This window comes from Bacillus cereus, assembly GCF_002577405.1.
Lineage (GTDB): Bacteria > Bacillota > Bacilli > Bacillales > Bacillaceae_G > Bacillus_A > Bacillus_A cereus_AU.
Map to the genome: position 1 here is coordinate 113,918 of NZ_NULR01000009.1, position 57,671 is coordinate 171,588.

The following is a 57,671-nucleotide window of genomic DNA, read 5'->3' on the forward strand; positions in this document are numbered from 1 at the left end:
GCATGTCACGATGATTGCTCATCCGACAGGACGTCTTCTTGGTCGCCGTGAGGGGTATGATGTAGATACAGATTTACTAATCGAACTTGCGAAAGAAACAAATACAGTTCTAGAATTAAACGCCAATCCGAATCGTCTAGATTTAAGCGCGAAACTATTAAAGCAAGCACAAGATGCCGGTGTAAAAGTAGCGATTAATACGGATGCTCATACGCTTGAAATGTTAGAAGATATGGAAACAGGTGTAGCAGCAGCGCGTAAAGGTTGGATTCAAAAAGATAACGTGATTAACACGTGGGATATTGAACGTTTATTAGACTATATTAAACGTAATAAGTAACACAAGGGGGACCTGCAACATGTTAGAAAGAACGTTGCGTGTATTAGAATACAATAAAGTAAAAGAACAATTACTTGAACATACAGCATCTTCACTTGGTCGTGATAAAGTGAAGCATTTAGTGCCGAGCACTGATTTTGAAGAAATTGTAGAGATGCAAGATACAACGGATGAAGCAGCGAAAGTCATTCGTTTAAAAGGTAGTGCACCATTAGGTGGTATTACGGATATTCGCTCAAATGTGAAGCGTGCAAAGATCGGAAGTATGTTAAGCCCAAATGAACTACTGGATATTGCTAATACGATGTACGGTAGTCGTAATATGAAACGTTTCATTGAAGATATGGTTGATAATGGTGTCGAGCTTCCAATTTTAGAAACTCATGTCGCTCAAATTGTATCTTTATATGACTTAGAAAAGAAAATTACAAATTGCATCGGTGATGGCGGTGAAGTAGTCGATAGCGCAAGTGATAAACTGCGTGGTATTCGTACTCAAATTCGTACCGCGGAAAGTCGTATTCGTGAAAAGTTAGAAAATATGACGCGTTCTTCAAACGCGCAAAAGATGTTATCAGATGCAATTGTAACGATTCGTAATGAACGATACGTAATCCCGGTAAAACAAGAATACCGCGGCGTATATGGCGGTATTGTTCACGATCAATCAGCTTCTGGACAAACGTTATTTATTGAACCACAAGTAATTGTAGAATTAAATAACGCACTTCAAGAAGCACGTGTGAAAGAAAAACAAGAAATCGAACGCATTTTATTGATGTTAACAGAAGAAGTGGCAGTAGAAGCTGATATCGTTTTATCGAACGTAGAAGTAGTTGCAAATCTTGATTTCATTTTTGCGAAAGCTTTTTATGCGAAGCGAATTAAAGCAACGAAGCCAATCGTAAATAATGAGCGCTATATGGATTTAAGACAAGCACGTCATCCGCTTATCGATCCGGAAATTATTGTGCCAAATAACATTATGCTCGGTAAAGACTTCACGACAATTGTTATTACAGGACCGAATACAGGTGGTAAAACAGTTACACTAAAAACTGTTGGTATTTGTGTATTAATGGCCCAGTCTGGTCTTCACATTCCAGTAATGGATGAATCAGAGATTTGTGTATTTAAAAATATCTTTGCTGATATCGGTGATGAGCAATCGATTGAGCAAAGTTTAAGTACGTTCTCCTCACATATGGTGAACATTGTTGATATTTTAGAAAAAGCGGATTTTGAAAGCTTAGTTTTATTCGATGAATTAGGTGCTGGAACAGACCCACAAGAAGGGGCTGCATTAGCAATTTCGATTTTAGATGAAGTATGTAACCGTGGTGCTCGCGTTGTTGCTACAACGCATTACCCAGAATTAAAAGCATACGGATATAACCGTGAGCAAGTTATTAATGCGAGCGTTGAGTTCGACGTGAACACGTTAAGCCCAACGTATAAATTATTAATCGGCGTACCAGGACGTAGTAACGCCTTTGAAATTTCGAAACGCCTTGGATTATCTGATCGCGTTATTGACCAAGCACGTAACCACATTAGTACAGATACAAATAAAATTGAAAATATGATTGCGAAGTTAGAAGAAAGTCAAAAGAACGCAGAGCGTGACTGGAACGAAGCAGAAGCGCTTCGTAAACAATCTGAAAAACTTCATCGTGAATTACAACGTCAAATTGTTGAATTTAACGAAGATCGTGATGAGCGATTATTAAAAGCGCAAAAAGAAGGCGAAGAAAAAGTCGAAGCTGCGAAGAAAGAAGCAGAAGGCATTATTCAAGAACTGCGTCAATTGCGCAAAGCACAGCTTGTAAATGTGAAAGACCATGAGCTTATTGAAGCGAAGAGCCGTCTAGAAGGCGCAGCACCAGAGCTCGTGAAGAAACAAAAAGTAAACGTGAAAAACACAGCGCCGAAACAACAATTACGCGCAGGTGATGAAGTAAAAGTATTAACGTTCGGTCAAAAAGGTCAACTACTTGAAAAAGTAAGTGATACAGAGTGGAGCGTACAAATTGGTATTCTGAAGATGAAAGTGAAAGAATCCAATATGGAATACATTAATACACCGAAGCAAACAGAGAAAAAAGCTGTCGCAAGTGTGAAGGGTAGAGATTACCACGTTTCGCTAGAGCTTGATCTTCGCGGTGAACGTTATGAAGATGCAATGATGCGCGTTGAGAAATACTTAGATGATGCCCAGCTTGCAAGCTATCCACGCGTTTCAATCATTCACGGTAAAGGAACAGGAGCGCTTCGCCAAGGTGTACAAGATTACTTGAAGAAACACCGCGGTGTGAAGAACTTCCGTTACGGTGACATGGGCGAGGGAGGCCTAGGCGTAACAGTTGTCGAATTAAAATAGCAAACAAACAACCAAACAAAAGGGGAAACCATTATATGTTTATGGACAAACTTGCAAAAGTATTGTTAGCTTGTTGTGGAATATTTTTGGTGATTGGGGTTATTTATTTAGTTGTTTTTGCGAAGTAAAGGAGCGTCAATCGTGGCATAATGATATTGCCATAGATTGACGCTTTTAATATATATGAAAAGGAATAAGCTATGAAAATCAACCAATACATAAGCGAAGCAAAATCCTGCTCAAGACGTGAAACAGACCGCCTTATTAAAGCAGGACGCGTGGCTATTAACGGCGAAATATGTACGCACGGTGCAATCGTGAGCGATGGTGATGTTGTAACGATTGATGGAAAGATTATTGCAAAAGAAGAGAAAAAAAAGGTGTATATCGCCTTTCATAAGCCGGTCGGAATTACTTGTACAGCAGCTGATCATATTGAAGATAATATTATTGATTATATCAATTATCCAGAGCGGATTTTTCCTGTTGGACGATTAGATAAAGCATCAGAGGGCCTTATTTTATTAACGAATGATGGCGCGATTGCGAATCAAATTTTACACGGAGATCATGAGCATGAGAAAGAATATGTTGTGACGGTTGATAAGCCTTTTACAGATTGGTTTATTGATGAGATGTCCAGCGGTGTAAAGATTAAAGATGGCATGACGAAGCCATGTAAAGTGACGAGAGTCGATCAGTCAACATTTCGTATCGTTTTAACGCAAGGGATGAACAGGCAAATTCGTAGAATGAGCCGTGCTTTCGGGTTTACTGTAACAAAGTTAAAGCGAGTGCGCATTATGAATATAGAGCTAAAGGAGCTTGAAGTAGGAAAATGGAGGATTGTTACATCTGAGGAATTAGAAATATTAATTGATCAGTTATAGGGAGAAAAGTTTTCTCCCTATATTTTTTTGTCAGAAAAAATAAAACTATTGATTTTTTTGAAAATAGCTCATATAATAAAAAACAACAAGTTTCGACAAAATATTTTATAAAAGTAATGATGAGGACATGAGTTGTATTTTACGATTCTCAGAGAGGGAAGCCTTAGGCTGTGAGCTTCCTAATACGAAAAGACAAGCTTACCACCTCTAAACTTCGAGAGTGAACTGCATACATGATGCATTGTAATTCTTGGCGGATAAAACCGTTATCAATTTACACGAGCTATAAAATGAGCTTATTTCGCTATAAATTCATTTTATTAGAATAAGGGTGGAACCACGATTTCAGCACTCGTCCCTTTGTTAGGGACGGGTGTTTTTTGCGTTCTTTTATAGGGAAGTACGCTTGAAAGGGAACATGTGACGGATTTTAATTCAGAATATTTTGATAATTAATCATTTTAGGGGGTTAGTAGAAATGAAATCATCTTTAAAGTTTTCAGAGATGTTTGCAATAAGTTTAATGTTATTTGCACTATTTTTCGGTGCAGGTAACATGATTTTCCCACCAGCGTTAGGGCAAGGTGCTGGAACAGATGTATGGATCGCGTTGTTTGGTTTTATCGTAACAGGCGTTGGATTGCCTTTATTAGGAGTAATTGTTATAGCCTTAAAGGGAGATATTAACGAGCTAGCGGGACGTGTACATCCTGTATTTGCACTTGTTTTTATTACTGCAATTTATTTATGTTTAGGTGTGTTTGTAAGTGTCCCACGTACAGGAACAGTTGCTTATGAAATGAGTGTTGCACCGTTTTTACCAAGTGGGATAGCTGGTCAAGCATATCCACTTGTTATCTTTACATTTATTTTCTTTGCAGTAACTTTCTATTTAGCTTTAAATCCATCGAAATTAGTGGGACGCATTGGTAAAGTGTTAACTCCAATTTTGTTAGCCGTTATTGCAATTATCGTAGTGAAAGCACTTATTACACCAATGGGAGAGTTTGGTGCACCGACAGAAGCATATAGTGCTCCTCTTTTTAAAGGTTTTATTGACGGATATTTAACTTTAGATGGACTTGCAGCACTTGTATTCGGAAATGTTGTCATTAATGCTTTAAAAGCAAAAGGTGTTACAAATAAGAACAGCATTGCGAAAGTAACAATCTTTGCAGGATTTATTGCAGCACTTGGTTTACTACTTGTGTATTTAGTACTTGCTTACCTTGGGGCTTCTAGTGTATCTCTTGGAATGGGCGCAAACGGAGGAATTATTTTAACAAACGTTGTGAATCATTTATTTGGAAGTTACGGAACTTTATTACTAGGTATCGCAATTACAGCAGCATGTTTAACAACTTCTGTAGGTATTGTTGCTGCTTGTGGAGAATACTTTTCTTCCTTATTACCGAAGCTTTCATATCAAAAAGTTGTTTTCATTTTCTGTGTATTAGCATTTATGGTAGCAAATCTTGGTTTAACTCAGTTAAACGCATTAGCATTACCAATCTTAATCGCAATTTATCCAATTGGTATTGTGCTTATCGTATTATCACTTGTTGAAAATTACGTTCGTCTTCCATTAGCGATGTATGTAGGAGGTATTGTAGGAGCGTTCGCAATCAGTTTCTTTGATGGGTTGCACAATGCAAAGCTTCAAATTGCAGCGTTAGCACCTATTTTAGATAAGATTCCATTATATAGTGTAGGGATTGGCTGGTTAGTTCCAGGTATGATCGGTATAGGATTTGGTTATGTAGTTTCTAAGTTTCAAAAGCATGAAATTGCTGTAGAAAAATAGAGAAAAGAGGCTTTCTATAATAGAAAGTCTCTTTTTTTTAGAAAAAGTCGTATATAGAGAAATTTAGATATTAAAAAATTTATACGTAATATAGTTGACAAAAAATTTATGAGTAGGCTAAGATTGACTTAGTTGTGGAAATGTTGGAAGGGAAGTGACGGGAGCAAGGAAAGAGGTTTTCTATGACTATATCATTTTTGGAAGAAGAGGTGATAGAACAATAGAATAGGTAGGTTATTTTTTTTGAGTTTTATTGAGAATGATAATCAATAAATCGATTGAAGTATTGTATAGTGCTTCTTATTGGGAAAGTGAAGGGTGATTATTTTTTTTGACCTTCAATGAGAATGATAATCAATGACGCTTATATTACATAAAGTAATGACAATTAAATAAAGGTAGAAGAGATTATTTTTTTCTCATAAATTGAGAAAAATTATCATTTTCAAATTATAAAACGAAAGATAAACAAGGAGGAAGTAAGCAAAATGAGAAAGTTTTCAGTATTACCCGCATTTATCATAACGTTAGTATGTATGCTAGCTTTTCTCGTAATGCCATCTGGACAAGCTTCAGCAAAATTAGCTGACGGTACTTACGATATTAACTACGTTATCAAAAAGGCGGAAGATGATTCAGCTTCAATGGCAAATGATTATTTTGAAAAACCAGCTAAGTTAGTTGTAAAAAATGGTGAGATGAGAGTACAAGTTCCAATGAATCATAGTGCTTGGATTACAGAATTTAAAGCACCAGAGAATGGTAATTTTGTTGATTCAAAAGTAATTAGCAAGGATGAAGCAGCAGATAAAAGAACGGTTGAATTTAAAGTTGATGATTTATCTAAACCGTTAGGAGTAAAAATTCATGTTGTTGTACCAAGTGCAAACTATGATCACCACTACACAATTCGTTTTGCATTTGATGCGAATGTAAAAGCTGTAGGTGGCGACAACGATGCAGCTGTTGTAACAAAAACTGATGATCAAACTAAAAAAGATGGACAAGTAAAAGAAGAGCAAAAGAAAGAAGATAGCAAAGAAACAAACAAAGATACAAATAAAGGAACAAATGAGAGTGGCAAGGCTGAAAAAACAGATAACCCAAAAACAGGTGATGATGCACGCATTGGATTATTTGCAGCGTTAGTTCTTATCTCGGGTGTTTTCTTAGTTCGTAAAGTGAAGTTAAGTAAATAAATTTTAAAAAGGAGAGTCATTCTATTGAATAGGTATTTAAAAATTGTTGTTGCAATGTTTCTAATGATTTTTACATTCGTATCAACGCTACAACCACTTGCAGTTCAAGCAGCTACAACTTTAGCTGATGGTGAGTATTCAATTGGGTTCAAAGTGTTAAAAGATACATCAGATGAAGAGTCGATGATGAATCAATATTCAGTAAGTCCAGGAACTTTAAAAGTGAAGGATGGAAAAAAGAAAGTATCCTTTACATTAAAAAATAGTTCATGGATTACGAAGTTTGAAACAGAGAAAGCAGGTCAGCTCGTTGAGACAAATGTAATTAGTGAAGATAAAGAAAAAGATACAAGAGTAGTAGAATTTGATGTGGAAGATGTAGAGAAGGTATTAAATGCGAAAGTAAAAGTAGATATTGATTTTTTAAATTATCATCATGAGTACAACGTTCGTATTGCATTTGATCAAAGTAGCATTACACCAATTCATGTAGAAAAACCAGACGAAAAAGAGGACCCAGCTAATAAGCCAGATCCAAATGAAACTACAGATCCAGGTCAGAAGCCCGACCAAAAGCCTGACCCAGATCAACAACCAAATTCTAACACAATTGCAGATGGTGAGTACAGCATTCCATTTAAAGTGTTAAAAGATAAAACAGATGAAGAATCTAAAATGAATACTTACATGGAAAATCCAGGAGTATTAAAAGTAGAAAATGGTAAGAAAAAAGCAATCGTAACACTAAAAAGTAGCTCATTAATTAAAAATTTCCAAACAGAAAACGCTGGTGCATTTGTTGATGCAAAAGTAGTGAGTGAAGATAAAGAAAAAGATACAAGAGTAGTAGAGTTTGAAGTAGCCGATTTATCAAAAAAACTAAACACAAAAGTATTCATCGAGATGGCATCAAAAAATTACAAGCAAACGCATGACGTACAACTTGTATTTGAGCAAGACAAACTTGAACCAATTAAAAGTGGAGATAAAAAACCAGATGGAGATAAGCAACCAGGTGGAGACAAACAACCAGATGCTGAAACAATTAAAGATGGCGAATACAACATTAATTTTAAAGTGTTAAAAGATAAAACTGAAGAAATTTCAATGATGAACACGTACACGAAGAGTCCAGGTGTGTTAAAAGTGAAAGATGGCAAAAAGTATGTATCCTTCACATTAACGAATAGCTCATGGATTACAAAGTTTGAGTTTGAGAAAAATAATTCGTTTGTTAATGCAAGTGTATTAAGTGAGGATTCGAAAGCTGATACAAGAGTAGTGGAAGTAGAAGTAGCCGATTTATCGAAAAAATTGAATGCGAAAGTGAAAGTAGATATTGATTCAATGAATTACCATCATTTCTATGATATTCAATTTGCATTTGATAAAGACAGCATCCAGCCTTTAGACAACCAAGGTGGAAATGACAACCAAGGCGGAAACAACAACCAAGGTGGAAATAACAATCAAGACAATAACATAACAATTGATCCAAATGCTCTTAAAGATGGTGAATACAGTATCGGTTTTAAAGTGTTAAAAGATAAAACTGAAGAAATTTCAATGATGAACACATATACGAAGAGTCCAGGCGTATTAAAAGTGAAAGATGGTAAGAAGTATGTATCCTTCACATTAACGAATAGCTCATGGATTACAAAGTTTGAGTTTGAAAAGAATGGCGCGTTCGTCGATGCAAAAGTATTAGGTACAAGTAAAGAGCAAGATACAAGAGTAGTAGAAGTGGAAGTAGATGATTTATCGAAAAAGCTAAATGCAAAAGTGAAAGTAGATATCGATGCGATGAACTATCACCATGTCTACGATATTCAATTTGCATTTGATAAAGGTAGTATTAAAGCTTTAGGTAATCAGGGCGGAAACAACAACCAAGATGGTAACGGTAACCAAGGTGGAAACAACAACCAAGATGGTAACGGTAACCAAGGTGGAAACAATAATCAAGGCGGAAATAATAACAAAAATGGACACGTAACAGTTGATCCGAAAAATTTAAAAGACGGTCAATATGATATTGCTTTTAAAGTGTTAAAAGATAAAACGGATGAGATTTCAATGATGAATCAATACGTTGTAAATCCAGCGAGATTAACAGTAAAAGATGGCAAAAAATATGTTGCGGTGACACTAAAAGATAGTGCGTGGATTACGAAATTCCAAACAGAAAACGCTGGTGCATTTGTTGATGCAAAAGTAGTAAGTGAAGATAAAAATGCAAATACGAGAGTAGTAGAATTTGAGATTGATGATTTATTTACGAAATTAAATGCGAAAGTAAAAGTAGATATCGATTCAATGAACTACCATCATTTCTATGACGTACAAATTCAATTTGATACAAATAGTATTGGTGCAGTAGGAACTATTAAAGAGGATCCAAAAAACGATCCGAAGAATGATCCGAAAAATCCAGTGATTACACCGAAAGTAGACAATGTAAAAACAATCAGTAATCCTGATTTTAATCGAAATGCAGACGGTAAGAAGAAAAACGATGCTACAGATAATGGTGCAAAAAAAGAGAAAAACTCAAAAACTGCAGATACAGCACAACTTGGTTTATATATGGTGCTACTATTAGGTTCACTTGCTTTATTAGTTCGTAAATATAGAGCAGGTAGACTGTAAAATTTGGAGTCTTGATGCATGAAACCATGCATCAAGACTCGTTTCATATTGTACTGGAAGGAGTGGTGATTGAGAGTGAAGAAAATCACGAGTGTATTCATGGCTATCATTCTTTTATTTAGTATAGCTGGGTGCTCATCACCAAAAAAAGAAACGGTTAAAAAAGTAAAGAGTAATAGTGAGGAACGTGTTATTGCAACGACAGTTGCTGTGACTGAAATTATGGATGCGTTAGAAGTAGATTTAGTTGGTGTTCCAACTAGTTATAAAACATTACCGAAGCGTTATAAAGGTTTACCGGATGTTGGAAATCCGATGAGTCCTGATATGGAAAAAGTAAAATCAATGAAACCATCAGAAGTATTATCTGTTACGACGCTTGAATATGAGTTGAAGCCAGTTTTTAATGAAGCGGGCATTAAAACAAACTTTTTAAATTTAACGAGTTTAAAAAACATGCAAAACTCAATTACAGAACTGGGTAAAAAATATGGGCGTGAGAAACAGGCTGAAGCAGTCGTAACAAAGTTTGATAAAAAGGTTGCAGACATTCAAAAACAAGTAAAAGGGAAGAAAGAACCGACAGTCCTTATTTTACTTGGTGTACCAGGTAGTTACTTAGTAGCGACGGAACACTCTTATATTGGGGATTTAGTAAAACAATTAGGTGGTAAAAATATCGTACAAGGTGAAAAAGTAGAGTATTTAGCTTCTAATACGGAGTACTTAAAGAAAGCTGATCCAGATATTATTTTACGTGCAGCACATGGTATGCCAGATGAAGTTGTGAAAATGTTTGATAAGGAATTTAAAACGAACGATATTTGGAAGCATTTTGCCGCGGTTAAAAATAATAGAGTGTACGATTTAGAAGAGCGTTTATTTGGAACAACAGGGAATTTAGCAGCTATAGAGGCGTTAGATGAACTAAAGAAAATGATGTATCCATGATACATCTCATAAATAAAGGAAGATTACGATGAATAAAAAAAATTGGAGTTTTTTCATAGTTACTGTATTACTCGTTGTGATGACTACTATTTCGGCAGTGAAAGGGAGTCTAGAAGTTGGAGTTTTTGAGCTTTTACAAGGTATATTTACAGGGACGAATGAAGATGTTGAAGTAATAAAGGATTTACGTTTTCCACGTATTATCATTGCACTTTTCACTGGAGCAGCGCTTGCTGTTTCTGGTGTGCTCTTCCAAGCTGTTATGAAAAATCCACTTGCGGATGCTGGGGTTATCGGGATATCTTCAGGGGCCAGTTTTATGACGCTTGTTATCATTACGCTATTTCCTCAGTTCTTTTTCTGGACACCACTATTCGCATTTTTAGGCGGAGCGTTTGCTTGTTATCTCGTTTATTCGTTTTCTTGGAAATCAGGTTTAAGTCCGCTGCGCATCATTTTAATCGGTATAGCAATTAATGCGATGTTTACTGGTTTAAATGAATCTTTCGTTACGATTTGCGGATATTTCATTAAAAGCATTAAACAGACGACAACATCTAATATAACGATGAAGACATGGAGCGATGTGGAAGTACTTGTTACATATGGATCGATCGGCCTTATACTTGCACTGTTTGTAGGGGCATGGTGTAATTTATTATCTTTACAAGATAAAACGGCTAAAAACCTTGGACTTCATGTGACGAGGGTACGCCTTATTATTTCTGCCATTGCTGTCCTGTTAGCAGCTGTATCAACTGCGATTGCGGGCGTTATCGCTTTCGTTGGATTACTTATCCCACATATTTCAAGGCAATTGGTTGGATCAGATCATAAAGTACTTATTCCGTTTTCAGCCCTTGCAGGTGCGTTATTAATTTTAACGGCAGACACAATCGGTAGGCTAATCGTACCGCCTAATGAAATTCCAGCGGCAACGATTATGGCAGTTATCGGTGGTCCGTTCTTAATATTCTTGCTTAGAAAGAGTGATCGAGTTCATGGAAATTAAAAATGTAACCTTTTCTTATGATAATGTAACGGATCGTTTAAAGTCTGTTAGTAGTGAGATAGAGGTTGGGAAAATTACAACAATTATTGGTCCAAATGGTTGTGGGAAATCAACATTACTAGGTGTTATGTCGCGAAATCATAATCCCCGTAGCGGGGAAGTAATGCTAGATGGGAAAGCTATTAGCCAGTATAAGCCGAAAGAATTTGCTAGAAAGCTAGCGGTCGTTCATCAGCAAAATGAGGCGCCATCAGATATTACAGTTGAGAAATTGACAAGTTTTGGGCGTATGCCATATAAAAATATTTTTTCTACACAAAGTGATGAGGATAGCGAAGCAATCGAAAGAGCATTGACGTGTACGAGACTACAAGATAAGCGTGATAAGCCAATACATTCATTATCTGGTGGAGAAAGGCAACGTGTTTGGATTGCGATGACTTTAGCGCAAAATACGCCCATGCTGTTCTTAGACGAACCAACGACGTATTTAGATATCTATTATCAGCTTGAAATATTAGAGTTAGTGAAAGAGTTAAATGAAGTACATGGTTTAACGATTGTTATGGTATTACATGACATTAATCAAGCAATCCGTTATAGCGATCATATTATCGTTATGAAAGATGGAGAAATTGTGATGAAGGGTAAGCCAGGTGAAGTCGTAACGGAAGATATGATTAAGACGATATATGGTGTAGACGTTGTTGTAAAGCACGATGAGGATACAGGATTGTATATGGTACCAATGGGAATTTAAAGGCTGAGCATAATCCGTTTTGAGGTGATAATTTGAATAGTAAGAAAGAACGGAAAAAGAATTCTTTTTTCAACGAATACTTACAATTGTATTTTTAGGAATCTTTTTCTATTCAATGTATGAATTGGGTGGGATTTTCATGGATTATTATGAAAATCGTAAAGTAATGGCTGAGGCGCAACATATTTATAAGAGAAGTCCAATGGAAGAAAAATCAGAAGATGGGGAGGTACGTAAACAGTTTCAAGCTCTCCAAAAAATCAACCCAGAAATAGTTGGATGGATTACGATGGATGATACGCAAATTAATTATCCAATCGTTCAAGCGAAGGATAATGATTATTATTTATTTCGTAATTACAAAGGTGAAGATATGAGAGCGGGAAGTATTTTTATGGACCATCGTAATGATGTGAAATCTCAAAATCGAAATACGATTTTATATGGTCATCGTATGAAGGACGGTTCTATGTTTGGGAGTTTAAAAAAGATGTTGGATGAAGATTTCTTCATGTCCCATCGTAAATTGTATTACGATACATTATTTGAAGGATACGACGTTGAAGTGTTTTCAGTATATACGACAACGACGGACTTTTATTACATTGAAACGGATTTTGAAAGCGATGCAGCATATACAGCGTTCTTAAAGCAAATTCAAGATAAATCACTTTACAAAACGGATACGGAATTGACGGCTAATGATGAAATTGTAACACTTTCTACATGTGACTATGCGCTTGATCCAGAGGCTGGAAGGTTAGTTGTACATGCAAAATTAGTGAAAAGAAATTAAAGAAAAAAGTATAGAATATGAGGAGCGTTATCACTCCTCATATTCTATACTTTAAAAAAACGATTTTTACTGTGCAGCAGCCATTGGCATACGTACAATCTTAACATCATAGTAAGCTATTTTATTATCAAGAATAAAGTCTGGTCGCCCACCTTGATGTGAGTGAGCATCTTTAAAGGCAGAGCTCTTTGTCCAGCCTTGAAAATCTTCTTTTGCATTCCAACGAGTGCTAATTGTTACTTCATCGTAATCAACTGTATTTTGTGTTAAAAGAACTTCTAGGCCTAAAAAGCCAGGCATTGTTTCGACTTTACCTACTTTATTAAAACGCTCAATTAATTTATGTCCATTGCCCTTCGTAATTTTAGTTGTATTTGTAACAATAATCATGTTTATTCCTCCTATATAGATCACTTTATTTTCGAGAACTCATATACATTAAATGATAATGAAAATCATTATCATTGTCAATAGTAATTATGAAATATACAATTTTTTTGGTTATTGTGGATAGGAAGATGTTTACTTTAAAAGTTAGTAAATGTATAGCGGTTTGCGAGAGTATGAGCTAGTTGTACTAGCAAAGCAATAATATGGTATAGTGAAACGAGGCTGTTTTTCAGCCTCGTTTTTAAATGCTTCCTGTTAATAGAAAGCATTCAAATGGAAAGGAAGACATTACATGCGATCTGAAGTAATTATAAAAATAAAACCGAAATTCATAAAAGAAATTAAAAGTGGATACCCGCTTATTTTAAAAGATGCAATTCAAAATTTAAATGATGTCCGAGAAGAAGGGACTATTATTAAAGTAGTAGATGAAAAGAACCAATTCATCGGAAAAGGCTATTATGGAAAGCAAAATAAAGGATACGGTTGGATTTTAACGAGAAAAGAGAAAGAGCAAATTAATCAGGATTTCTTTGAAAGTAAAATCAAATCTGCTTTACATAAACGAAAACATTTTTATAAGTCAAATGATACAACGGCATTCCGTGCCCTAAATGGTGAGGGAGACGGCCTTGGCGGTTTAATTATCGATTATTATGATGGTTATTACGTAATAAGTTGGTATAGTGAAGGGATTTATACTTTCCGCGATGAAATCGTAGCAGCGCTTCAAAAAGTAGCAAACTTTAAAGGTATCTATGAGAAAAAGCGTTTTGATACGAAAGGGAAATACATTGAAGGTGATGATTTCGTAGCAGGAGAGCGCGGTGAGTTCCCGCTTATCGTAAAAGAAAACGGTGTAAACTTTGCTGTATATTTAAATGACGGAGCGATGGTTGGCGTATTTTTAGATCAGCGTAACGTTCGAAAACAAATTCGTGATAAATATGCAAAGGGAAGAACTATGTTAAATATGTTCTCTTATACAGGTGCTTTCTCTGTATTTGCAGCGCTTGGTGGGGCGAGCAAAACAACGAGTGTTGACCTTGCAAATCGTAGTTTAAGTAAAACGATTGAGCAGTTTAGTGTAAATGAAATTGATTACGAAGCACAAGATATTATCGTAGAAGATGTATTTCTTTACTTTAAATATGCAGCTAAGAAAAAGATGAAGTTTGATATGGTTGTACTAGATCCACCAAGCTTTGCACGTTCAAAAAAATATACATTTAGCGCAGCGAAAGACTATAAAAATTTATTAAAAGAAACAATTGCCATTACAGAAAATAACGGTATTATCGTTGCTTCTACAAATTGTAGTGCATTCGATATGAAAAAGTTTAAAGGCTTCATTGATACAGCATTTAAAGAAATGAATGGCAAATATAAAATATTAGAAGAACATTCTTTACCAGAAGATTTCCGTACAATCGATCAGTTTAAAGAGGGAGACTATTTAAAAGTAGTTTTCATCGAGAAAATTAAAGGTTAATAAAGAAAAAGGAGCTCGAGTTTACTTGAGCTCCTTTTCTTATTGAATAATATTTCGTACTCTACCGACTTGCCCATCTTGTAATCGTACTTTAATTCCGTGTGGATGAGATGGTGAGTTTGTTAAAATATCTTTTACAATTCCTCTTGTTAGCTTGCCAGTTCGTTGATCTTGTTTTAATACAATATCAACTTCAAGACCTGGCGCGATGTTAGATCGTTTTTGCCCGTTCATTTATACACCTGTACGTCTACGTTGGTTGTTTGTTTTCTTTGTTTGTTGGTTTTGTAATTTTTTTGTTGCTTGGCTTTGGTTTGTATTATTTGAATTATTTCCATTTCCTTGCTTTTTCTTTGCAAGTTGTTCGCGCATTAAATCAGCTAAGCTTACTTTTTTGTTTTCTGACATGATAAGTCTCCTTTATATAAAGTTAATTATGAACAATCGTAGTGAATTTCATCATATCATTGTTAAGGAAGGAAGGGAAGTTGGTTTGAAAATTCAAATAATTATTTCCAGTCTTTAGCAGTTACGATACAATTAAATTGTTAATGTTTGTAAAAAAGGGGGTAGGCATATGTCACATCATATTTTATTAGTTGAAGACGATAATTCAATTCAAGAGATGGTGGGGAAATATTTAATGAAGGAAGGCTTTCAAGTTACAATCGCGTCCGATGGAGAAGAAGGGGTACAGGATTTTTTTAAATCATCCTTTGATTTAGTTATCCTCGATATAATGATGCCGAAGTTAGATGGATTAGAAGTTGTACGTATTATTCGCGAGAAGAGTGCAGTTCCGATTTTAATGATGTCAGCAAAAGATACAGATGTTGATAAAGCTGTTGGATTAGGTCTTGGTGCGGATGATTATATTTGTAAGCCATTTTCTATGATTGAATTGGCTGCACGTGTAAAAGCAGGTATTCGGAGGTCTACGAAATATTCGGCCGCAGAAACAACAGAAAAAATGATTCAGATTGGTGAATTAACGATTGATCCAATTAATTTTACTGTGGAAAAAAACGGGAAGCCTCTCAAACTTACTTTAAAAGAATTTGAGATTTTAAAACTGTTCGTAAAGAATCAAAATCGTGTATTTACGAAAGCACAAATATATACGTTAGTTTGGAATGAAGAGTATTACGGTGATGATAATGTTATTAATGTTCATATGAGAAGATTGCGTGAGAAAATCGAAAGTGATCCATCTAATCCAGAATATATTAAAACGTTATGGGGAATCGGCTATAAGCTGGAAATGATGTAATATGGTCAATCTGTTAATGGGCATTATTTTTATATTGTTATGTGTCATTTACGTACAATATAAAATGAGAAAAACTAGTAGCAAAAATTTACGATACACATATGAAAAGTTAGAAGATATTGTACATGAAAAAACAGGCGAGAAGTTACTCGTTATGACAGATGATCTAGAATTACAAAAGTTGTTAGTGGCGATTAATCATTTATTAGATGCAAAGCAGAAAACGAATGCAGATCATGCAAAAGTAGAAATTTCGATGAGAAAAATGCTTTCAAATATTTCACATGATTTAAAAACACCACTAACAGTTATTCTTGGATATACAGAAATGTTAAATAAGGATAAAACAATGAGTGAAGAAGAACAGCGAATATTACTTGAAAAGGTGCATGTGAAAACGCTGGAAGTGATGGAACTGATTCATAAGTTTTTTGATTTGGCAAAATTAGAATCTGGTGACAAAGCAATCGAGATGACAAAAGTAAATATGAATGAAGTTTGTCGCGAAAAGATTTTATCTTTTTATGATTTAGTGACGTCGAAAGGTTTTCAGGTTCATATTGATATACCAGAAAGAAATATATATGCACTTGGAAATACGGAAGTATTAGGCAGAGTGTTAAATAATTTAATATCAAATGCGATTACATATGGGGACGATGGAAAGACACTCGGTATGACTTTAAGAGATGATGAAACGAACGTGTATATAGACGTATGGGATACAGGAAAAGGAATTGATGAATCTCATATTGATAAAGTGTTTGAGCGTATGTACACACTTGAAGATTCGAGAAATAGATTGTACCAAGGAAGCGGTCTAGGGTTAACGATTACGAAAAGACTTGTGGAAGCGATGGATGGAAAAATTCATCTTTCTAGTAAGCCGTATGAAAAAACAATTTTTACAGTTGTATTAAAAAAGATGCAGTTTTAGCTTGTAGAGAAGTAGATTCTACAAGCTTTTTTGAACGTAAGGAATTTGTAAGAAACGGGTAAGAAAAAAGAGATTTCCGTTGTCTATTATAGAAATATAGAGTAGTGCGAAAGGGGAAAGTGACATGACATATATATTAAAAACGAATCAGCTGACGAAAGTGTTCGAAGGAAAAGAAGTCATTTCTAGTGTTAATATGCATGTGAAAAGAGGAGAGATTTACGGTTTTTTAGGACCGAACGGTGCAGGTAAAACAACGATTATGAAAATGATTACGAATTTAATAAAACCGACGAGCGGGGATATTGAAATTTTCGGTGAGAAGTTAACAGATACATCTTATGAAGTGTTAAAAAGAATGGGAACAATTATTGAATATCCGGTTTTTTATGAGAAGCTAACAGCGAAAGAAAACTTAGAATTACATTGTGAATATATGGGCTATTACGATAAAAATGCAATTGATCATGCTTTGAATTTAGTGAAATTGCACGGCATAGACAATAAAAAAGTAAAAGATTTTTCATTAGGGATGAAACAGCGACTTGGTATTGCAAGGGCGATCATGACAAAACCAGAGCTACTCATTTTAGATGAGCCAATTAACGGTTTAGATCCAATTGGTATTAAAGAATTACGAGATTTATTTAAAATGCTCTGCAAAGAATATGGCATTACTTTATTAGTTTCTAGTCATATTTTAGGCGAGATGGAACAAATGGCAGATACAATTGGTGTTATTCAAAATGGGAAACTAATAAAAGAAGTTTCAATGAAGAGTATTAATGGAAAACAAACAGAGTACATTGAAATCACTGTTCTTGATGTAAAACGTGCAGCTTATATTTTAGAAGATAAACTCGGTATAAAAAATTACAAAATAATGAGTGGAAATATGATTCGTGTGTATGAATTGAAGGTGACGCAGCAAGCCATTTCAAAAGCACTCATTATGAACGATATAGAGATAGAAAGTATTAATAAGAAACATAGTTCCTTAGAAGAGTATTTCTTAAATGTAATGGATGGAGAAGGCATTCATGCTTAATGGAGGTGGCTTATATGTTTAAACTAATGAAGCTCGAATGGAAGAAACATCAACTATCTAGTTACTTTAAAGGGGTAACGATTTGTATTATAGCAATTTTTGTTGCAGTAAGCCTTATGGGGTTAGGAGTGAAAGGTGAAGTAGATGCGGCGCTCACTGATTTTACAAAATATATGACTTTAGCAAACATCTTTATTAGGATGACATTTCTTATTTTTAGTTCGGTCATTTTATCACGTTTAGTAATTGATGAGTATAAGAACAAAACAATGCAACTATTGTTTATGTATCCATTGCAAAGGAAAATGTTAATGAGAGCGAAATTAACAATCGTTTTTAGTTTTTGTTTTGTGAGCATGATTATTGCTACTTTCACTATTAGTTTGCTCATACTTTTTATGAATCCAATGATGGGAGTAGTTGAAACGCCTGTTACGATGGGTGAAATAATAGCTACCGTTCCAGCTACTTTTATAAATGCATTTATGATATCTGGTATAAGTTTAATTCCTTTATTTTTTGGGATGAGAAAGAAATCGGCACCGACAACGATTACTTCTGCAGTAATAATTGGGATGATAATGAACAGTAACATTGGAAACAATCAAGTAAGTTTTTATAACTTTATAGCTATCCCAATAGTGCTCTGTTTATTAGGGATTTTTATTAGTTATCTTTCGTATCGCAAAATCGACAAGATTGATGTGGCGTAAAGCAAGCGTAAAACAACGACGAACTGGGGTATGAATAGTGAAGAAAATGATAGTAATTGCTATTTTATTTCTTACAATTGCTATTTTATTTCTTACAATTGCTAGTGTGATTTTTGGTTTTAAGTAAAACAGGGGCAATCTATATTGATTAAGTCTTAATCGGGAGGAGGACCATAATGCTACGTCTTATGAAGCTAGAACTGAAGAAATTTAAGCTCGGATGGTACGTGAAGAGAGCAGTTATTGCAAATATTGTTATACTGGCATTATTGATCTTTGTTAGTATCGTTTCTCAAATAGAAGGAGATCCAGAAATAAGGGATCCACAGGCGATTTTGTTAATGGCTAGTGCATTAGTAAGAGCAACATTTATTATTTTTGGTGGTGTATTAATAGCCAAATTAATAATTGATGAATATAAAAACAAAACAATATTATTGATGTTTTCTTATCCAATTAATCGAAAGAAAATAATGATTAGCAAGTTGGCTATTACAGCAATAGTAACATTCATAACAGTTATTTTATCCAATATTTTTGTAGTAGGAATTTTCTTTGGAATAGATAGTTATTTTTCGATTCTTCCTAATCCATTCACAGTAGATCAATTGATGCAAGAAGGAATAAACCTGGTTCCTTTAGCGATTGCAACTGCGGGAATAAGTTTAATTCCTCTATACTTTGGAATGCGTAAACATTCGGTGCCGACTACAATTGTTTCATCTATTATCGTTGTATTAGTGGCAATTAATAACCAGCCAATGTTTCCTATAGCGACTTTTCTTCCTCTTCAACTAGCATTTGCAGCGATTGGAGTTGCGATTGCATATTACGGAATTAAAAATATAGAGGGGGAAGATGTAACAGTGTGACAAGAATAAGAAAAAAGAGTTGGCGTTACACCAACTCTTTTTTTGTATATGTATGTTTCGTTACTACTCTTTAAATTTGTAGTGTTTACTTAAATACTCTTGAACTCCTGGAGAAATGTTAAAGTTATTAGGACCTTTATATTCGATAGTAAACTCTCCATCTTCACTTGTTTCAAAGGCGATTGCATAGCTATCCATTTTCGAATCGTAAGAAGTATTTTTGACTTTCGCGTCTAGATTAAAGTATTTTGTAATATAATTTTTTGATTCTGCAATTGCTGTTTGTTTTTTCCAAGGGGTACCATAATATGTGAAATAAAGAGATACACTGATAACTCCAATAATAGAAGTTAGTAAAACAGTTCTTATTGCTATTTTTTTATTTTTTGTATTCAATTTGGTTGCCCCTCCTCATAATATGTATTCATTTTAACTTATTTTTTCCATAAAACAACCATTTATTAAAAATAGTTTCACATGAAACAAGTTACAGAAAAAGACAAAGTGAAACCATTTATCAAGACCTAAAATGAAAAAAGTTAGATAAATTAAAAGACATTACATATTTTATATGACTAATATGTAATGTCCTTTCTTATTTAACTAAAGCACCCGTTACTTTAAGTACATTTATTCACAATTCTCTTCTTTTAAACAAATTTCGATGAATTCAAAAATATTCTTTGCCTTAATAGCACGTCTTCCCCAATCATGGTAAAAGTATAAAACTTGTCCTGACACTCCAACTTCAGATGGATCTGTGTCAATGCAAAGATAATCTCCGCCACCATTTTCTGCAATTGGAATCCACTTAGAATTCCAAAGATCTGGTTTAAGCTCTTTTTCAATATCTGGCTCTAAATCATCATCAGGATCGAATTCTTCCTGTAAAAATCTCCAATTATTGATAATTTCAGAAGTAGGGGACAGAGTCAAATTCCTTACAAATGGATTCACCCCGGGTTCCCAAGTTTGTCCGTTATACACTCTGTAAAAGCTCTTCATTTCTTCAGGGAGTGTAACCCCCAGTGTATCCTCAATAAGTTGAAACTCTTCATCACTTGCACCTGGCTGAAGATTTAATGATTCTTTAAAGTTACCTTCAGAATTTGATCCTCTTTCGATAATACGTTGCCACAACCATTCAGCTTGATTTATCATGCTATTTATCCTCCTCTTACGTCTTAAACATAATACCTTCACTACAGTGATTGTTTAGTAAATTTTAATCTTATTCAAAATCAAATTCTCATTTCTTCTTACACAAATAAATTTTACCATAAAGATCTATTGTTCTAGTTCAACTATCCTATGTTGTTGTAGTAATAAATGATAAGCTTGTTCGCGAGTCGAATAGGAAAGGAGAACACCTTTCTCTTTATAATAGATATTGAACTATATTTTCAATATCTGTATAACTAATCTAATATGTATAAGAAAAGAGGATATATGCTCATATATTGAACATAATATCCTCTTCTTAGTTTAGTCTATTTAACGTGAACACCTTGTTTTTTTGTCGTTACATTTTAGGAGCTTCCATTCCAGCCACAGCCCATTCTTCTTTTGCAGGGCCGTATACGCCAGGAACGGTTAAGCCAGCTTGTCGCATTAAAACCGTCATTTGTCCGCGGTGATGATTTTGATGATTAATAAGTGTCATTAAAAATATAGAATTCGGCATAGGACGGCCAAAGAAGTCATTAATAGTAGCCAAGTCTTTATCGGTCCATGCACTTTGAAGTGCTTCAACAAAAGCTGCATTCACTTTACGATATTCATCTGCAATTGTTTTTGCTGAAGTTGGCACAGGATAATCTTTTGTTTCTCCTTCAAACTTTAGTCCTGTTCCAGATAGCATAACTGGAATTGCCGTAACGATATGCCAAGCAACTCGTCCTAAATTCCAATGTCCAGGCGCAATTTCTTGTGATAAAGATTTATCCGTTAATGCATTGAGCATTTTCTGAGTAGCCTCAGCTTCGTATTTCCATGATTGTAGAAAGCCTTCAATTGTTTGGTACATATTTATCCCTCCTAATTATGTTTATAGGTTAAGTTCGAGATACTTGATTTATTCCCTTTTAATTAACCTTTTTCCCACTCTTCCTCATCAGCCACAAGAAGTATGGTGCTCCAAGTACAGCAACAACAAGACCAGAAGGAATTTCTTTCGGATATGCAATTGTTCGCCCGATTAAATCAGCAATGGAAAGAAGGATTGCTCCAAACAGTGCTGAACAAACGAATAGTCTTTGGTGATTCATCCCAACAACGATTCTTGCTAAGTGTGGTGCGACAAGGCCTAAAAAGGCAATTGTGCCGACAGCAGCGATATTTATTGATGCAAGTAGTGTCGCTAACACGATTAGAGCAAGACGCGTTTTATTTACAGGCTGACCGAGTCCAGTTGCTAAATCGTCTCCAAGTACAAGAACGTCAAGTTGTTTCATTAAGAAAAAGATAATTGGTACAAGAATAAGCGATGGATATAGAATAATATTTTCTAAGTGATTCCACCCTCTTGCATACGTACTGCCTGATAGCCATGTTAAAGCAGCTGCCACATTCAAGTTCGCTCTAACGATAAAGATTTGAATAATCGCTGAGCCGAGGGCCGAAATACCAATTCCTATTAAAGCAAGAGCTGTTGGACTAAACCCTGATTTCCATGAGAAGAAGAGAACAATACCAACTGCAAGTAACCCGCCGATAAATGCACCAATTGGTAAGAAGAAACCAGGAAGTGCAGGAAAGACATACATAATAGTTAAGGCACCAACACCAGCTCCTGATGAAATACCAATAATAGAAGGATCGGCAAGTGGATTCCGTAATATGCCTTGGAAAACAAGCCCACTTATTGCAAGGCATGCGCCAGCGATAGCGGCAACGAGCATTCTTGGTAAACGAAGGTTCATCATCATATTTTTGTCAAATTGTGTTAATTGACCTGTTATAGCATTTGTAATACTTTCGATGTAAGAATTGCTACCGATTACAACGCCAAGAGCAATTGTTGCAATACAAAGTGTGATAGATATAATGCTTACCTTTTTATAAGAGTAATAGCGGGAACTAGCTCCAGCTGCATTCGCACCGTTATCATTCATATATTGTTTCGACTTCATCATTCGATATACTAAATAAATAAGCCAAGGTGATCCGATCATTGCTGTGACTGCTCCGACAGGAAGTTCAGCTCCAGTTGGGTCTATTAGTCTACCAACGACATCTGCTCCAAGTAATAAAATGGCTCCCCATAAGAAAGAGGAAAGGAGAAGTGTAAAGTGTTGACGATAGCCAATAAGGCGCATTAAGTGTGGTGCAACTAAGCCAACAAAACCGATTGGTCCAACAACAGTAACAATTACTGCTGTTAAAAAGATTGCAGCAATGAAGGCGATAAGACGTGTTACTGCTGTTTTTTCACCAAGAGAAACAGCAACATCATCACCTAGTAAGAGAATGTTGAGCTTACGAGACATGAATAGTAAAACTAGGAAAGAAATAATAATAAATGGAAAAGCAAATTGAACGCCATCCCAGTTATTTTGAATAAGAGATCCAGCTCCCCATAAAAATAAACCAGCTGTTTCATTTTCATAGAAAAGCTGCATTGTTCCGGTAAAGGCAGAAAGCATTAATGTAACGACCATACCAGATAGTGCCATTCTAAGTGGGGTTCCCTTTTTCCCACCAGAAATACGGTATACAAATAAAGCAGTAATTGCACCACCGATAAATGTGAAAAGAAGTGAGTTAATTTGCAAGTCTTTCGGTAAGAAAATTGTAGCCGCTACTAAAAAGAAATATGCACCTGAATGAATTCCCATTGTACTTGATTCAGCAAGTGGATTTTTTGTTAATGTTTGCAAAATGACCCCAGATGCAGCAAGAGCACCTCCAGCTAAAATGGCAATTACAGCTCTAGGAAGTCGAAGCATGATTAAAGTTTGATGCTCTAGCGATTGATTCGGTGAGATAAGAGCATCGATAATCATACTGTAGGAAATGTTTGCTTGTCCTTGCCCGATATGAATAAAGAAAAGGAGGAGCAAGAGAGCTGCTCCTCCTCCGAATACAAGACTTGCTCGAAGTGTATGTTGTAAGCTATTCATCGTGTAATCACTTCTTCGCTGTCATTACATCTGCTACTTGTGTTGCTAAAGATTTTGCAGACTCAGGACCACCGAAAATCCAAGTGTCGCCTTTTAATTTATACATTTTGTCTTCTTTTTTGAACTTTAATTCTTCCCAAGCAGGGTTGCCTTTTAGTTGAGTGTCAAACATGTTATCGTCATCTGCTACAATGTAAATGAAGTTTGAATCTTGTACACTTTGTAATGATTCTACAGTTGTTTGTTTAAAACCATCTGCCTCAGATTTACCTGGTTCAAAAGTATTTGTTAAACCTAATTTTTTTGTAACCTGTAAAGCTGTAGAATTGTCGGTTAAAATACGGAATGTTGGCACATTTTTAGCTGTAAATGCTTGTGCCATTACAATGTTTTTATCTTTTAAGCCTGCTTTGTCAATTTTTGCTTTTGCATCAGCAAATGTTTTATCCATATCAGCTAATACTTTTTTACCTTCTTCTTCTTTTCCAACTGCTTTTGCAATTTGTTTAAATGTTTCTGTCATTTCAGCAAAGTGATCGTTATTGCTTGTTGATGGGTCGAACATAACTGTTGGTGCAATTTGTTCTAATTCATTTTTAATCGCTTTACCACGGAATGAAGCTGTAATGATTAAATCTGGTTTTAGGCGGCTAATTTCTTCTAAGTTTGGTTGTTGACGAGTTCCTACATCTACAACATCTTTACTTGGTTTTGTTTCTGTATTTACCCATTTATTATAATTCTTAATGTCTGCCATCCCTACTGGCTGAACACCAAGTGCTAATAAGTCTTCTGCATATACCCACTCAAGTACAACAACTTTTTTCGCCGGTTTATCTAACTTTGTTTCCCCTTCAGCGTGTTTAATTGTTATAGCTTGCTTTTTATCGTCTGTCTTTGTTTCTTTTTTCTCCTCTTTTTGCTGCCCGCATCCAACAGCGAATAGAAGAACTACTATGAAAATACTGAGAATTTTCTTCATCTTCTGCCCCCAAATAATTTTTTAATCTGCAATGTACGATATTGAAAATCGTTATCAATTACAACAACCAAATCATACTATGAGGTTATTTTAAGTGTCAATATATTTTTAAAATTTCGACGGAAAATAACGAATTATACGGATTTTGTTATATGGAATTGAAGTTTGTATATGTATGAAGACTTTAGAGGAGGAATTTCGTTTAAGCAGGAAGGCGAAAGTACAAGCAAAAGGAGAGAATGTCGCATGTAATAATTACTAGAATGTATGGAATAAACGAGTGTTTATCACCATAGAATACAGTTTATTATTTGATAGGTGTTTTCTAATTCGTTGCTTATGCTTAAAAGATTGAATTTGAAGGAAGGGATCAGCATGTCTTCATGGCTCAATAATACAAATGGATATTGTGGGTGTAATAATCAAAATGGTGTACATGTTGATTCATGCTGTTTTAGTTGTGACGGGACAGTGCCTAAGCTCGGTCCAACGGGAGCAACAGGTCCAACAGGTCCAACAGGAGCAACGGGAGCAACAGGTCCAACAGGCGACACAGGAGCAACAGGAGCAACGGGAGCAACAGGTCCAACAGGTCCAACAGGTCCAACAGGATCAACAGGAGCAACGGGTCCAACAGGAGCAACGGGAGCAACAGGAGCAACAGGAGCAACGGGTCCAACAGGAGCAACAGGTCCAACGGGAGCAACAGGAGCAACAGGTCCAACGGGTCCAACGGGAGCAACAGGAGCAACGGGTCCAACGGGAGCAACAGGATCAACGGGTCCAACGGGAGCAACAGGAGCAACGGGAGCAACAGGAGCAACAGGAGCAACAGGAGCAACAGGAGCAACGGGAGCAACAGGTCCAACAGGTCCAACAGGAGCAACGGGTCCAACGGGAGCAACAGGAGCAACAGGTCCAACGGGTCCAACGGGTCCAACAGGAGCAACAGGTCCAACAGGCGACACAGGAGCAACAGGTCCAACAGGTTCAACGGGAGCAACAGGAGCAACGGGTCCAACGGGAGCAACAGGAGCAACAGGAGCAACAGGAGCAACAGGAGCAACAGGAGCAACAGGTCCAACGGGTCCAACAGGCGACACAGGAGCAACAGGAACAAGTATAACGGCAACATATGCTTTTGCAAATAATACGTCAGGTACAGCAATATCGGTCCTACTTGGTGGCACAAATGTCCCGCTTCCAAACAATCAGAACATCGGACCAGGAATTACGGTGTCTGGGGGAAACACTGTATTTACGGCTGCGAATGCAGGGAATTATTATATTTCATATACGATTAATATAACCGCATCGTTATTAGTAAGTTCACGAATTACGATTAATGGGGCACCGCTTGCTGGAACTATCAATGCCCCTGCATTAGCAACAACCTCGTTTAGTGCAACAATTATTACGACTCTTGCAGCGGGAAGTGCAATCAGTCTGCAATTGTTTGGATTGTTAGCTGTTGCAACATTATCAACAACTACTCCAGGAGCGGTGTTAACGATTATAAGACTCAGCTAAATACAGCTCTCTTACTTTTTGAAGGTTAGGAGAGTTTATACATATAATAAGAAGTTAATGAAGTAAAGCATAGTTATATAAAAGTCAGAATATTATGATTGTAACGCAATGATGACTATAATATAATGAAAACAATCATCATGAATGAACATTCATTTATTTTTACAAGTATTAGAAGGGGGAATGAGAGTGGAAAAACCTTGGTTGCAGAGTTATCCAGAGGAAATTCCAGAGACAATTTCTTATGATATTCAACCACTTCATGGTTATTTAGAAAAAATGGCCGCACGTTATCCAGAAAAGAAAGCGCTTCATTTTTTAGGGAAAGATGTAACATTTGCAGATTTCCATGATAAGGTAAAGAAATTCGCAAATTATCTTCAAAGGCTTGGTATTGAAAAAGGTGATAGAGTCGCGATTATGTTACCGAATTGTCCACAATCTGTAATCGGTTACTATGGTACTTTGCTTGCGGGGGGGATTGTTGTACAAACGAATCCTCTTTATACAGAAAGAGAACTTGAGTATCAACTTCATGATTCAGGGGCAAAAGTCATTCTTTGCCTTGATTTAGTGTTTCCGAGAGTTACTAATGTTCAAACTGCTACAAGGCTTGAGCACGTTATTGTAACTCGTATTGCAGATTTTTTACCATTCCCTAAAAATTTACTTTATCCATTTGTACAAAAAAAGCAAGCAAACCTTGTTGTGAATGTGTCGGAAAGTGAAACAATTCACCTTTGGAAATCAGTAGAAAGAGAAAGTAATGCTGATGTTGAAGTGCCATGTGACCCTGAAAATGATCTGGCTCTTTTGCAGTATACTGGTGGAACGACAGGTTTTCCAAAAGGGGTTATGTTAACGCATAAAAATCTTGTTTCAAATACTTTGATGGGTGCACATTGGTTATACAATTGCACAGAGGGAGAAGAAGTAATTCTTGGAGTCCTACCATTTTTTCACGTATATGGCATGACAGCGGTAATGAATTTGAGTATTATGCAGGGATATAAAATGGTGCTTATTCCGAAGTTTGATATGAAAATGGTTTTTGAGGCAATTAAGAAGCATAAAGTTACATTATTTCCGGGAGCACCAACTATTTATATAGCCCTTTTAAATAGCCCTCTTTTAAAAGAATACGATATTTCTTCTATTCAGGCTTGTATAAGTGGCTCTGCACCGCTTCCAGTAGAAGTACAGGAAGAGTTTGAGAGAGTTACAGGTGGTAAATTAGTAGAGGGATATGGATTAACGGAGTCATCGCCAGTTACACATGGGAACTTTTTATGGGAAAAACGTGTGCCAGGAAGTATTGGTGTGCCGTGGCCTGATACAGAGGCAATCATCATGTCACTTGAAACTGGAGAGGCATTACCTCCAGGTGAAATTGGTGAAATTGTTGTAAAGGGACCACAAATTATGAAGGGATATTGGAATAAACCAGAAGAAACGGCAGCTGTATTGCAAGATGGCTGGCTTTATACAGGTGATGTGGGCTACATGGATGAGGCTGGATTTTTCTATGTGAAAGATCGTAAGAAAGATATGATTGTTGCTAGTGGATTTAATGTGTATCCTCGTGAAGTGGAAGAGGTATTATATGAATATGAAAAGGTGCAAGAAGTAGTAACAATTGGCGTCCCTGATCCGTACCGAGGGGAAACAGTAAAAGCATTTGTTGTTTTGAAGGAAGGCGCCGAATGCACGGAAGAAGAGTTAGATCAGTTTGCACGTAAATATTTAGCAGCATACAAAGTACCGAAAGTATATGAGTTTAGAAGTGAATTACCGAAGACGACAGTCGGAAAGATTTTACGCCGTGTCCTAATAGATGAAGAGAAGAAAAAGAGTGAGGATGAGCAAACGGGCTAAGGCCCTTTCTTTTTGAAAAAATAGGATTGACACTTTTCTAAATAGTCAGTATTATAAGAATATGAATGACTATTCATTCAGTCATCTTCTTGAAGGGGACAGTAAAGTGAAGAAAAATAGACCGAAATACAATCAAATTATTGATGCGGCAGTTATTGTGATTGCGGAGAATGGATACCATCAAGCGCAAGTTTCTAAAATTGCAAAGCAAGCTGGGGTAGCTGATGGCACTATTTATTTATATTTTAAAAATAAAGAAGATATATTAATATCCTTATTTCAGGAGAAGATGGGGGAATTTGTCGAAACAATTCGTCAAAAAATAGCAGGAATTGAAAGCGCTGTAGCGAAGTTATTCATGTTGGTAGAAACGCACTTCTTGCTGTTGTCACAAAATGATCCTCTTGCTATCGTTACACAATTAGAGCTAAGGCAGTCCAATCAAGACTTGCGCCTTAAAATAAATGAAGTATTAAAAGGCTACTTACAAGTTATGGATGAGATTTTAGAGACAGGTATAAAGCAAGGTGAATTCCAAGCGGACTTAAATGTTCGTGTGGCAAGACAAATGATCTTTGGAACAGTAGATGAAGTTGTGACCAATTGGGTAATGAGCGATCATAAGTATGATCTGGTCGCACTTTCAAAAACGGTACATGGGCTACTTATTGCAGCTTGTGGTTATCGTCAATAATGGGAGGGATCATGTTGAAATTCCTATCTGTAAGAGTTGAAGACCATATCGCGGTGGCAACGTTAAACCACGCGCCAGCGAATGCAATGTCTTCACAAGTTATGCATGATGTTACTGAGTTAATCGATCAAGTGGAAAAGGATGATAACATTCGTGTTGTTGTTCTCCATGGTGAAGGACGCTTTTTCTCAGCAGGAGCAGATATTAAAGAATTTACATCTGTTACTGAAGCGAAGCAAGCGACAGAATTAGCGCAGCTTGGACAAGTTACATTTGAGCGCGTTGAAAAATGTTCAAAACCAGTTATTGCGGCAATTCATGGAGCGGCACTTGGCGGCGGCCTTGAGTTTGCTATGTCTTGCCACATGCGCTTCGTAACCGAAAGTGCAAAACTTGGTTTACCTGAATTAACACTTGGATTGATTCCTGGTTTTGCAGGTACACAGCGCTTACCGCGTTATGTTGGGAAAGCAAAAGCTTGTGAAATGATGTTAACAAGTACACCGATTACTGGTGCAGAAGCATTAAAATGGGGACTTGTTAACGGGGTATTTTCTGAAGAAACAATTTTAGACGATACGCTTAAAATTGCAAAACAAATTGCTGGGAAAAGTCCAGCAACAACTCGTGCTGTATTAGAGTTATTGCAAACGACAAAATCGTCTCATTATTACGAAGGTGTACAGCAAGAAGCTCAAGTTTTTGGTGAAGTATTTACGAGTGAAGATGGAAGAGAAGGTGTAGCGGCATTTTTAGAAAAGCGTAAACCTTCATTTAGTGGCAGGTAGTTCAATTATTTTTTTGATATAAATTAACAGAATTTTAAAATTGATAGAATCTTTCTGAAAAATAAGGGGGTAAATGGAATGAACATCTACGTACTCATGAAACGAACATTTGATACAGAAGAAAAAATCGTAATTAAAAACGGTGCAATTTACGATGGCGAAGCGGAATTCATCATCAACCCTTACGATGAATATGCGATTGAAGAAGCAATTCAAGTAAGAGATGCACAAGGTGGAGAGGTTACTGTCGTAACAGTTGGCGGGGAAGATAGTGAGAAAGAACTTCGTACTGCATTAGCGATGGGCTGTGATAAAGCGGTATTAATTAATATTGAAGATGATGTTGAAAATGGTGACCAGTTCACGACAGCAAAAGTACTTGCTGAATATTTAAAAGATAAAAATGCAGATTTAATTTTAGGCGGAAACGTTGCGATTGACGGAGCGTCTGGACAAGTTGGTCCACGCGTAGCTGAAGCGTTAAATATCCCATACGTAACGACAATTACAAAACTTGAAATTGACGGTACAAACGTGAAAATTGAGCGTGATGTTGAAGGTGACACAGAAGTTATTGAAACATCATTACCAGTTTTAGTAACAGCGCAACAAGGTTTAAATGAACCTCGTTATCCATCGCTTCCAGGTATTATGAAAGCGAAGAAAAAGCCGCTAGAAGAAGTAGAATTAGATGATTTAGATTTAGAAGAAGATGATGTGGAAGCAAAGACAAAAACAATTGAAATCTATTTGCCTCCTAAGAAAGATGCAGGAAAAGTGTTACAAGGCGAGCTGCAAGATCAAGTAAAAGAACTTGTATCGTTGCTCCATACAGAAGCGAAAGTAATCTAATAAAATACGAAATTATATACGCAGGAGGGAAAATCTATGGCTCGTAAAGTATTAGTAATGGGTGAAGTTCGTGACGGATCGCTACGTAACGTTTCGTTTGAAGCGGTAGCAGCAGCAAAAACAATTGCAGAAGGCGGTGAAGTGGTAGGTCTTCTAGTTGGAGACAGCGTTGCCTCTTTTGCAAATGAATTGATTCATTACGGTGCAGATCGCGTTGTGACAGTTGAAAATGATAAATTAAAATCATATACATCTGATGGTTATGCACAAGCGTTTTTAGCTGTATATGCTGAAGAAAAACCAGAAGGTATTGTATTTGGACATACAGCACTTGGTAAAGATTTATCACCAAAATTAGCAGCGAAGCTTGAAGCTGGTCTAGTTTCTGACGTAACTGCTTTAGAAGTTGAAGGTGGAAATGTTATCTTCACTCGTCCAATTTACTCTGGTAAAGCATTTGAGAAGAAGATTGTAACAGATGGTATATTATTTGCGACAGTACGTCCAAATAATATCGCGACTCTTGACAAAGATGAGTCTCGCAGTGGTGACGTGTCTTCTATTACAGTTGATGTGAAAGATTTACGTACAATTATTCAAGATGTTGTCCGTAAAACTGCAGAAGGCGTTGATCTTTCTGAAGCGAAAGTGATTATCGCTGGCGGACGTGGTGTGAAGAGTGAAGAAGGATTTAAACCATTAAAAGAGTTAGCTGACGTACTAGGCGGCGCTGTTGGGGCCTCTCGTGGTGCTTGTGACGCTGAGTATTGCGATTACTCATTACAAATTGGTCAAACTGGTAAAGTTGTTACGCCAGACTTATACATTGCATGCGGTATTTCTGGTGCGATTCAGCATTTAGCTGGTATGTCTAACTCAAAAATCATCGTTGCGATTAATAAAGATCCAGAAGCAAGTATCTTCAAAGTAGCTGACTACGGTATTGTCGGTGACTTATTTGAAGTCGTGCCTCTTTTAACAGAAGAGTTTAAAAAGTTAAAAGTACATTCATGATTTGAGTACCCTTGAGTTCCAAGTGAAGTACCCCTATATATAGAAAAAGGTGAGAGATCCCCTGTCTCTCATCTTTTTAGTATTTCATCCGTATTTTTATATAGTATAAAGGAACATTTTTTTGTTACAATACATAACGATACATATTATTCGCCACGTATATAAGTTAATGATATACTCTTGGTAGAATATACTTGAAGGAGGAAATAAAATGGCAATTATAAACGCAAACGACCAAAGCTTCGCAGCTGAAACTGGCGAAGGTGTTGTATTATTAGATTTCTGGGCACCTTGGTGTGGACCTTGTAAAATGATCGCTCCTGTATTAGAAGAAATCGATGCAGAGTTAGGCGAGAAAGTAAAAGTAGTAAAAGTAGACGTTGATGAAAACCAAGAAACTGCTCGTCAATTCGAAGTAATGAGCATTCCAGCTCTTTTCGTATTAAAAGATGGTAAAGTAGTTGATCAAGCGTTAGGTTACAAACCGAAAGAAGCGTTAGTAGAACTAGTTTCTAAACACTTCTAAAATAAAGAAGCTACCATTTGGTAGCTTTTTTTATTTTCTTTTTTGAAACCTTTCCGTTACAATAAAAGAACGTATGTTGGGTGTTTTGGCATAGTATGTTTTCATGTGAAAATAAAAATGCTAAGCATGTAGAAATGGGGGTAGACGAGTGCACGAGCATTTGAAAGAGAAATTGGCTATTTTACCAGATCAACCTGGTTGCTATTTAATGAAAGATAAGCAAGGGACGGTTATATATGTCGGAAAGGCAAAAGTGCTTAAAAATCGTGTGCGCTCGTACTTTACTGGTTCGCATGATGGGAAAACACTTCGGCTTGTAGGAGAAATTGTAGATTTTGAATATATTGTAACCTCCTCCAATTTGGAGGCTCTTATTTTAGAATTAAATTTAATAAAAAAGTATGACCCAAAATATAATATTCAATTAAAAGATGATAAAACATATCCGTTTATTAAAATTACAGCTGAAAAACAACCGCGCTTACTTATTACGCGCAATGTAAAAAAGGATAAAGGAAAGTATTTTGGGCCTTATCCGAATGCACAATCAGCTCATGAAACGAAAAAACTATTAGACCGCATGTATCCACTTCGTAAATGCACGAATATGCCAGATAAAGTTTGTCTGTATTATCATATGGGCCAATGTTTAGCTCCTTGTGTGAAAGAAGTAACGGAAGAACAAAATAAAGAAATTGTAGATGAAATTATTAAGTTTTTAAATGGTGGGCATAAAGAAATCCGTTCAGAATTAGAGACAAAGATGTATGAGGCTTCAGAGAAGCTAGAATTTGAACGGGCGAAAGAATTGCGAGATCAAATTGCTCATATGGATGCAATTATGGAAAAACAAAAGATGATTATGAGTGACTTAGTGGATCGTGATGTGTTTGGGTATGCGGTTGATAAAGGATGGATGTGCGTTCAAGTTTTCTTTGTTCGAAAAGGAAAGTTAATTGAACGTGATGTTTCGATGTTTCCAATCTATGATGAACCGGAAGAGGGATTTTTAACATTTATCGGTCAATTTTATGAAAACAGTAGTCACTTTAAGCCAAAGGAAATTGTCGTTCCAGGAAGTATAGACTCAGAATTAGTAGAGCGCTTTTTAGAAGTTGAAGCGACACAACCGAAACGTGGTAAGAAAAAAGATCTTGTAGAATTGGCTAATAAAAATGCGAAGATTGCCCTTGAAGAGAAATTTTACTTAATTGAACGTGATGAAGAACGGACGATTAAAGCTGTAGATCATTTAGGGAAGCAGCTTGGGATTGAAACACCGTATCGTATTGAAGCATTCGATAACTCAAATATTCAAGGAACAAACCCTGTTTCAGCAATGATTGCTTTTATCGATGGGAAACCGGCGAAGAAAGAGTATCGTAAATATAAAATTAAAACGGTTCAAGGACCAGACGATTATGAGTCTATGAGAGAAGTTGTGAGGCGTCGTTATACAAGGGCGCTTAAAGAAAATTCACCTTTACCGGATTTAATCATTATTGATGGAGGGAAAGGCCACCTAGCGGCTGCAAGTGATATTCTAGAGAATGAGCTCGGGTTATATATTCCGATGGCAGGGCTTGTGAAAGATGACAAACATAAAACATCACATTTAATTATTGGAGATCCACCTGAACCTGTAATGCTTGAGAGGAATAGCCAAGAATTTTATTTATTGCAGCGCATTCAAGATGAAGTACATCGATTTGCGATTACATTCCATCGACAATTACATGGGAAATCTGTCATTCAATCGGCACTGGATGATATTCCTGGAATTGGTGATAAACGAAAAAAGATATTGCTGAAACATTTTGGGTCGTTAAAAAAGATGAAAGAAGCCTCTGTAACGGAATTTGTCGAAGCAGGTATGCCGAAAAATGTCGCGGAGACGATCTATACTTATTTAGCAGATAAGAAGCCGTTGTAGTTTACAATGTCTTCTATTTTTTGTTATAATTTCTGAAGATTTAAAATAACCGGACCTGAATGAAAATACAAAAAAGTCAACTAAACTTATATGTCTAGTTGACTGTAGGTAATACTTACACTTCAATGAGATCTTTTATATCCCATTTCACAAGAAATGTAATAGAGTCTGAACGTTTTTTCTTTTCTTCGTAGGACTCTGCAATGACGTTTCTTTGCTTTTGAATTTGCTCAGCGATGAATCCGGCCTCTAATTGATAAGAAGAATGTCTGTTTTGTTTTTGACGTTCAGCGATGAGTGTGCTTTTAAGTTGGAACTGCATTTCACGACGTTTATGTTCAATAATGCTTAAAGTGCCCCAACCAGCTTTTTCAAAGAACTGAATGACTTCTTCAATTGTTTCTAGTGGATATTTTCTTGCAAGGTTTCTACCGGACCAGTATAAAATACCATCTAAATCGTTACCGATTAAATCAGGTAGTAATTCTTCACGTAGCAATTCATAAGCGAAGGCGTTCAATGAAACATCTTCTAAAGATGTTATATCGATTGTATTTTTACTCACAATATTCCCCTCTTTCTATAGGGATTATTATATAACATTTCGCATTTATAAAAACAGATTTTTCTTTAGGGAAATCTGAATATATAAGAAGAAAAAAAGAATTGGCAAATTATATGCAAATTATGTATACGTTTTCTTGACGCTTCGACAAAAATAGGAGTAAAATGAACTTGGTATCAAATTATGCTGAAATATTGCGAATAATTTTTTCAGTTTTTCTTATGCCAATAGTGAAAAAACATTATTGTTATAAATTAATCTGAAAACAGCAGTCAAACATTCAAGGGGGTAATGGGGACATGAAAGGCCGCGAGTATACGTTTCGTAAGTGGCACTCATTAATGGGGGTCATCCCGGTTGGTGTCTTTTTGACGCAACATTTAATTGTAAACAACTTTGCAACAAGAGGAGCAGAGGCTTTTAACAAAGCCGCAGGCTTTATGGAGCTCCTTCCATTCCGGTATGCGCTAGAAATTTTCATCATCTTTTTACCTATACTGTACCATGCTATATATGGCTTATATATTGCATTTACAGCTAAGAACAATGCGGTTTCTTACGGTTATTTCCGTAACTGGATGTTCGTCTTCCAAAGAATTTCAGGTATCGTTACGCTGATTTTCATTTCTTGGCACGTCTGGCAAACTCGTATTCAAGCAATGTTAGGTAAAGAGGTAAACTATGATATGATGGCAGATATTTTAAATAATCCAGCTATGTTTGCATTCTACTTAGTTGGTGTTGTTTCAACAATTTTCCACTTTGCAAATGGCCTATGGACATTCTGCATCAGCTGGGGAATTACAGTATCTCCACGTTCACAAAGAATCTCTACTTATGTAACATTAGCTATTTTCTTAGGTCTATCTTATGTAGGTGTGAGTGCATTATTAGCGTTCATCGATCCACAGCTAGCAAACCAGTAAGGAGTGGGAGAGCATGAAAGGGAAACTTATAGTAGTCGGCGGTGGCTTGGCCGGCTTAATGGCAACGATTAAAGCGGCAGAAGCAGGAGTAAATGTTGAACTATTTTCTTTAGTACCAGTAAAACGTTCACATTCTGTATGTGCCCAAGGCGGAATTAACGGTGCCGTAAATACGAAAGGTGAAGGGGATTCTCCATGGATCCACTTTGACGATACAATTTATGGTGGGGACTTCTTAGCGAACCAACCACCAGTTAAAGCAATGTGTGAAGCAGCACCTGGTATCATTCATTTAATGGACCGTATGGGTGTTATGTTCAACCGTACGGAAGAAGGACTTCTTGATTTCCGTCGTTTTGGTGGAACGCAACATCACCGTACAGCATTTGCTGGTGCAACAACTGGACAGCAATTACTATACGCATTAGATGAGCAAGTACGTCGTCACGAAGTAGCAGGACTTGTAACGAAATATGAAGGTTGGGATTTCTTACGAGCTGTTGTTGATGACGAAGGTGTGTGCCGAGGAATCGTTGCACAAGACTTACAAACTATGGAGATTAAAAGTTTCCAAGCTGATGCCGTGATTATGGCAACAGGGGGCCCTGGTATCATCTTTGGAAAATCAACTAACTCTATTATCAATACAGGTACAGCAGCATCTGCTGTATATCAACAAGGCGCATATTATGCAAACGGTGAGTTCATTCAAATCCATCCAACGGCAATTCCTGGAGACGATAAGTTACGTCTTATGAGTGAATCTGCACGTGGTGAAGGTGGACGTGTTTGGACATATAAAGATGGTAAACCATGGTACTTCTTAGAAGAAAAATATCCGGCTTACGGAAACCTTGTACCTCGTGATATCGCAACGCGTGAAATCTTTGATGTTTGCGTAGAGCAAAAACTAGGTATTAACGGTGAAAACATGGTGTACTTAGATCTTTCTCATAAAGATCCGAAAGAACTAGATATTAAACTTGGTGGAATCATTGAAATCTATGAGAAATTTACAGGTGATGATCCTCGTAAACTACCAATGAAAATCTTCCCAGCTGTTCACTATTCAATGGGCGGACTATGGGTTGACTATAAGCAGATGACAAGTATTCCAGGTTTATTTGCAGCAGGTGAGTGTGATTATTCTATGCACGGTGGTAACCGCTTAGGTGCGAACTCACTATTATCAGCAATTTACGGTGGTATGGTAGCGGGACCGAACGCAATTGAGTATATGAAAGGTCTTTCTAAATCATCTGATGCTGTTTCATCTACTGTATATGAGCAAAATGAATTAATCGAAACAGAGAAATTTAACAATATTTTAACGCTTGATGGTAACGAAAATGCATATGTTCTTCATAAAGAGCTTGGAGAATGGATGACAGATAACGTTACAGTAGTTCGTGAAAATAAAAAGTTATTAGAAACAGATGCGAAAATTGAAGAGTTAATGGCTCGTTACAAACGTATTAACATTAATGATACAGCAAGATGGAGTAACCAAGGTGCTTCGTTTACACGCCAACTTGCAAATATGTTTGAGTTAGCACGTGTTATTACAATTGGAGCATATAACCGTAATGAAAGCCGCGGAGCGCATTACAAACCAGAATTCCCAAATCGTGATGATGCAAACTTCTTAAAAACTACGATGGCGAAATTTGAGGGAGAAGGAAAGGCACCAGCATTCCATTACGAAGAAGTGGATGTTTCATTAATTAAACCACGTAAACGTGACTACTCCTCAAAACACGATGTAGCAGCTAAGGGTGAAGAGAAGGGGGATAAACAACATGTCTGAGAAAACAATCCGCCTCATCATTACAAGACAAGATGGACCAGATGCACAAGAGTTTGACCAAGAGTTTGAAATTCCATATCGTCCTAATATGAATATTATTTCGGCGCTTATGGAAATTCGCCGTAATCCTGTTGATTCAAAAGGGAACCAAACAACTCCGATTGCATGGGATATGAACTGTTTAGAGGAAGTATGCGGAGCATGTTCGATGATTATTAACGGAAAGCCACGTCAATCATGTACGGCTCTTATTGATCAATTAGAACAGCCAATTCGCTTAAAGCCGATGAAGACATTCCCGGTTGTACGTGATTTACAAGTTGACCGTAGTCGTATGTTTAACGCGTTAAAACGCGTTAAAGCTTGGATTCCAATCGATGGTACGTATGACTTAGGACCAGGGCCAAGAATGCCAGAGAAAAAGCGTCAATGGGCTTATGAGCTTTCAAAATGTATGACATGTGGTGTTTGCTTAGAATCATGTCCGAACGTAAACAGTAAATCTGACTTTATTGGACCAGCACCGTTATCACAAGCTCGTTTATTCAACTCACATCCAACGGGTGAAATGCATAAAGCAGATCGCTTACGTGCAATTATGGGAGATGGAGGACTTGCAAACTGTGGTAACTCTCAAAACTGTGTGCAATCATGTCCGAAGGGTATTCCATTAACAACTTCAATTGCGGCATTAAACCGTGATACAACAATTCAATCGTTCAAAGATTTCTTTGGTAGCGATAATAACTATTAATAAATATTGCCTCTTCATCTTGAAGAGGCAATATTTATAACTATATTTTTCAGTTTATTCTGTTTATTAACAAGAAAAGGGGAGAGAACAGTGAAGAGAATTTCTTATATTGAAGACTTCGAGAAATGGGAAAGTGATTTTTCATTTTACAATTCTGTTAAAGTTCGTTTTGGTGAAGTAGATATGTTTGGCCATGTAAATAATGTTGTTGCTTTTACTTATTTTGAAGAAGCACGTATCGCATTGTTTAAAGAACTTGGATTTATGCAAGAATGGACACATGAATCATCAGAAACGATGATTGTTGTTGCAGATTTACAATGTAATTTTATTAAGCAAATATATTTTGATGAACAGTTGAAGGTGTATGTAAAGGCAGGATCAGTTGGGAATTCTTCTTTGGATTTGCATTATATGGTAAAAAATGCAGAAGGAGAAGTTTGTTTAGTTGGACGCGGTATGATGGTGCAGGCGTCGAAAAAAACTGGAAGAGGCGAAGCGTGGCCTGAAGAATGGAAAGAAAAATTGCTACAATGATAGAGTGAAAGAAAAATAAGAGAGCGAATTGCTCTCTTATTTTTTGTCTTCCATCGCTTCTTCTAATGTTAAATGATGTTTATATATGTATGTAGCGTATGGATTACCAACATAGCGTAAGTGCCACGGTTCATATGCGTATTCTGTTGTTTCTGTTTTATCCTCTAAGTAACGAATGACAAAGCCGAATTCATGGGCATGCTCTGCAACCCATTTGCCTTCTGCTGTTTCTCCAAAGATAGGCTCTAATTGGAATTTAGCAGATTTTGAACTAATATCCATTGCTAAACCAGTTTGATGTTCACTTGTGCCAGGAATTGCACTTACTGAATCAGCTTCAGCTTTCCCTTGGCGCTTAATATATGTGTTATGTAACGATTGTTGACGTTTGTAAGAACGATAACCTGAAACTGCTGTAAGTTCTAACCCTTCTTCTTTCGCTGCTTGGAACATGTTTTCAAGCGCATCTGCAGCATCTTTACGTAATAGAGTTTTTTCTTTGTCTTTTGGACTAGTAAATGGTACGTTCGGTTTCGTTAAATCCTCTGGAATGTACCCATCTGGTAATTTACGATGTTTATTGACTAATACAAGAGCAGACTCCGGATTTGTTACAACGGAAAAATTATCATCTAGTTTCTTTGCATTATGATCAGCTTTTGGAAAAGCAGGAATTGCTTCTTTTGGGTGGTTACTATGTTTTTGACTTTCGACAGCTTTCGCCTCATTTTGTAGTGGTGATTTAGAACCAAAGTAAGCGAAAGATGTGATACCGATTACAATAGTAGCGGCAGAAATAATTATTATTTTTTTCATGATGCCTTGTAATCACAGTCCTTTCTTAATAAAATATGTATCGGTTTTATTATAAGTCTAGTTTATTGAAAAAGAAATATAAGAGTCGTAACGTAATAGAAATGCAAAGAAAATGTCAAAAAATGTGCGAAAATGTAGTATTTTTTCATATAATTCATTTCTTGTCTTTCATGAAATTCATTTTTTATGTAATATATATGTATAAGAAGATGTAGCGATTATCGAGAATAAAGGACTTCTTGTATAGACTAGGAGTGAATGGGAATGGATTTTGCAACAATTATTGGAATCATTTTAGGATTTGTAGCGGTAATATTAGGGATGTTCGTTAAGGGTGCTGACGTAACAGCATTATTGAACCCTGCCGCAGCATTAATTATTTTTGTCGGTACATTTGCCGCAGTTTGTATTGCATTTCCGATGAATCAACTAAAACGGATTCCAAAATTATTTAAAGTTCTTTTTGGTTCAAATAAAAAAGATTTAAGCTATGAGCAATTGCTAGAATTATTTGTTCATTGGACATCTGAAAGTCGAAAATACGGTATTTTGTCTTTAGAGCAACAATTAGATAAAATTCAAGATGAATTTCTTTTACGTGGTATGAAATTTGTTATTGATGGTGTATCTGCGGAAGATTTAGAACAGATTTTAGAGGCTGAACTAGAGGCAATTGAAGAGAGGCATGCAAAAGGAGCTGCTATTTTTTCGCAAGCTGGTACATATGCACCTACATTAGGGGTTTTAGGTGCTGTTATTGGTCTTGTAGCTGCACTTGGAAATTTAACTGATATTGAAAAGCTAGGGCATGCTATTTCAGGTGCATTTATTGCAACGATTTTTGGTATTTTTTCAGGTTACGTGTTATGGCATCCATTTGCAAATAAATTAAAGCAAAAGTCTGCCGCAGAATTAGAGAAGAAACGTTTAATTATTGATTGTTTATTAATGTTACAAGAAGGTACATATCCGTTTATTATGAAAAACCGCATTTTAGGAGCGCTTTCTGCGACTGAGCGTAAGAAGCTAGAAAAAGGAGCGGAAAAAAATGCGGAGTAAGAAAAGTAGAAGAGGTAAAAAGAAAAAACACGATGAGCATATTGATGAAAGTTGGTTAATTCCATATTCCGATATGCTAACGTTGTTATTTGCTTTGTTTATTGTTTTATTTGCAATGAGTAGTATAGATGCTGCGAAATTTAAACAGATGGCAGTAGCTTTTCGCAGTGAACTAGCAGGTGGAACAGGAAATAAAGAGTTTTTAAGTGATCAAAAACCGAAGGACGAAAAAGAGTTATCGGCAAGTGGTTTGGAATCTGAGAAGATTAAAAAAGATGCTGAAGCTGAAGTAAAGCAGCAAGAAATGAATGAATTAAAGGCAGTACAAAAAGGTATTGATAAGTATATTGAAGAAAAGCAATTATCGTCTTCTTTTAAAACCGATTTAACCGAAAAAGGTTTAATGGTAACAATATTAGAAAATGTACTCTTTGACTCAGGGAAGGCAGATGTGAAATTGGAATCGTTAGGGATTGCAAAAGAGATGTCTAACCTACTTGTTTCAGCATCACCTCGTGAAATTACAGTATCTGGTCATACAGACAATGTTCCTATTTCAAACGCACAGTTCGCATCAAATTGGGAATTAAGTACGCAGCGAGCAGTTAATTTTATGCAGGTGTTACTTCAAAATAAAGAATTGCAACCAGAAAAATTTAGTGCGATTGGTTACGGAGAATACCGTTCAATTGCTCCAAATGATACACAAGAAGGAAAAGCAAAAAATAGACGTGTAGAAGTGTTTATTTTGCCTTTAACGAGAAATATGCAATAAAGAGGATGGCGAGTGCCATCCTCTTTATTTTGTATCAAATGATTTTAAGTTGTCGCGACGGATTTTATCTTTTTCTGCATCTGATTTTTTGAAATCATAATCATATAAAGCACCTTCCCAATCACCATACATTGGATTAGGGAAAATAATGAATTTCTCACCAAATTGTGCTTTTGAATCTGCTACGGTTTGATTGCGGTCTTTTACAGTTTTTCCATCAAAACCAGTGAAATCAGATAAGTTATCACCGAAGAATAAGACAATGTCATGTGTTTGAGAAACGAGTTCACGGCGTTTTTCTTTTCCTTTTTCTTTCGGATCTTGTAGTAATATATGTTCTTTCGTTGCTTGAGGAGCACCTACACGCTCAAGGTTTTTAATTGTTGCATCTAGTTGATTCGTTTTGCGATTTGAAATGTAGTAAATATCTACAGCTTTAGACTCTGTATATTTTAAGAAATCAATTGCGCCAGGAAGTGCTTCAGCTTCGGCCTTATTAATCCAGTCATCCCACTTATAAGGATAGCCTTTTCCTGTTTTTACACTCATTGCTTGATGAGGACTGTTGTCTAAAACAGTTTCGTCTAAATCAAGTACGATAGCAGGTTTTTTTTCTGTCCCTTTTGCAAGAGCTGCATCAAGTTTCAATTGACCGATATTGTACCCTTGGTAGTAAAGCGCTTTCGTTTCGCCAGCTGTTTGATACCATAAATCAGCCATTAATTGTTGGTCTGTTAATTTTACTTTTTCTTCTTTCGCCACTGTTTTCTCTGGTGTTCCTGAACATGCTACAAGCGATGTAGACAGAACGGCTACAGATAATAAAGTGGTAATTCCCCTCTTCATCTTCATATGTATCCTCCTTGATGTTAGAAAATCATTTTATATTATATATTAAAATATAAAAATTTTTTTATGAACATTTACATATTGTCTTTTGTATATATAGTAGTATGTCCTATATTAGAAAGATGAGCAAAGTGATGGGAATCATTTTGACAAGTTTTATTGTCGAAATGACAATTATAATTGACAAATGACGTGGTATTATTTACAATTTCAACTAAATAGAACAAATACTGGATTAAAGGCGATGTTATATATAAGAGGATGAAGTGTAGTGCTATATTTTATCTGGAATAAACATAGTCTTTGAAAGAGAGTATGAATGATACTAAAGGGGAGGCTTTATACTTTGAGTTTACAAATTCAAAACTTAACGAAACTATTTGGAGAATCAAAAGCAGTTAATGGTTTGCAAATTTCGTTACCAAAAGGTGAAGTGCTAGGATTGCTCGGACGAAATGGTGCAGGGAAAACAACAACAATCAAAATGCTTCTTGGATTATTAACGCCTAATGAAGGCTCTATTACATGGGATGGAAAAACATTTGGTAATAGCGGGGTAACAATTGGATATTTACCAGAGGAAAGAGGTTTATATACAAAAAGTAGAGTAATAGATCAATTGCGTTATTTTGGTAGATTAGAAGGAATGACGAAGAAAGAAGTAGATCTTGCTATCGATTACTGGTTAGAGCGATTAGCAATTCCAGAATATAAATTTAAGACGGCTGGAGAGCTTTCAAAAGGGAATCAGCAAAAGATCCAATTAATTGCTGCTCTTCTTCATAATCCAGAACTTCTCATTTTAGATGAACCATTTAGCGGACTCGATCCAGTTAATGCTGGGATGTTAGCTAGCATTATTGAAGAACAAGTACAGAGCGGAAAGACAATTATTTTATCTAGTCATCGTATGGAACAAGTAGAAGCTTTTTGCCAACATGTATGTATTCTGAAAAAAGGCGAAGCAGTCGTAAAAGGCCAGTTAAGTGATATTAAGAAAGAATACGGCTTCCGTAATTTAACGATTGAAGATACAGAAGAGAATGAAAAGGGATTAGAAGCTATACATGTATCGTATGAAAAACAACAAGGCCTTCTTTATGTGAAAGTACAAGATGATGCGGAAGCTCTTAAGATTTTGCAGCAGTTGCAAGAGCAAGGTGTTAGCTTACGACAATTTAAAATGTTAGAGCCGACGTTAAACGAAATCTTTGTAGAGAGGGCGAAATAACGATGCGTAAATTTTCTCATGTATTTTCATTTTATTTTAGGGAAGCGTTTTTATCTAAAAAATCATTAATTACAAGTGCGATTTTATTTTTAGTTGTGTTTGGACTTTTTGCGTTTAATCATTTCACTGCTGATAATGATAAAGGGAAAGATAAATTTGCCGTAGTAACGGAAAGTGATACGTATAAAGTGCAAGAAAGTGATTTAACAAAGTTACTTCCGTCTGCTAAAGTAACTGTAGAAAATAAGGATAAGTTTAATGAGTTACGTAAGCAAGTAGAAGATGGGGATTTAGACGGTCTATTCCGTATTACAGAAAAGAATGGTATTCCGGAAGTGACGTATATGTATAGTGGTTTTCCGAGTCAATCAACTGCTACACTTATGGCAAGTTATTTAAAAGAACAATATACAGCAGTAATGATTAAAAAGAATAATGTATCAGTAGAAGTAGCAAAGCAGTTACAGATGGAAATTCCGTTAAAACAGGAGGCAGTAAAGGATCATGCATCTTCCTTTGGCATTGGCTATGTTTTCTCGTTTGCTTTATATATGTTTATTATTGTGTTTGGAACTGCAATTGGGACGACGATAGCATCTGAAAAGTCGTCTCGTGTTATGGAGTTAATGCTTCCGAAAGTAAAACCATTAACAATGCTACATGCCAAAATTTTAGCAATTGTTTCTAGTGCTTTACTATTACTTATTACTGCTTCATTCGGTTTTCTTGTACCATATTTATTAGGTTGGGTAGACTTAGAAAATGCATCTTTAGTGGGACTTGCACTAGATTTTTCTAAGTTGGATGCTGTAGTAATTAGTATGTTCGTTGTATATTTTGTTACGGGCTACTTACTATATGCAATGTTATATGCAGCGGTTGGTGCTGTTGTATCAAAAATTGAGGATGTACAATCTCTTTCGTTCCCAATTACAATGTTAGGTATAGCAGCATTTTTCATTAGTATTAAATCACTATTTGATCCTAATAGTACATTAGCTGTAGTTAGTTCATATATTCCATTCTTTACACCTATGGTTACATTTTCAAGGCTTGTAGCGGGTGAAGCAGGAACTGTAGAGATTATTGTGACTTTAGTCATTTTATTGGTGACTATTGCAATCGTCAATATACTTGCAAGCCGCATTTACGTAAACGGTGTAATGAATTACTCAGATAAAGTGAAATTTAAAGATTTAGCGAAATTCATAAAGCGTCAATAATGAGAGAAAAGCATGATTTCCTATTGAAATCATGCTTTTTCTTTATGTATAAATTAAAAATAGTATATAATAATAAGAGTCGTCTTTTAATAGAATGAATACGAAGGAGGGTGTGCAGATGGGAATTAGTAGTCGGTTTACAGTAGGTGTTCATATGCTAACATTACTTGCGATAGATCGAAACTCTCGCTGTACCTCTGAATGGATTGCTGGTAGTGTGAATACAAATCCAGTTGTGATTCGTCGCATTACAGGAATGTTGAAGAGAGCGGGACTTGTTGATGTACAAGCCGGTAAAGGTGGTACGACACTTGCTCGTGATTTAGAAGAAATTACATTACTTGATGTATATAAAGCAGTGGAAGTTGTAGAAGAAGGACATCTATTTTCCTTCCATGAAAATCCCAACATTGAATGTCCAGTAGGAGCTAATATTCAATCAGTATTAGAAATTATTTTAATGCAAGCGCAAGAAGCAATGGAAAACGTACTTGCAAACGTAACGGTAGACCAATTAGTTACAAATTTAAAGTCTAAAATTAAAGAATAAAAAAGCGAGCTACCTCATGAAGAGGGCTCGCCTTTTTTTATTCAGAAATATCGAAAATTCTATTTTTCAGTATTTAAAATAAACTTTCCTACAACAGCTGCTACGATACCACCAAGAATTGGGGCAACGATGAATACCCATAGTTGAGAAAGTGCTTCTCCACCAACAAATAAAGCTGGCGCGATACTACGAGCTGGGTTAACAGATGTTCCAGTTAACGGAATTCCTAATAAGTGAATTAATACTAATGTGAAACCAATTACTAGTCCAGCTAAAGAAGAACTTCCTTTTTTACCAGTTACAGCAACGATAACTAAAACAAATACGAAAGTTAAAATGAATTCAACTAAAAATGCTCCAGATAAACCAAGAGTTCCAAAACTATTTTGTCCTAAATTATCTAAAGGTGTTTTAGCAGAGCGTAAAATTGTTACTAATGTTGCAGTTCCTAATAAACCACCTAAAATTTGAGCTAATACATAATAACAAAGTTCCATAGCGTTCATTCTTTTGTTGATGAACATAGCGATTGATACCGCTGGGTTAATGTGACATCCAGAAACTGTTCCGATGCTATATGCCATAGCTACAATAGATAGACCGAAAGCCATAGCGATTCCTAATGTTCCAATTCCTTCAATTCCGCCACCAGTGACAGCTACTCCAGTTCCGAATAATACAAGTACAAATGTACCAATAAATTCAGCAATTGCTTTTTTTAACATAATTTACCTCCTATTATTGCGCATGAAACGTATTATAACATAGGTTTTAGTGTAAACGGCTAATGAAATACTATTCTGATAAGGCGAAATAGGGGGACAATAAAAGAAGAGTATGGCTCTTTGTTATAGAACCATACTCTTTTTTTATGCTGATTTTTTCTGTTTAATGACTGGAGCAGAACGGTTTAAAATACTATTTGCAACCATTCCTAACATAATAATAATCATTCCGAGTAGGGAAAGACCACCAGGGAATGAACCATCCAAGAAAATAATTTCACCAAGCACTGTAAAGATCATCGTTCCAGCTTGTGTTGCTTCAACAGCTCCAAGTAAAGCGAGGTTATCTTTTGCTAAGTCGGTAGCAAAGAAGAAAGTCATCGTCGCAATGACTCCAGAGCATAGTGCTAACAAAAAGCCTTGAAGCATTTGAGTTGATGATGGAATACCAGTAGTGGAAAAGCCGTATATACCAAGGAGAATTGTAATAGGAAGACTTCCAATTGCCATTCCTAATACACGTTGGAATGTATCAAGACGTCCGCCAACAAGTTCCATCATTTTTCGGTTGCCGAACGGATATAAGAATGCAGCTAACACGACAGGTAAAAAACCTGAAATGAACTGAGTCATTGTAATATGACCTGCTGCAGTCGCTTGCATACAAATTACACCAAGTAAAATAAATAATGATACATATAAACTGCGAAGTGGAATTTTTCCGCGTACAAGTTTTATACCCGATTTTGTTTTTATTTTAACGAAAAATAGTGGTGATAGTAGTAAACCTGCTAATATCGTAACTTGCCAAGTTCCAGCAACGAGCCACGCTGGTGAAAAGACAGCTGCGAAACTTAATAAAGAATAGAAACCAATACCCGCAACGGAACCCCACCCGATCCATGCTAATGGATGTTTCTTTAGCTCTGCCCATAAAGCCCCTAAGTTTTTGCGAAATAAAACGATAAGGAATAAAATAGGGAGAGCGAATAAAAAACGGAAGGAAGCTGTCCAAGCCCAGCTTGTTCCGGATACATTCATTGCTCTATTAATAATAAAGGTTGCGGAAAAGAAGGCTGAGGATAAAAGTCCTAATAATATTGCGCGCATGAAGTAAGCACTCCTTTCGAAAATAAATAATTACGTATAGTATAATATACTTTAATATAATAAAAGTAAACTATTTTATACTTTAAGGTGGTTTTATAGATGAAAGAAAATGAAGATATACAAACGAAAGAAGTTATTCAACAAGTAGGTCAGCTACTAAGACAAATTCGTAATGAACAAAAATTAAGTTTAGAAGAATTAGCTCAAAAAACAGGGGTTAGTAAATTAACATTAGGAAAAATTGAAAGAGGCGAAACGAATCCGACGTTAGCTGTCATTTGGAAAATAACGAAAGGGTTATCAATTCCTTTATCGAGGTTAATGGTTGTTGGAGAACCTGTAGCTGTTGCACGCTGCGGGGAAGGATTTGCGGTAGATGTAGGACAAGCATGGCACTTAGAAACGATGTTCCGTTACACGAAAGAAACAGGGATGGAAATGCACCGTGCTTGTTTAAGATCAAATAGTATATATGAACCAGAAGCTCATCATGAAGGTGCTATTGAACTTGTAACAGTAATGAAAGGGAAAGTTTCGATTCAAGTGGAGAATGATGTATATGAATTAAATGAGTTTGACTCCATTCAATTTGAAGCGAATAAGAAACATAGTTATCGAAATAATGAGGATGAAGTGGCGGTATTACATTTAACGATGAAGTATTCTTCATGAAAAAATCACCTATAGAAAAGAATTCTATAGGTGATTTATATATATTTCGCTTAAGTATATGAATGATACCGTTAGTACGAACGTGGCATAAGTAATAAACAAATGAAATAGACTAAAAATCCCGTCCCAAAACATAAAACAGCAATGACCCAAAGGATACGAATGAGAGTAGAACTAATATCAAAATATTCTCCTAAACCACCACATATACCAAATAACATTTTATTAGTTTCGGATTTACATAATTTTTTTGACATATTACGATCAACTCCTTTTTATATCAAACTACATACTTCTATTCTATATGGAAATTTATGAGAAGACTATGAGGTTGTATGACTTTTTTTAGGGAGCGGTCGTATTAATTGTCTTAATTTTCAGGTGATATTAAAATTATAAAAAAGGTAACTTTTAATAAAGGGTGGGGGAAATAGAGATGACAGTATACTGGTTGACTAATGTAACGCTTGAATCGGGGTATACATATGAAGAAGGGAGAATTTCCAAAACAGAAACAGAGTTATGTAGTTTACTCATTGAAGATGGACAAATTAAAAAAATTATAGCAGGGGCTGTTCAAGAGGAAGGGGTACTAATTCTTGATGCCAATCGCTTATTAATTTTGCCGGCTTTCGAAGAGATGCATATTCATATTGATAAAACGTATTATAGTGGGCCTTGGAAAGCTTGCATGCCAGCAGAAAGTATTTTTACACGTTTTAATGAAGAAGAAACGATTTTGCCAAAACAATTAGCGACTGCTCAAGACAGAGCGGAAAATATGCTAGATTTATTGCTTCGAAATGGTGCAACGAATATTAGAACGCATTGTAATGTTGATCCTGTTATTGGACTTGGAAATTTAGAGGCGACGTTAGCGGCATTAGAAACATATAAAGATCGGGTGTCTGGTAGAATCGTTGCTTTTCCGCAACATGGACTATTGCGCAGTAATTCTGTGCAACTTGTAAAAGAGGCGATGCGTATGGGTGCGCATCTAGTCGGCGGCGTGGATCCAGCTACAGTGGATAATGACATTGAAAAGTCATTACATACAATTATGGATATTGCAGTAGAATTTAATGCGGATGTTGATATTCATCTGCATGATGCGAATAATCTTGGTACGTTTACGATGAAGAGATTAGCAAGTTTAACAGAAGAAGCAGGATGGCAAGGTCGCGTAACAATTAGTCATGCACTTGGACTTGGTGGTGTTACTGAAAAAGAAGCTGAAGAAGTGGCAGAAAGACTAGCAGCTTTACATATTGATATTACGTCAACTGTACCGATTGGTAAACAAGTAATCCCAATTCCATTATTAGATAAAAAAGGTGTTAAAGTTTCATTAGGAAATGATAGTATTACAGATCATTGGTCGCCGTTCGGAACAGGTGATATGCTTCAAAAGGCAAATCGATTAGCAGAGCGTTTTGGGTGGAGTGATGAAAGGTCTTTAGGAAAAGCACTTCGCTTTATTACGGGAGGAAAAGAAACGTTAAACAATGAAGGGGAGCGAGCATGGCCGAATGTAGGAGATGAAGCGAGTTTTGTTTTGACGAATGCAACATGTACTGCTGAAGCAGTAGCGCGTCAAACAGAAAAACATCTAGTCGTATATAAAGGAAATATTGTTGTTGGAAGTTTAAATGAGATGGAATTGAATAATCTTGTATAGAAGAATCGTTTAAATATTTTAAGGAGGGTTCTAATTGTAAATATAGAACTCTTCTTTTTTATTCTAACGCTATATTTCGTGTAGGAAAGTTAGAAGGGATGAAAAAATTGGGCAATCAACACAATCAAAATCATATTATGGGTACTTTGCAATGGTTTATATTTTTATTGGCGAATTCAATCGCACTACCAATTGTCGTTGGCGGATTATTTCATCTTACGACGGAAGAAATATTTTATTTAATGCAGCGTACGTTTTTTGTAGTTGGTATATCTTCTTTTCTACAAGGATGGATCGGGCATAGATTACCAATTGCGGATGGGCCAGCTGGATCTTGGGTTGGTGTATTTACCGTACTTGCTTATGCAACTGTCGGGCAGGATCAATTACATAGTACGCTGCAAATTTTAGAATTAGGAATGATAATTTCCGGTGTAATTTTAATAGGATTAGGAGTAAGTGGTTTTATAGGGCGTATTTTATTTTTATTTACGCCGCTTGTGACAGGAACGTTTTTACTTTTGTTATGTTTACAACTAAGTGGTGTATTTTTAAAAGGAATGCTAGGAATTACAGCCACCGTTTCTCAAATCGATGGATTTACAGCAATAATTGCGTTTAGTATATTTCTGTTCGTTATTATACTATCTAATTTTGGAAAAGGTTTTGTCAAAAGTTATGCAGTTTTAATAGGGTTGATTAGTGGGTGGATTATCTTTTTAATTGCAGGGAAAGTGACGATTCCGTCTCAAGTAACTCATTTTGTGCAATTTCCACATATATTTGCTTGGGGACTTCCGAAATGGAATGCAGGTATGGCAGTATCAAGTTTCGTTATGGTATGTATTTTAGTTTCAAATACAGTAGCTGCTATTATCGCAATTAATCAAGTTACCATTCATAAAGCGACGATTGAACAAAAACAGTTGAGAGATGGTACGTGGGTTGGAGGCATCTCTCATATTATTTCCTCCGTATTTTCAACTGTGGGTGTCGTTCCGTTACCAGCAACAGCAGGATTTATACGCTTAACAAAACAAAAATATATACGATCGTTCTTAATGGCATGTGTACTACTAGTTGTTATGTCGCTTTTTCCAAGTATTATTCGTTACTTAGCGTCGTTACCATCCGCTGTTGCATCTGCAGTTTTAATGGCTTCATTCGTACAGTTAATTGGGATCGGGCTAAACAATATAAAACAAGTGGAGCTTAATGAAAGGAATGTAACGATTTTAGGAGTAGCAGTATTATTTGGCAGCGGTGTTATGTTTTTACCGTCCGGAGCACTCCAATCGTTGCCGTCTGTTATGCAATATATATTTGGAAATGGTTTGTTTGTAGGTACAGTTGTAAGTATATTACTAGAACAAATATGGCGCATTAAAAAATAAGCGGATAAAATGAGTGCACGCACTGTATAAAAGTCTAAAATAACATAAGAAATAAAGCCCATTTTCATTCACCACCTGCACATTTCGTTCATACAATATCTTGACTAAATAAACACCCAACTTACACATACACAGCTCTGGCTTAAGCAAGGAGGGTTATACCAGTTGAAGGAAAAAGCGTATCAATCTAAACCTTTACTCACAAAGAGAGAAAGAGAAGTATTTGAATTACTGGTTCAAGATAAAACAACGAAGGAAATTGCAGGTGAACTTTTTATAAGTGAAAAAACAGTACGCAATCATATCTCAAACGCAATGCAAAAGCTAGGGGTTAAAGGACGTTCACAAGCGGTTGTAGAGCTTCTTCGTATGGGAGAGCTCGAACTATAAGAAGTAAGCCGACTTTTATACAAAGGTCGGCTATTTTTTGTTTGTTTCATGCATACATAGGTAGTAAGGAGGGGATATGTTGAAAAGGGTATTGTTAGTTTCAACAAGTGCTCATGATATGAATGGACACCCGACTGGTTTATGGCTTGAAGAGCTCGCAGCTCCTTATAATTTATTTAAAAAAGCTCAGTTTGATGTTGATATTGTGTCGATAAAGGGCGGTAGAGTGCCTATTGATAGAGTGTCTATTCCGAATGGCATACCTCGTGAATTTAAGTATGTCGCTTCTTTATTGCAAAATACGAAGTCGATCTCAATTGCTCATTTTTCGGATTATGATGCGGTTTTGTTTGGTGGTGGGCACGGGGCAATTGTGGATTTTCCGGGTAATCCGTATGTAGCGAATTTGATTGAGAATATGTATAACAATAACCGGATTGTAGCGGCTGTTTGTCACGGAGTAAGTTCTTTAGTTGGTGTGAAAAATAAGGATGGTTCGTTTTTTAGTGCGGGTAAGCGTATAACAGGGTATACAAATGACGAAGAAAAAGCTGTTCATTTAGAAAAGCGAGTTCCATTTTTGCTAGAAAGTAAATTGAAGGAAGAAAGAGCTTTATTTTATGTAGCACCTAATTTTACGCCACATGTTGTAGTAGAGGGGCGTTTGATTACAGGACAAAATCCGCAGTCTAGCGTGGAAATAGGTAAGGCTATAAAAAGAGCTGTAAATAAATTATCGTCCTTTTAAATTCTGCACATTTCTTCTTATTAATATGAATGTCTTCTGCTCAGAGAAAGGCGACGTAATAAATACGTACTTTACTATAGAAGAAACCGACTTTCATATAGAGGGTCGGTTATTTTCTGTCTTGCAAATTACGAAAAAAAGGAGCAAAATAAATAAGGTCCTAGTCTATACAGGTACAAATAAAAAATTTCATACAGGAGCATTTTAAGTGAGCGAACTTAAAGTGCGTACAATATACTGATAAACATAAAATAAGATGATGAATGAGAAAACGGGTGATGAAGTTGAATAGAGCAATCGGTGTTATCGATTCAGGAGTTGGCGGTTTAACAGTAGCGAAGGAATTAATTCGTCAGTTGCCGAAAGAGCGTATTATATATTTAGGAGATACAGCACGTTGTCCGTATGGTCCACGTTCTCGAGAAGAAGTGCGTCAATTTACGTGGGAAATGACGGAGCATTTACTAGATTTAAACATCAAAATGTTAGTTATTGCGTGTAATACAGCAACTGCGGTTGTATTAGAAGAAATGCAGAAAAAATTACCAATCCCAGTCGTAGGAGTTATCCATCCAGGGTCACGTACAGCTTTAAAAGTGACAAATACGTACCATGTTGGGATTATTGGAACGATTGGAACGGTAAAAAGCGGTGCTTATGAAGAGGCGTTAAAGTCTATTAATAACCGTGTTATGGTAGAAAGTTTAGCATGTCCGCCTTTCGTTGAACTTGTGGAGAGTGGGAATTTCGAAAGTGAAATGGCGTATGAAGTTGTGAGGGAAACGTTGCAACCTCTGAAAAACACCGATATTGATACACTTATTTTAGGGTGTACACATTATCCGATTTTAGGTCCGGTTATTAAAAAGGTAATGGGAGATAAAGTGCACTTAATTAGTTCAGGCGATGAAACAGCGCGAGAAGTAAGTACGATTTTATATCACAGTAAAATGTTAAATGAGGGAGAAGAACAAAGTGATCATCTCTTCTTAACGACTGGTAAAATAGGCTTATTTAAAGAAATTGCATCGAAATGGTTCGGTCAACCGATTGAAAATGTGAAGCATATCAATTTAGAAACAAAATAATAGTAGACTTATATAAGTGAACTCCTGAGAAATCAGGAGTTTTTGTTTATAAGAAGCAAGGCATGTTCTAAAACGTGAAACAGCTCGTATACATAATAGTACAAACTTAGATTTTAGGGGGGAATGGCATGCCTAAATCCACTTTTAAATGGGTTGTTGGTGCTACTGTGAGCGCTGTTTTACTAACGGGGTGTGGCTTTATAAATCAGGAGAAAGCGACTGAACAAATTGATCCACCAAAACAAGTTACGTATACAGAGGGTGGAAAGAAAGAAGTAGCGAAGAAAGATAAACAAGGACAAACGGTGAATAGAGAACTATACCTTGTTGATAAAAATGGTTATGTTGTACCACAAACGTTAACTATACCAACTCCGAAAGCGAATGAGGTCGTGCAGCAAACGTTGGAATATCTTGTGAAAGATGGACCGGTAACGGATTTATTACCGAATGGGTTCCGTGCGGTCATTCCAGCAAATACAATGATGACTTTGAATTTGAAAAAAGATGGGACGGCAGTCATTGATTTCTCTAAAGAGATGAAAAACTATGCAAAAGAAGAAGAGCGTCAAATTGTTGAATCTATAGCGTGGACGTTGACGCAATTTAAAGAGATAAAACAAGTGCAGTTCCAAATAAATGGTGAAAAATTGGCGAAGATGCCTGTTGGTGGCACGCCGCTTGGTGAAGGGGTGAGCCGTGCAAATGGTATCAACTTTGATGATGAACAAGTAGCAGATGTAACAAATACAAAACCAGTCACATTGTATTTTATGGCACAAAATAATAAACAGCAATATTATGTGCCAGTTACGCGCCGCGTTGCAGAAGGGAAAGAAAATGATATTACGACAGTTGTAAATGAACTAGTAAAAGGGCCGAATCAAAATTCGCTGTTGAGTGACTTTAATCCAGGGGTCAAACTTATTACGAATCCAAAATTGCAAGACGGGAATGTTACGTTAAACTTTAATGAAAATATATTTGCGAATAAAGATAAAAGTAAGATTTCAAACTACGTATTGAAATCATTAGTTTTATCTTTAACGGAAAAACAAGGTGTGAAAAATGTTTCTATTCAAGTGAATGGGAAAGCGAATCTTATGGATGAGAAGGGTGAAAAGTTAACAAAACCTGTGAATCGTCCAGAAAACGTGAATACAGGTGGTTTTTAATCACGAATAATTTGATATACTTATGTAAGAAAGGGGAATTGCTTTTTGGGTTCTCCTTCTTTTATTGTATACATATCATACATTTAAATTTGGCTATACTAACGAGTAGTAGTTATGAGGAGGTTATTTTATGCGAGTAGATGGTAGAGAGAAAACAGAATTACGCCATATACATATTCATACGAATTATTTAAAACATCCAGAAGGGTCAGTGTTAATTGAAGTTGGGGATACAAAGGTAATTTGCTCAGCGACAATTGAAGAGCGTGTACCACCGTTTATGCGTGGAGAAGGAAAGGGCTGGGTAACAGCTGAATACGCAATGATTCCGCGTGCAACAGAACAACGTACAATCAGGGAGTCAAGTAAAGGGAAAGTAACTGGACGTACAATGGAAATCCAACGTTTAATTGGACGAGCATTACGTGCGGTAGTTGACTTAGAAGCACTTGGCGAGAGAACAGTTTGGATTGACTGTGATGTTATTCAAGCAGATGGTGGAACGAGAACAGCTTCTATTACAGGCGCATATGTAGCAATGGTATTAGCGTTTGAGAAGTTATTACAAGCAGGGAAAGTATCTAAAATTCCAGTGAAAGATTATTTAGCAGCAACGTCAGTAGGGATTGTTGAAGAGCAAGGTGTTGTTTTAGATTTAAACTACGCAGAAGATTCTAAAGCGGATGTTGATATGAATGTGATTATGACTGGAAAAGGTCAGTTTGTTGAAGTGCAAGGAACTGGAGAAGAAGCGACGTTTAGCAGAGCGCAGTTAAATGAACTGCTTGATGCTGCGGAACAAGGCATTTTCCAACTGATTGACATGCAAAAAGAAGCGTTAGGTGACATCGTATCTCATATAGAGTAGAGGTGGAAAATATGAAACAAGTTGTTGTTGCGACAAAAAATATGGGGAAAGTACGTGAGTTTGCTGAGTTATTTGAGCGATTTGATTTAGAAGTGAAATCATTACACGATTTTCCTCATATTGAAGAAGTCGAAGAAACTGGTGAAACATTTGAAGAAAATGCAATCTTAAAAGCAGATAGTCTGAGTAAGCAGTTGGATTCTATCGTAATTGCAGATGATTCAGGTCTGATTGTGGATGCTTTAAACGGAAAACCAGGTGTGCATTCAGCTCGTTTTGCTGGAGAACCGAAAGATGACCAAGCGAATATCGATAAAGTTTTGCAAGAGCTAACTGACGTCGACTTTGAAAAACGTAAAGCTCGTTTTTACTGTGCATTAGCAGTTGCATTCCCAGAAGCGGATAAAGAACCGGTAATTGTGAATGGAACGTGTGAAGGGTATATTTTAGAACAGCGCCGCGGGGAAAACGGTTTTGGATATGATCCAATCTTTTATGTGGAAGAATATAAAAAAGCGATGGCGGAACTAAGTTCTGATGAGAAAAATGCCATTAGTCACCGCGGGCGTGCTCTTCGTAAGTTAGAAGAAAAAATCCCGGAATGGTTTTTAGGAGAATAAGGGAGAGAGATTGATGAAAGCTTTAATCGTAAGCGATAGTCATAGCTCTGTGAAGGAATTACAGCTGTTAAAAGAGAAATATGAAGGGAAAGTAGATGTCATGATTCATTGCGGTGATTCAGAGCTAACACCTGCTTATGAAGAGCTGCAAGGTTTCCGCGTTGTAAAAGGGAACTGTGACTATGCTAACTTTCAAGATGAAATTGTAACTGTTGTAGATGGTATTCGTTTCGTAGTTGTGCATGGGCATCGTCATAACGTGAAAATGACATTACAAACATTAGCGTACCGTGCAGAAGAGGTAGATGCACAAGTGGCGTGCTTCGGACATTCTCACGTATTAGGTGCGGAATTCATTGATGGAGTTTTATTTATTAATCCAGGAAGTGTTTTATTACCGCGTCAGCGTGTAGAAAAGACATTTGCCTTATTAGAAATGGATGAAAAACATATAGATGTTCGCTTTGAAACATTAGACGGACAACTAGTTGAACAAGCAACTTTTAAAAGAGGATAAGAAAAATTATCCTCTTTTTTTAAAAAGTGTTGACTTTATGAATGGTTATACATATAATAAATATTGTCGATAGGGCAACGGCGCTAACGAAGAAGAAAAAATAACATATGCGGGTGTAGTTTAGTGGTAAAACAAGAGCCTTCCAAGCTCTGGTCGAGAGTTCGATTCTCTTCACCCGCTCCATGTCCCAGTAGCTCAGCCGGATAGAGCATACGCCTTCTAAGCGTACGGTCGGGAGTTCGAATCTCTCCTGGGACGCTAAAAAAACCTTGTTATCTTTTGATAACAAGGTTTTTTGTTTAGTTATTAATAAATTTTTCAAAAACAAAACCATAATCTTTCACGTTATATTGTTTCTTCGTATCAACGAGCCAGTTAAAGGCGATCTCATTCATCTCTTTGAATTGCTCTGCCAGATTCACTTGTGCATTTGTAATGCGACTGAAAGTATTAGAAGCCATATCTAAACTTTTATGAGCATATTGTAATGTAATGTCGTTGTCGTATGAAATTTCTTCGATTTTAAGAAGAGCTTTATATAAATCTTTTAATTCTTCAATATGTTTTTTATGAACATCAATTGAGTAATGTTCATCTCCCATATGAAATTTAATTTCTACATCTAAATCAATTGTGCCTGCAGTTTCAAGTGCTACGTTTTTAATTTGATATCTACTATAGCTATAGCGGCGAAGTGTACGCTTTTTGCTTGTCGCACTTGTACCGTCTAAGTGGATTAGTCCTTTGTTTGTGAAACAGTATTCATCTGTTTTTGATTTAATTAGAAAATATATTTTTTCCCCGTCTTCATGCATCACGTAATCATCAGCATCAACCTTATCATAATCCTGCGGCGTAATGACAGAACCTACATCGCTTAATCCTAAAACATCAGCAGCCATTTTTTTAAACATATATAATCCCCCTTGTAAATTAAATTCTTAATTGTACAAAAATATATTAACACGATTTTAACAAAGTGTTTTCTTTTAATGAGAAAATATTTGAAGGTAAGTTAAAAAATTAACGAATATTATTTTGAAAAATAGAGAAATTCCGTAAAATCGCCTCTAGTTATATGAGGTATTTTTTATGCCTTTGGAAATCTTACAATTCTGTAAGGTAACTGTAAGGAAGTTCGATGGTAACACGTTACGAATCCTCTATAATGAAGATAACAATGATAAAACGAGGAGGAAGAAATGATGAAAGGATTAATCGTAACAGGTTTAACAGTAGCATTTGGATTTGTAGCGTATGAGAAATTAACGTACGTAGTTGATGTTGTGAAGCATTTAATAGCTTAGAAAAAACCGCCATGAGAGGGAAAGGGAATGAGTGAATGAATGGAATGGTTATTTGGAATTATAGGTACTTGTAGTGTAGTTTTATTGTTCTTTGTCCCGAGTGGTATACTAAGTTCGACAACGAGTTTGTTTTTCTTAAGTTTATTTGCTTGTACGATGCTTATTATTATGTTTCTAATGAAGCGAAGTAAACTTACCTTCTATTTTAGCATGATTGTTATGGCAATTATTGTTCTCCAAATTATTACCCTTGTAATATACCCCACAATTATAAAAGCTTTCCATTGATGATGAATCCTTTGCGCCTGTTGCTGAGGATTTTTATTTATACAATTTTAATTTTTGGTAAGGATTTATGCATAATGAAATATAAAAATTAAATATTTTTATATTTCAAACAAATATTTTGGGGATGTTGTGTTCTCATTACGCATTTGATATATTTACTTTGAAGATCACTAAAATC

At 36.2% G+C, this 57,671-nt stretch carries 58 protein-coding genes, 2 tRNA genes, 1 pseudogene and 1 other annotated feature (1 of these 62 cut by a window edge); of the genes and pseudogenes, 46 read left to right on the forward strand and 15 right to left on the reverse strand.

The window, feature by feature from the left end; translation table 11 throughout:
* The 10 genes and pseudogenes from polX to srtB form a co-directional block, all read left to right on the forward strand.
* On the forward strand, positions 1 to 340 hold the 3' end of the coding sequence (polX, locus tag COC96_RS12755) for a DNA polymerase/3'-5' exonuclease PolX (protein WP_098768891.1). It extends 1,379 nt beyond the left edge of the window; the window shows 340 of its 1,719 coding nt (coding positions 1,380-1,719); the start codon falls outside the window, past its left edge; its stop codon occupies positions 338 to 340.
* A 19-nt stretch (positions 341 to 359) separates the two neighbouring features.
* Complete coding sequence (locus COC96_RS12760) at positions 360 to 2,720, forward strand: endonuclease MutS2 (RefSeq protein ID WP_098268809.1); 2,361 nt, start codon at positions 360 to 362, stop codon at positions 2,718 to 2,720.
* A 200-nt stretch (positions 2,721 to 2,920) separates the two neighbouring features.
* On the forward strand, positions 2,921 to 3,610 hold the full coding sequence (locus COC96_RS12770) for a 23S rRNA pseudouridine(2604) synthase RluF (protein WP_098268808.1): 690 nt from the start codon (positions 2,921 to 2,923) through the stop codon (positions 3,608 to 3,610).
* A gap of 107 nt (positions 3,611 to 3,717) precedes the next feature.
* Positions 3,718 to 3,973: a binding site (T-box leader), on the forward strand.
* Positions 3,974 to 4,088: 115 nt separating this feature from the next.
* On the forward strand, positions 4,089 to 5,414 hold the full coding sequence (gene brnQ6, locus COC96_RS12775) for a branched-chain amino acid transport system II carrier protein BrnQ6 (protein WP_098768892.1): 1,326 nt from the start codon (positions 4,089 to 4,091) through the stop codon (positions 5,412 to 5,414).
* A gap of 488 nt (positions 5,415 to 5,902) precedes the next feature.
* On the forward strand, positions 5,903 to 6,613 hold the full coding sequence (gene isdC, locus COC96_RS12780) for a heme uptake protein IsdC (protein ID WP_098768893.1): 711 nt from the start codon (positions 5,903 to 5,905) through the stop codon (positions 6,611 to 6,613).
* 24 nt (positions 6,614 to 6,637) lie between these two features.
* On the forward strand, positions 6,638 to 9,265 hold the full coding sequence (locus COC96_RS12785; protein WP_098768894.1) for an NEAT domain-containing protein: 2,628 nt from the start codon (positions 6,638 to 6,640) through the stop codon (positions 9,263 to 9,265).
* A 69-nt stretch (positions 9,266 to 9,334) separates the two neighbouring features.
* Positions 9,335 to 10,216, forward strand: coding sequence for a heme ABC transporter substrate-binding protein IsdE (gene isdE, locus COC96_RS12790; protein ID WP_142339998.1), 882 nt, complete (start codon positions 9,335 to 9,337; stop codon positions 10,214 to 10,216).
* A 28-nt stretch (positions 10,217 to 10,244) separates the two neighbouring features.
* Complete coding sequence (locus COC96_RS12795; protein ID WP_098768896.1) at positions 10,245 to 11,228, forward strand: FecCD family ABC transporter permease; 984 nt, start codon at positions 10,245 to 10,247, stop codon at positions 11,226 to 11,228.
* The gene (locus COC96_RS12800) at positions 11,218 to 11,988 is read left to right on the forward strand and encodes an ABC transporter ATP-binding protein (protein WP_098768897.1); all 771 of its coding nucleotides are present in this window, start codon (positions 11,218 to 11,220) and stop codon (positions 11,986 to 11,988) included. Before COC96_RS12795 ends, COC96_RS12800 begins: the two co-directional genes overlap by 11 nt.
* A 32-nt stretch (positions 11,989 to 12,020) precedes the next feature.
* A pseudogene (gene srtB, locus COC96_RS12805) lies at positions 12,021 to 12,784 on the forward strand (class B sortase).
* A 66-nt stretch (positions 12,785 to 12,850) separates the two neighbouring features.
* Here srtB and isdG read toward each other — a convergent pair.
* A complete protein-coding gene (isdG, locus tag COC96_RS12810) occupies positions 12,851 to 13,174 on the reverse strand; it encodes a heme oxygenase (RefSeq protein WP_098268801.1) in 324 nt (107 codons plus the stop codon).
* Positions 13,175 to 13,466: 292 nt separating this feature from the next.
* Between isdG and COC96_RS12815 the strand changes: the two genes are divergently transcribed.
* Positions 13,467 to 14,666: a class I SAM-dependent rRNA methyltransferase gene (locus COC96_RS12815; protein WP_098768899.1), complete on the forward strand. Its 1,200-nt coding sequence runs from the start codon at positions 13,467 to 13,469 to the stop codon at positions 14,664 to 14,666.
* Positions 14,667 to 14,705: 39 nt separating this feature from the next.
* Here COC96_RS12815 and COC96_RS12820 read toward each other — a convergent pair whose 3' ends face one another.
* Positions 14,706 to 14,900: a YwbE family protein gene (locus COC96_RS12820; protein ID WP_098268799.1), complete on the reverse strand. Its 195-nt coding sequence runs from the start codon at positions 14,898 to 14,900 to the stop codon at positions 14,706 to 14,708.
* A complete protein-coding gene (locus tag COC96_RS27570; RefSeq protein ID WP_098268798.1) occupies positions 14,901 to 15,074 on the reverse strand; it encodes a hypothetical protein in 174 nt (57 codons plus the stop codon).
* Between the two features lie 169 nt (positions 15,075 to 15,243).
* On the opposite strand from COC96_RS27570, the gene COC96_RS12830 reads away from it, so the two are divergent.
* The 5 genes from COC96_RS12830 to COC96_RS12850 all read left to right on the forward strand — a co-directional run bounded on the left by COC96_RS12830 (position 15,244) and on the right by COC96_RS12850 (position 19,506).
* A complete protein-coding gene (locus COC96_RS12830) occupies positions 15,244 to 15,936 on the forward strand; it encodes a response regulator transcription factor (RefSeq protein ID WP_098268797.1) in 693 nt (230 codons plus the stop codon).
* A gap of 1 nt (position 15,937) precedes the next feature.
* A complete protein-coding gene (locus COC96_RS12835; RefSeq protein ID WP_098268796.1) occupies positions 15,938 to 16,873 on the forward strand; it encodes a HAMP domain-containing histidine kinase in 936 nt (311 codons plus the stop codon).
* Between the two features lie 124 nt (positions 16,874 to 16,997).
* Positions 16,998 to 17,921: an ABC transporter ATP-binding protein gene (locus COC96_RS12840; RefSeq protein ID WP_098268795.1), complete on the forward strand. Its 924-nt coding sequence runs from the start codon at positions 16,998 to 17,000 to the stop codon at positions 17,919 to 17,921.
* 14 nt (positions 17,922 to 17,935) lie between these two features.
* A complete protein-coding gene (locus COC96_RS12845) occupies positions 17,936 to 18,634 on the forward strand; it encodes an ABC transporter permease (protein WP_098768900.1) in 699 nt (232 codons plus the stop codon).
* Between the two features lie 176 nt (positions 18,635 to 18,810).
* Entirely contained in the window at positions 18,811 to 19,506 is a 696-nt protein-coding gene (locus COC96_RS12850) for an ABC transporter permease (protein ID WP_098768901.1), read from the forward strand.
* Positions 19,507 to 19,569: 63 nt separating this feature from the next.
* Here COC96_RS12850 and COC96_RS12855 read toward each other — a convergent pair whose 3' ends face one another.
* From COC96_RS12855 to COC96_RS12875, 5 genes are all read right to left on the reverse strand, one after another.
* Positions 19,570 to 19,902 (reverse strand): YfjL-like protein, encoded by a 333-nt coding sequence (locus COC96_RS12855; protein ID WP_098268792.1) that lies wholly within the window; start codon positions 19,900 to 19,902, stop codon positions 19,570 to 19,572.
* A gap of 234 nt (positions 19,903 to 20,136) precedes the next feature.
* The gene (locus tag COC96_RS12860) at positions 20,137 to 20,667 is read right to left on the reverse strand and encodes an SMI1/KNR4 family protein (RefSeq protein ID WP_088230772.1); all 531 of its coding nucleotides are present in this window, start codon (positions 20,665 to 20,667) and stop codon (positions 20,137 to 20,139) included.
* Between the two features lie 361 nt (positions 20,668 to 21,028).
* A complete protein-coding gene (locus COC96_RS12865) occupies positions 21,029 to 21,532 on the reverse strand; it encodes a DinB family protein (protein WP_098268791.1) in 504 nt (167 codons plus the stop codon).
* 58 nt (positions 21,533 to 21,590) lie between these two features.
* Positions 21,591 to 23,627: a Fe(3+)-hydroxamate ABC transporter permease FhuB gene (gene fhuB / locus COC96_RS12870; RefSeq protein WP_098268790.1), complete on the reverse strand. Its 2,037-nt coding sequence runs from the start codon at positions 23,625 to 23,627 to the stop codon at positions 21,591 to 21,593.
* Between the two features lie 7 nt (positions 23,628 to 23,634).
* A complete protein-coding gene (locus tag COC96_RS12875) occupies positions 23,635 to 24,609 on the reverse strand; it encodes an ABC transporter substrate-binding protein (RefSeq protein ID WP_098768902.1) in 975 nt (324 codons plus the stop codon).
* A 375-nt stretch (positions 24,610 to 24,984) separates the two neighbouring features.
* Between COC96_RS12875 and COC96_RS12880 the strand changes: the two genes are divergently transcribed.
* From COC96_RS12880 to uvrC, 8 genes are all read left to right on the forward strand, one after another.
* Positions 24,985 to 26,139 (forward strand): BclA C-terminal domain-containing protein, encoded by a 1,155-nt coding sequence (locus tag COC96_RS12880; RefSeq protein ID WP_142339999.1) that lies wholly within the window; start codon positions 24,985 to 24,987, stop codon positions 26,137 to 26,139.
* 189 nt (positions 26,140 to 26,328) lie between these two features.
* Positions 26,329 to 28,014, forward strand: a complete 1,686-nt coding sequence (locus COC96_RS12885) for a long-chain-fatty-acid--CoA ligase (RefSeq protein ID WP_141535883.1) — start codon at positions 26,329 to 26,331, stop codon at positions 28,012 to 28,014.
* A gap of 106 nt (positions 28,015 to 28,120) precedes the next feature.
* A complete protein-coding gene (locus COC96_RS12890) occupies positions 28,121 to 28,708 on the forward strand; it encodes a TetR/AcrR family transcriptional regulator (protein WP_012261773.1) in 588 nt (195 codons plus the stop codon).
* 11 nt (positions 28,709 to 28,719) lie between these two features.
* A complete protein-coding gene (locus COC96_RS12895) occupies positions 28,720 to 29,496 on the forward strand; it encodes an enoyl-CoA hydratase (RefSeq protein WP_098268787.1) in 777 nt (258 codons plus the stop codon).
* Between the two features lie 78 nt (positions 29,497 to 29,574).
* Positions 29,575 to 30,348, forward strand: a complete 774-nt coding sequence (gene etfB, locus COC96_RS12900) for an electron transfer flavoprotein subunit beta (protein WP_064474654.1) — start codon at positions 29,575 to 29,577, stop codon at positions 30,346 to 30,348.
* Between the two features lie 36 nt (positions 30,349 to 30,384).
* Positions 30,385 to 31,362, forward strand: coding sequence for an electron transfer flavoprotein subunit alpha (etfA, locus tag COC96_RS12905; protein WP_098268786.1), 978 nt, complete (start codon positions 30,385 to 30,387; stop codon positions 31,360 to 31,362).
* A gap of 211 nt (positions 31,363 to 31,573) precedes the next feature.
* The gene (gene trxA / locus COC96_RS12910) at positions 31,574 to 31,888 is read left to right on the forward strand and encodes a thioredoxin (RefSeq protein ID WP_097905941.1); all 315 of its coding nucleotides are present in this window, start codon (positions 31,574 to 31,576) and stop codon (positions 31,886 to 31,888) included.
* Between the two features lie 148 nt (positions 31,889 to 32,036).
* Positions 32,037 to 33,821 (forward strand): excinuclease ABC subunit C, encoded by a 1,785-nt coding sequence (gene uvrC / locus COC96_RS12915; RefSeq protein ID WP_098768903.1) that lies wholly within the window; start codon positions 32,037 to 32,039, stop codon positions 33,819 to 33,821.
* Positions 33,822 to 33,936: 115 nt separating this feature from the next.
* Here uvrC and COC96_RS12920 read toward each other — a convergent pair whose 3' ends face one another.
* Positions 33,937 to 34,386: a YslB family protein gene (locus tag COC96_RS12920; protein ID WP_098768904.1), complete on the reverse strand. Its 450-nt coding sequence runs from the start codon at positions 34,384 to 34,386 to the stop codon at positions 33,937 to 33,939.
* A 299-nt stretch (positions 34,387 to 34,685) separates the two neighbouring features.
* On the opposite strand from COC96_RS12920, the gene sdhC reads away from it, so the two are divergent.
* The 4 genes from sdhC to COC96_RS12940 all read left to right on the forward strand — a co-directional run bounded on the left by sdhC (position 34,686) and on the right by COC96_RS12940 (position 38,410).
* Positions 34,686 to 35,312, forward strand: coding sequence for a succinate dehydrogenase cytochrome B558 (gene sdhC, locus COC96_RS12925; protein ID WP_098268783.1), 627 nt, complete (start codon positions 34,686 to 34,688; stop codon positions 35,310 to 35,312).
* A gap of 13 nt (positions 35,313 to 35,325) precedes the next feature.
* Positions 35,326 to 37,119: a succinate dehydrogenase flavoprotein subunit gene (sdhA, locus tag COC96_RS12930; RefSeq protein ID WP_061677094.1), complete on the forward strand. Its 1,794-nt coding sequence runs from the start codon at positions 35,326 to 35,328 to the stop codon at positions 37,117 to 37,119.
* A complete protein-coding gene (gene sdhB, locus COC96_RS12935; protein ID WP_098268782.1) occupies positions 37,112 to 37,873 on the forward strand; it encodes a succinate dehydrogenase iron-sulfur subunit in 762 nt (253 codons plus the stop codon). The genes sdhA and sdhB overlap by 8 nt, the downstream gene beginning before the upstream one ends.
* A gap of 90 nt (positions 37,874 to 37,963) precedes the next feature.
* Entirely contained in the window at positions 37,964 to 38,410 is a 447-nt protein-coding gene (locus COC96_RS12940; protein ID WP_097905945.1) for an acyl-CoA thioesterase, read from the forward strand.
* Positions 38,411 to 38,446: 36 nt separating this feature from the next.
* Here the strand turns inward: COC96_RS12940 and COC96_RS12945 are convergent, their stop codons facing one another.
* Positions 38,447 to 39,226: a M15 family metallopeptidase gene (locus tag COC96_RS12945; protein ID WP_098268781.1), complete on the reverse strand. Its 780-nt coding sequence runs from the start codon at positions 39,224 to 39,226 to the stop codon at positions 38,447 to 38,449.
* Positions 39,227 to 39,490: 264 nt separating this feature from the next.
* On the opposite strand from COC96_RS12945, the gene motA reads away from it, so the two are divergent.
* A complete protein-coding gene (gene motA / locus COC96_RS12955; RefSeq protein WP_098268779.1) occupies positions 39,491 to 40,285 on the forward strand; it encodes a flagellar motor stator protein MotA in 795 nt (264 codons plus the stop codon).
* Positions 40,275 to 41,060 carry a flagellar motor protein MotB gene (motB, locus tag COC96_RS12960; RefSeq protein ID WP_098268778.1) on the forward strand — a complete coding sequence of 262 codons (786 nt, stop codon included), beginning with the start codon at positions 40,275 to 40,277 and terminating at the stop codon, positions 41,058 to 41,060. Before motA ends, motB begins: the two co-directional genes overlap by 11 nt.
* Before the next feature lie 24 nt (positions 41,061 to 41,084).
* Here motB and COC96_RS12965 read toward each other — a convergent pair whose 3' ends face one another.
* Positions 41,085 to 41,912, reverse strand: coding sequence for a 5'-nucleotidase, lipoprotein e(P4) family (locus tag COC96_RS12965; protein ID WP_098268777.1), 828 nt, complete (start codon positions 41,910 to 41,912; stop codon positions 41,085 to 41,087).
* Positions 41,913 to 42,255: 343 nt separating this feature from the next.
* Here COC96_RS12965 and COC96_RS12970 point away from each other — a divergent pair, with 343 nt between their 5' ends.
* From COC96_RS12970 to COC96_RS12980, 3 genes are all read left to right on the forward strand, one after another.
* Positions 42,256 to 43,140, forward strand: a complete 885-nt coding sequence (locus COC96_RS12970) for an ABC transporter ATP-binding protein (protein ID WP_141535882.1) — start codon at positions 42,256 to 42,258, stop codon at positions 43,138 to 43,140.
* Positions 43,141 to 43,142: 2 nt separating this feature from the next.
* Positions 43,143 to 44,363 (forward strand): ABC transporter permease, encoded by a 1,221-nt coding sequence (locus tag COC96_RS12975; protein ID WP_098268775.1) that lies wholly within the window; start codon positions 43,143 to 43,145, stop codon positions 44,361 to 44,363.
* A gap of 118 nt (positions 44,364 to 44,481) precedes the next feature.
* Positions 44,482 to 44,913, forward strand: a complete 432-nt coding sequence (locus COC96_RS12980; protein WP_000512995.1) for an Rrf2 family transcriptional regulator — start codon at positions 44,482 to 44,484, stop codon at positions 44,911 to 44,913.
* A 59-nt stretch (positions 44,914 to 44,972) separates the two neighbouring features.
* Here the strand turns inward: COC96_RS12980 and COC96_RS12985 are convergent, their stop codons facing one another.
* Positions 44,973 to 45,638 carry an MIP/aquaporin family protein gene (locus COC96_RS12985; RefSeq protein WP_097905953.1) on the reverse strand — a complete coding sequence of 222 codons (666 nt, stop codon included), beginning with the start codon at positions 45,636 to 45,638 and terminating at the stop codon, positions 44,973 to 44,975.
* A gap of 144 nt (positions 45,639 to 45,782) precedes the next feature.
* Positions 45,783 to 46,748 (reverse strand): DMT family transporter, encoded by a 966-nt coding sequence (locus tag COC96_RS12990; protein ID WP_098268774.1) that lies wholly within the window; start codon positions 46,746 to 46,748, stop codon positions 45,783 to 45,785.
* A 99-nt stretch (positions 46,749 to 46,847) separates the two neighbouring features.
* On the opposite strand from COC96_RS12990, the gene COC96_RS12995 reads away from it, so the two are divergent.
* On the forward strand, positions 46,848 to 47,420 hold the full coding sequence (locus tag COC96_RS12995; protein WP_098268773.1) for a helix-turn-helix domain-containing protein: 573 nt from the start codon (positions 46,848 to 46,850) through the stop codon (positions 47,418 to 47,420).
* A gap of 71 nt (positions 47,421 to 47,491) precedes the next feature.
* Here the strand turns inward: COC96_RS12995 and COC96_RS13000 are convergent, their stop codons facing one another.
* Complete coding sequence (locus tag COC96_RS13000; protein WP_098768905.1) at positions 47,492 to 47,677, reverse strand: PspC domain-containing protein; 186 nt, start codon at positions 47,675 to 47,677, stop codon at positions 47,492 to 47,494.
* Between the two features lie 179 nt (positions 47,678 to 47,856).
* On the opposite strand from COC96_RS13000, the gene COC96_RS13005 reads away from it, so the two are divergent.
* The 11 genes from COC96_RS13005 (at position 47,857) to COC96_RS13060 (ending at position 56,156) form a co-directional block, all read left to right on the forward strand.
* Entirely contained in the window at positions 47,857 to 49,098 is a 1,242-nt protein-coding gene (locus tag COC96_RS13005; RefSeq protein ID WP_098768906.1) for an amidohydrolase family protein, read from the forward strand.
* 98 nt (positions 49,099 to 49,196) lie between these two features.
* Complete coding sequence (locus COC96_RS13010; protein ID WP_098768907.1) at positions 49,197 to 50,492, forward strand: purine/pyrimidine permease; 1,296 nt, start codon at positions 49,197 to 49,199, stop codon at positions 50,490 to 50,492.
* 165 nt (positions 50,493 to 50,657) lie between these two features.
* Entirely contained in the window at positions 50,658 to 50,882 is a 225-nt protein-coding gene (gerE, locus tag COC96_RS13015) for a spore germination transcription factor GerE (protein WP_000659484.1), read from the forward strand.
* A gap of 76 nt (positions 50,883 to 50,958) precedes the next feature.
* Positions 50,959 to 51,630 carry a type 1 glutamine amidotransferase domain-containing protein gene (locus COC96_RS13020; protein ID WP_098266211.1) on the forward strand — a complete coding sequence of 224 codons (672 nt, stop codon included), beginning with the start codon at positions 50,959 to 50,961 and terminating at the stop codon, positions 51,628 to 51,630.
* Positions 51,631 to 51,908: 278 nt separating this feature from the next.
* On the forward strand, positions 51,909 to 52,718 hold the full coding sequence (racE, locus tag COC96_RS13025; protein WP_098266212.1) for a glutamate racemase: 810 nt from the start codon (positions 51,909 to 51,911) through the stop codon (positions 52,716 to 52,718).
* 128 nt (positions 52,719 to 52,846) lie between these two features.
* Positions 52,847 to 53,893, forward strand: coding sequence for a GerMN domain-containing protein (locus COC96_RS13030; RefSeq protein WP_098266213.1), 1,047 nt, complete (start codon positions 52,847 to 52,849; stop codon positions 53,891 to 53,893).
* Between the two features lie 130 nt (positions 53,894 to 54,023).
* Positions 54,024 to 54,761: a ribonuclease PH gene (gene rph / locus COC96_RS13035; protein WP_097905961.1), complete on the forward strand. Its 738-nt coding sequence runs from the start codon at positions 54,024 to 54,026 to the stop codon at positions 54,759 to 54,761.
* 11 nt (positions 54,762 to 54,772) lie between these two features.
* Positions 54,773 to 55,381: an XTP/dITP diphosphatase gene (locus tag COC96_RS13040; protein ID WP_142340000.1), complete on the forward strand. Its 609-nt coding sequence runs from the start codon at positions 54,773 to 54,775 to the stop codon at positions 55,379 to 55,381.
* A gap of 13 nt (positions 55,382 to 55,394) precedes the next feature.
* Positions 55,395 to 55,898 (forward strand): metallophosphoesterase, encoded by a 504-nt coding sequence (locus COC96_RS13045; RefSeq protein WP_098768909.1) that lies wholly within the window; start codon positions 55,395 to 55,397, stop codon positions 55,896 to 55,898.
* A gap of 109 nt (positions 55,899 to 56,007) precedes the next feature.
* Positions 56,008 to 56,081: transfer RNA gene (locus COC96_RS13055), tRNA-Gly, on the forward strand.
* A 1-nt stretch (position 56,082) separates the two neighbouring features.
* Positions 56,083 to 56,156: transfer RNA gene (locus COC96_RS13060), tRNA-Arg, on the forward strand.
* Positions 56,157 to 56,197: 41 nt separating this feature from the next.
* Here COC96_RS13060 and COC96_RS13065 read toward each other — a convergent pair.
* A complete protein-coding gene (locus tag COC96_RS13065) occupies positions 56,198 to 56,812 on the reverse strand; it encodes a PH domain-containing protein (protein ID WP_098768910.1) in 615 nt (204 codons plus the stop codon).
* Positions 56,813 to 57,244: 432 nt separating this feature from the next.
* Between COC96_RS13065 and COC96_RS13070 the strand changes: the two genes are divergently transcribed.
* Entirely contained in the window at positions 57,245 to 57,493 is a 249-nt protein-coding gene (locus COC96_RS13070; RefSeq protein ID WP_097905968.1) for a hypothetical protein, read from the forward strand.
* Positions 57,494 to 57,671 lie beyond the last annotated feature (178 nt).

What these genes read in the sequence shown, in the direction of transcription:
- COC96_RS12760 (WP_098268809.1), top strand. Translation starts at nt 360, where the DNA reads ATGTTAGAAAGAACGTTGCGTGTATTAGAATACAATAAAGTAAAAGAA.
- COC96_RS12770 (WP_098268808.1), top strand. Translation starts at nt 2,921, where the DNA reads ATGAAAATCAACCAATACATAAGCGAAGCAAAATCCTGCTCAAGACGT.
- brnQ6 (WP_098768892.1), top strand. Translation starts at nt 4,089, where the DNA reads ATGAAATCATCTTTAAAGTTTTCAGAGATGTTTGCAATAAGTTTAATG.
- isdC (WP_098768893.1), top strand. Translation starts at nt 5,903, where the DNA reads ATGAGAAAGTTTTCAGTATTACCCGCATTTATCATAACGTTAGTATGT.
- COC96_RS12795 (WP_098768896.1), top strand. Translation starts at nt 10,245, where the DNA reads ATGAATAAAAAAAATTGGAGTTTTTTCATAGTTACTGTATTACTCGTT.
- COC96_RS12800 (WP_098768897.1), top strand. Translation starts at nt 11,218, where the DNA reads ATGGAAATTAAAAATGTAACCTTTTCTTATGATAATGTAACGGATCGT.
- isdG (WP_098268801.1), bottom strand. Translation starts at nt 13,174, where the DNA reads ATGATTATTGTTACAAATACAACTAAAATTACGAAGGGCAATGGACAT.
- COC96_RS12815 (WP_098768899.1), top strand. Translation starts at nt 13,467, where the DNA reads ATGCGATCTGAAGTAATTATAAAAATAAAACCGAAATTCATAAAAGAA.
- COC96_RS12820 (WP_098268799.1), bottom strand. Translation starts at nt 14,900, where the DNA reads ATGAACGGGCAAAAACGATCTAACATCGCGCCAGGTCTTGAAGTTGAT.
- COC96_RS27570 (WP_098268798.1), bottom strand. Translation starts at nt 15,074, where the DNA reads ATGTCAGAAAACAAAAAAGTAAGCTTAGCTGATTTAATGCGCGAACAA.
- COC96_RS12830 (WP_098268797.1), top strand. Translation starts at nt 15,244, where the DNA reads ATGTCACATCATATTTTATTAGTTGAAGACGATAATTCAATTCAAGAG.
- COC96_RS12835 (WP_098268796.1), top strand. Translation starts at nt 15,938, where the DNA reads ATGGTCAATCTGTTAATGGGCATTATTTTTATATTGTTATGTGTCATT.
- COC96_RS12840 (WP_098268795.1), top strand. Translation starts at nt 16,998, where the DNA reads ATGACATATATATTAAAAACGAATCAGCTGACGAAAGTGTTCGAAGGA.
- COC96_RS12845 (WP_098768900.1), top strand. Translation starts at nt 17,936, where the DNA reads ATGTTTAAACTAATGAAGCTCGAATGGAAGAAACATCAACTATCTAGT.
- COC96_RS12850 (WP_098768901.1), top strand. Translation starts at nt 18,811, where the DNA reads ATGCTACGTCTTATGAAGCTAGAACTGAAGAAATTTAAGCTCGGATGG.
- COC96_RS12860 (WP_088230772.1), bottom strand. Translation starts at nt 20,667, where the DNA reads ATGATAAATCAAGCTGAATGGTTGTGGCAACGTATTATCGAAAGAGGA.
- COC96_RS12865 (WP_098268791.1), bottom strand. Translation starts at nt 21,532, where the DNA reads ATGTACCAAACAATTGAAGGCTTTCTACAATCATGGAAATACGAAGCT.
- fhuB (WP_098268790.1), bottom strand. Translation starts at nt 23,627, where the DNA reads ATGAATAGCTTACAACATACACTTCGAGCAAGTCTTGTATTCGGAGGA.
- COC96_RS12875 (WP_098768902.1), bottom strand. Translation starts at nt 24,609, where the DNA reads ATGAAGAAAATTCTCAGTATTTTCATAGTAGTTCTTCTATTCGCTGTT.
- COC96_RS12880 (WP_142339999.1), top strand. Translation starts at nt 24,985, where the DNA reads ATGTCTTCATGGCTCAATAATACAAATGGATATTGTGGGTGTAATAAT.
- COC96_RS12895 (WP_098268787.1), top strand. Translation starts at nt 28,720, where the DNA reads ATGTTGAAATTCCTATCTGTAAGAGTTGAAGACCATATCGCGGTGGCA.
- etfB (WP_064474654.1), top strand. Translation starts at nt 29,575, where the DNA reads ATGAACATCTACGTACTCATGAAACGAACATTTGATACAGAAGAAAAA.
- etfA (WP_098268786.1), top strand. Translation starts at nt 30,385, where the DNA reads ATGGCTCGTAAAGTATTAGTAATGGGTGAAGTTCGTGACGGATCGCTA.
- trxA (WP_097905941.1), top strand. Translation starts at nt 31,574, where the DNA reads ATGGCAATTATAAACGCAAACGACCAAAGCTTCGCAGCTGAAACTGGC.
- sdhC (WP_098268783.1), top strand. Translation starts at nt 34,686, where the DNA reads ATGAAAGGCCGCGAGTATACGTTTCGTAAGTGGCACTCATTAATGGGG.
- sdhA (WP_061677094.1), top strand. Translation starts at nt 35,326, where the DNA reads ATGAAAGGGAAACTTATAGTAGTCGGCGGTGGCTTGGCCGGCTTAATG.
- sdhB (WP_098268782.1), top strand. Translation starts at nt 37,112, where the DNA reads ATGTCTGAGAAAACAATCCGCCTCATCATTACAAGACAAGATGGACCA.
- COC96_RS12945 (WP_098268781.1), bottom strand. Translation starts at nt 39,226, where the DNA reads ATGAAAAAAATAATAATTATTTCTGCCGCTACTATTGTAATCGGTATC.
- motA (WP_098268779.1), top strand. Translation starts at nt 39,491, where the DNA reads ATGGATTTTGCAACAATTATTGGAATCATTTTAGGATTTGTAGCGGTA.
- motB (WP_098268778.1), top strand. Translation starts at nt 40,275, where the DNA reads ATGCGGAGTAAGAAAAGTAGAAGAGGTAAAAAGAAAAAACACGATGAG.
- COC96_RS12965 (WP_098268777.1), bottom strand. Translation starts at nt 41,912, where the DNA reads ATGAAGATGAAGAGGGGAATTACCACTTTATTATCTGTAGCCGTTCTG.
- COC96_RS12975 (WP_098268775.1), top strand. Translation starts at nt 43,143, where the DNA reads ATGCGTAAATTTTCTCATGTATTTTCATTTTATTTTAGGGAAGCGTTT.
- COC96_RS12980 (WP_000512995.1), top strand. Translation starts at nt 44,482, where the DNA reads ATGGGAATTAGTAGTCGGTTTACAGTAGGTGTTCATATGCTAACATTA.
- COC96_RS12985 (WP_097905953.1), bottom strand. Translation starts at nt 45,638, where the DNA reads ATGTTAAAAAAAGCAATTGCTGAATTTATTGGTACATTTGTACTTGTA.
- COC96_RS12990 (WP_098268774.1), bottom strand. Translation starts at nt 46,748, where the DNA reads ATGCGCGCAATATTATTAGGACTTTTATCCTCAGCCTTCTTTTCCGCA.
- COC96_RS12995 (WP_098268773.1), top strand. Translation starts at nt 46,848, where the DNA reads ATGAAAGAAAATGAAGATATACAAACGAAAGAAGTTATTCAACAAGTA.
- COC96_RS13000 (WP_098768905.1), bottom strand. Translation starts at nt 47,677, where the DNA reads ATGTCAAAAAAATTATGTAAATCCGAAACTAATAAAATGTTATTTGGT.
- COC96_RS13005 (WP_098768906.1), top strand. Translation starts at nt 47,857, where the DNA reads ATGACAGTATACTGGTTGACTAATGTAACGCTTGAATCGGGGTATACA.
- COC96_RS13010 (WP_098768907.1), top strand. Translation starts at nt 49,197, where the DNA reads ATGAAAAAATTGGGCAATCAACACAATCAAAATCATATTATGGGTACT.
- COC96_RS13020 (WP_098266211.1), top strand. Translation starts at nt 50,959, where the DNA reads ATGTTGAAAAGGGTATTGTTAGTTTCAACAAGTGCTCATGATATGAAT.
- racE (WP_098266212.1), top strand. Translation starts at nt 51,909, where the DNA reads ATGAAGTTGAATAGAGCAATCGGTGTTATCGATTCAGGAGTTGGCGGT.
- COC96_RS13030 (WP_098266213.1), top strand. Translation starts at nt 52,847, where the DNA reads ATGCCTAAATCCACTTTTAAATGGGTTGTTGGTGCTACTGTGAGCGCT.
- rph (WP_097905961.1), top strand. Translation starts at nt 54,024, where the DNA reads ATGCGAGTAGATGGTAGAGAGAAAACAGAATTACGCCATATACATATT.
- COC96_RS13040 (WP_142340000.1), top strand. Translation starts at nt 54,773, where the DNA reads ATGAAACAAGTTGTTGTTGCGACAAAAAATATGGGGAAAGTACGTGAG.
- COC96_RS13045 (WP_098768909.1), top strand. Translation starts at nt 55,395, where the DNA reads ATGAAAGCTTTAATCGTAAGCGATAGTCATAGCTCTGTGAAGGAATTA.
- COC96_RS13065 (WP_098768910.1), bottom strand. Translation starts at nt 56,812, where the DNA reads ATGTTTAAAAAAATGGCTGCTGATGTTTTAGGATTAAGCGATGTAGGT.
- COC96_RS13070 (WP_097905968.1), top strand. Translation starts at nt 57,245, where the DNA reads ATGGAATGGTTATTTGGAATTATAGGTACTTGTAGTGTAGTTTTATTG.